A 54,949-nucleotide genomic window follows, 5' to 3' on the forward strand; every position below is an offset into this window, starting at 1 on the left:
TTGAAGCCGCGCTTCGGCAGACGCATGTGGAGCGGCATCTGACCGCCCTCGAAGCCCGCGATGGACACGCCCTCACGGCTCTTCTGGCCCTTGACGCCGCGACCACCGGTCTTGCCCTTGCCCGAACCGATACCGCGACCGACGCGGATCTTGGACTTGCGGGCACCCTGGTTGTCGGAAAGTTGGTTCAGCTTCATGATTTGCACTCGCTTTCGCTTGTTTCGCGCATGGATGGGAAGTGCGGGCGCCTAGCAGCGTTGGGCAGCGGAGTCACGCCCTTTCGTCGCGAACAGCCGCGCCACGAGGATCGACGATTGTCGCAGCCCCCTCTACCTCGGTCAATGACGCAAATCGTCCCGGAACCCTATGCGTAAACGCCTTGCCTCATCTGCCGACGTGCTACACATGATTCCCAGTTTTCAACGACGAATGAGGTCGACCGATGAATTCGACGCCCGCCGCCCGGATTCCTCGATTGATCCACCAGACCTATCGGACGAAGGATCTGTCCGATGACCTGCTGGCCAATGTCGAGCATCTCAAGACGCAGAATCCGAGCTTTTCGCATCATCTTTACGACGATGCCGATATCGCCGACTTCATCCGCGACGAATATGGCGCGAAGGTCCAAGCCAGCTACGACAGGATCAGGCCGGAGTACGGTGCGGCGCGGGCCGATCTGTTCCGCTATCTGCTGATGTATGCGCGCGGCGGGGTCTATCTCGACATCAAGAGCACGACGACGCGTCCGCTCGAAGAGACGTTGCGGCCCGACGATTCGTTCGTGACCTCGCATTGGGCGAACCGTCCGGGCGAACGTTACGAGAATTGGGGGAACGACACCGTCCGCTTCCCCGAAATGCCCGAGGGCGAGCTACAGCAGTGGCATATCATCGCCGAGCCGAAGCATCCCTTCCTCGAAGCGGTCATCAACCGGACGCTCGCCAATATCGATCATTACAGCCCCTGGCGCCTGGGCATCGGCGCGCCCGGCACGCTCCAGACCACGGGCCCGATCTGCTACACCCGCGCGATCCTGCCGCTGTTCGGCCAGCATCCGCACCGGCGCGTGCGCACCAATGACGAGATCGGGCTGCAATATTCGATCTACGAACGGCTCCAGCAGCATCAGGCGCTGAGCAAGAACTATTATCGCTTCCAGACCAAGCCGATCGTCGACGCCACCGATAGCCTGGGCAAGGTGTCGCAGGCGACCTATCAGGCGCAATGGCTGGTCCAGCGCAAATTCCGCCATCTGGGGCGGATACTGGGTCTCCGCAAATAGCGGAGCGCCTTTGATCCGAGGCTCTTGGCCGACGCGGATCGGCGTCGGCGTGGATGCGAGGTGATTGCGGCACGCGAAGATATCGAGCCCCGCCGGCCAACGCCCGAGCGGGCCTAAGGCCGGATCTACATTCAGATATGCCCATCTTTTCCCTCGCCCCTCATAGAGGGGAGAGGGTTGCGCAGACTCGGCCTTTGCAGAAGCAAGGGCTTGGTCGGAGCTGGGTGAGTGGAAAGCGTGAGCGCGCGCGAGCCTATGGCTCGCTCAACCCCTCGCTCGCCTAAGCTGCGTTAGCCAGCAGGCTGGCAAGCTCCGCCAACCCTCTTCCCTGTCCAGGGGAGAGGTAGCATGAATGGCGATTGGCCCTGGGCATCGTACATCCCACGGATCGAAGCGCCGTAGGAGCCCCCCTCGCTCCCGGCAAACCACCCCTGCCCTCGTGCACCACGAACGAGTTATGACGATCGCGGCCCCGCCAGCGCGCTTATGCCCAACGAAAAGAGGCCGTGGTCACCCCAGGATGACCACGGCCCCAATTCGCTTGTTCCGATGGGAAAGGGCTTAACCCTCGACCACCTGAACCATGTGCTGCACCTTGCGGATCATGCCGCGGACTTCAGGGGTATCCTGAAGCTCGGCAACCTTGTGCATCTTGTTCAGGCCCAGGCCGACGAGGGTCGCGCGCTGGTCCTTGGTGCGGCGGATCGGCGAACCGGTCTGCTTGATCTTAATGGTAGCCATGGTCGCTTACTCCACGACGGCCGCGGCTTCCGCCTCGGCAGTCTGCTGGGTGGCACCGTGACCGCGACCCAGCAGGTCGGCGATCTTCTTGCCACGACGCTGCGCCACCGCCTTGGGCGAGGTCTGCTCGCCAAGGGCTTCGAAGGTGGCCCGGATCATGTTGTACGGATTCGACGTACCGACCGACTTCGTCACCACGTCGGCAACGCCGAGCGATTCGAAGATGGCGCGCATCGGACCACCGGCGATGATGCCGGTCCCCTGCGGGGCCGAACGCACCGTCACGCGGCCCGCACCGAAATGGCCATTGCCATCATGATGCAGCGTGCGACCGTCCTTCAGCGGAACGCGGACCATCGCCTTCTTGGCGGCAGCCGTCGCCTTCGAGATGGCTTCCGGCACTTCGCGCGCCTTGCCATGACCGAAGCCCGCACGTCCCTTGCCATCGCCGACCACGACGAGCGCGGCGAAGCCGAAACGCTTACCGCCCTTCACGGTCTTCGAGACGCGGTTGATGTGGACGAGCTTTTCGATCAGCTCTTCGCCCTGGTCTTCGGTGCCACCGCGACGGTCGTCGCGACGACCACGGTTGCCGTCACGGCCGCCACGGCCGCGATCGCCGCCCGGACCACGGCCACGGCCGCCCCGGGGACCACGACCCTGGGTCGCGTCCTGCGCGGCGCCTTCGGCACCGGCAACGGCCACGTTGTTCTCGTCAGCCATATTAGAACTCCAATCCCGCTTCGCGTGCCGCCTCGGCCAGCGCCTTGACGCGACCGTGGAACAGGAAGCCGCCACGGTCGAAAACGACCTGCGTGACGCCGGCGGCCTTGGCCTTCTCGGCCACGCGCTTGCCGACTTCGGTCGCCGCTGCGACGTTCGCGCCCGACTGGCCGCGCACGTCCTTTTCCAGCGTCGAGGCCGAAGCCACGGTACGACCCGCCTCGTCGTCGATCACCTGGGCATAGATGTGCTTGCCCGAGCGATGCACCGACAGGCGCGGACGGGTGCCCGCACGCGCACGCAGCGCGGTACGGTTGCGCCGACGGCGCTTCTCGAAAAGAGAGAGACCCTTGGTCATTACTTCTTCTTCCCTTCCTTGCGGAAGATGAACTCGCCGTCGTACTTGATGCCCTTGCCCTTATACGGCTCGGGCTTGCGCCAGCGGCGGATCTCGGCGGCCAGCTGGCCGACCTTCTGCTTGTCCGCACCGCTGATTTCGACGGTGGTGGCGTCCGGCGTCTTCACCTCGATGCCTTCCGGCACGTCGATGTTGACGTCGTGGCTGTAGCCGAGCTGCAGCTTCAGGTTCTTGCCCTGAGCGGCGGCGCGGTAGCCGACGCCGGTGATGACCAGCTTCTTCGAGAAGCCTGCGGTCACGCCGGTGACGAGGTTCTGCACCATGGTGCGCTGCATGCCCCAGAAGGCGCGGGCGCGCTTCGTGGCATTGGCAGGCTGCACCGAGATGGCGTCCGCCTGGACGTCATAGGTGATCTCGTCGGCGAGCGGCATGGACAGGGTGCCCTTGGGACCCTTCACGCTCAGCACCTTGTCGGCGATGGTCGCGGTGACGCCGGCCGGAACCGGGACCGCCTTCTTACCGATGCGGCTCATCAGAACACCTCCGCCAGGACTTCGCCACCGACATTCTGCTCGCGCGCTTCGGCGTCCGACAGAACGCCACGCGGCGTCGACACGATGGTGATGCCCAGGCCGTTGCGAACGCGCGGAAGCTCCTGCGCGCCCGAATAGACACGGCGGCCGGGCTTCGAGACGCGCGCGACATGCTTGATCGCGGGCTGGCCTTCGAAATACTTCAGCTCGATGCGGATGCCGGCCGCGGGGCCCATCTGCTCTTCGCTGTAACCACGGATATAGCCTTCGCGCTGAAGCACGTCGAGCACGCGGGCGCGCAGCTTCGACGCAGGCGTCAGGACGGAGTCCTTGCGCGCGCGCTGGCCGTTGCGGATGCGGGTGAGCAAGTCACCCAGGGGATCGGTCACTGCCATCTCAAATGGTCCTTACCAGCTCGACTTGGTGACGCCGGGGATCTGGCCCTTGTTGGCCAGTTCACGCAGCATGACGCGAGCGAGACGGAACTTGCGGTAATACGCACGCGGGCGACCGGTGATCTCGCAGCGATTGCGGATACGGGTCGGGTTGCCGTTGCGGGGGATCTCGGCCATCTTCAGGCGCGCGATCAGACGCTCGGTCTCATCGAGGCTCTGGTCGTTCGCGATCGCCTTCAGCTTGGCGTACTTTCCGGCATACTTCTTGACGAGGAGACGACGCTTCTCGTTCTTATTGATTGAACTCAGTTTCGCCATGGACTTAAGCTCTTTCTGTAAGGACCCCCTCTCCGGCGTGGAGAGGGGGCAGTCCGGTTACGCCGCCTTCTTCTCGTCGGCAGCGTCTTCCTTGGGGAACGGGAAGCCGAACAGACGCAGCAGCTCGCGCGCTTCGTCGTCGGTCTTCGCCGAGGTGGTCACGATCACATCCATGCCGCGCACCTTGTCGATGCGGTCATAGTTGATTTCGGGGAAGATGATCTGTTCCTTGATGCCGCAGGCATAGTTGCCGCGACCGTCGAAGGACTTGGGGTTCAGGCCGCGAAAGTCGCGAACGCGCGGCAGCGCGATCGTGATGAAGCGGTCCAGGAACTCGTACATGCGCTCGCGACGCAGCGTGACCTTCACACCGATCGGCATGCCTTCACGCAGCTTGAACTGCGCGATCGACTTCTTCGCCTTGGTGATGACGGGCTTCTGACCCGCGATCAGCTCCATCTCGGACGCGGCCTGGTCGACGCGCTTCTTGTCCTGGGTAGCTTCGCCCACGCCCATGTTGAGTACGATCTTCTCGATCCGGGGGATCTCGTTGACGTTCTTATAACCGAACTTCTCGGTCATCGCCTTGATGATGCTATCGTCATAGATAGCCTTCATGCGGGGCTTGTAATCAGCCATCGATCTTCTCCCCGGTCTTGACGGCCACGCGGACCTTCTTGCCATCCTGCGTCTCGAAACGGACGCGGGTCGGCTTGCCATCGGCGGTCACGTGCGCAACCTTCGAGATATGCAGCGGAGCGGCGGTACGCTCCAGGCCACCCTGCGGGTTCGCCTGGGTCGGCTTGCGGTGACGGGTCGCGATGTTGACGCCGTCCACGACGACCTTGCCATCCTTCGGCATGGCGAGCGACACGGTGCCGGTCTTGCCCTTGTCCTTGCCGGACAGGACGATGACCTTGTCACCCTTCTTGATGCGTGCAGCGGCCATTACAGAACCTCCGGCGCCAGCGAGATGATCTTCATGTGCTTCTTGCCGCGAAGCTCACGCACGACCGGGCCAAAGATACGGGTGCCGATCGGCTCCTCGTTCTTGTTGACCAGCACGGCGGCGTTACCGTCGAAACGGATCACCGAACCGTCGGCGCGACGGATGTCCTTGGCGGTACGCACGATCACCGCGCGGTGAACGTCGCCCTTCTTCACGCGGCCACGCGGCTGCGCTTCCTTGACGCTGACGACGATGATGTCGCCGACCGATGCGGTACGGCGCTTCGAGCCGCCCAGCACCTTGATGCACTGCACCCGCTTCGCGCCGCTGTTGTCAGCGACGTCGAGATTGGACTGCATCTGGATCATGGATCCGCTTCCTTCTCTCTATCTGGGGAGGATACCGACCCTACCCCGCCTTAAAAAACGACCCCCGGCGCGGGCTACCGCGCCAGGGGGAGAGGCCCCTTAGCCACTCCTGGACCGAAAGGCAAGCGAGTCGCCTCGCGCCTTTCGACCAATCCGCTCTGCGCCCCGAAGGGCTCCGTGGTCCCGTCCTTCCCGTGGCCTTCGACTTCGCTCAGGCTGACCGGGGTGGAGAGCCAGGCTCGCCGGACGGGATCGACGGACTCAGCCCTCGGCCGAGGCCCGTTCCGGCGTCATGTGGGTATCGACCCGCTCGACGACCTTCCAGGTCTTCAGCTTCGAGATCGGGGCGGTCTCTTCGATCCGCACCGTCTCACCGGCCTTGTACTCGTTCGCCTCGTCATGGGCGTGGTACTTCTTCGACCGACGGATGATCTTGCCGTAGAGGGGGTGCTTGACCTTCCGCTCTACATTGACGACGACCGTCTTATCGGTCTTGTCCGAGACAATCACCCCGGTCAGCACGCGCTTCGGCATGTGTCTCGGTCCTTACTTGGCAGCCGCAGCGGAGCGCTGCGCCTGGATGGTCTTGATCCGCGCGATGTCGCGACGGACTTCCTTGACCCGGCTGGGCTTTTCGAGCTGGCTCGTGGCCGCCTGGAAGCGCAGGTTGAACTGCTCACGCTTCAGGTTGCCCAGCGCCTCGACGAGCTGGTCGTCGCTCTGGCCGGTATATTCAGTCTTGGCCATTACTCGCCTCCGAGGTGCGAGGTGTCGCCCAGACGGGCAACGACCTTGGTCTTGATGGGCAGCTTCATCGCCGCGCGCTCGAATGCCTCGGCGGCCAGCGGGCCGTCGACACCGTCGAGTTCGAACAGGATGCGACCCGGCTTCACGCGGGCGGCCCAGAATTCCGGCGAACCCTTACCCGAGCCCATGCGGACTTCGGCAGGCTTCGACGAGACGGGGACGTCCGGGAAGATGCGGATCCAGAGACGACCCTGGCGCTTGATGTGACGGGTGATCGCGCGGCGAGCCGCCTCGATCTGGCGAGCCGTGATACGCTCCGGCTCCATGGCCTTCAGGCCATAGGAACCGAAGTTCAGGCTGGTGCCGCCCTTGGCATCGCCGTGGATGCGGCCCTTGAAGGCCTTGCGGAACTTGGTGCGCTTTGGTTGCAGCATGTTCTTTGATCCTTAGCGGCGATGATCGTCGCGCGCCGGGCGCACGCCGGAGGTCTGAGCCTCCATCATCAGCCGGTCCTGCGCCATGGGGTCATGGCCCAGGATCTCGCCCTTGAAGATCCACACCTTCACGCCGCACACGCCATAAGCGGTGTGCGCCTGCGCTTCGGCATAGTCGACGTTCGCACGCAGCGTGTGCAGCGGAACGCGGCCTTCACGATACCATTCGGTACGCGCGATTTCCGCGCCGCCCAGACGGCCGCCGCAGGTGATACGGATGCCTTCGGCGCCCAGACGGAGCGCGGACTGCACCGCGCGCTTCATGGCGCGACGGAACGCGATACGGCGCTCCAGCTGGTCGGCCACGCCCTGGGCGACGAGCTTGGCGTCGATCTCGGGCTTGCGGATCTCGACGATGTTCAGCGACACGTCGGACGAGGTCATCGAACCCAGCTTCTTGCGAAGCTTTTCGATGTCGGCGCCCTTCTTGCCGATGATCACGCCCGGACGCGCCGCGAAGATCGAGATGCGGCACAGCTTGGCCGGACGCTCGATGACGACCTTCGAGATCGCGGCCTGGGGCAGCGTCTTCATGATGAACTGGCGGATCTTCAGATCCTCCAGCAGCAGGCGGCCATAGTCATGGCCTTCGGCGAACCAGCGGCTGTCCCAGGTACGGTTGATCTGGAGACGCAGGCCGATCGGATTGCTCTTCTGACCCATTATGCTTCTTCCTGCTCGCGGACGACGATGCGGAGCCGCGAAAACGGCTTCAGAATGCGGGTGGACTTGCCACGGCCGCGCGTCGCGAAACGCTTCATGGTGATCGACTTGCCGACCGACGCCTCGGCGACGACGAGCGAGTCGACGTCGAGGTTGTGGTTGTTCTCGGCATTGGCGATCGCGGAGGCCAGGATCTTGCGCGCGTCGACGGCCATCGCCTTCGTCGAGAAGGCGAGGATGTTCATCGCGTCGCCGACCTTCTTGCCGCGGATCAGCGCCGCAACCAGGTTCAGCTTCTGCGCCGAACCACGGATCTGCGTGCCGACCGACAGCGCTTCCTTGTCACCGACCTTGCGGGGGGATGCGGGCTTCGACATCAGCGCTTACCCTTCTTGTCGGCAGCGTGGCCGGGGAAGTAGCGCGTAGGCGCGAATTCACCGAGCTTCATGCCGACCATGTCCTCGTTCACCGAGACGGGAACGAACTTGCGACCGTTGTAGACGTTGAAGGTCAGACCGACGAACGACGGCAGGATGGTCGAGCGACGCGACCAGGTCTTGATCGGACCTGCGCGGTTGCCAGCATCCTGAGCCACTTCGGCCTTCTTCAGGAGATGGAGGTCCACGAAAGGACCCTTCCAAACGGAACGAGCCATTACGTGTTAGCCCTTCTTCTTGGCGTGACGGCTACGGATGATCATCTTGTCCGTCGCCTTGTTGTGACGAGTGCGCGCACCCTTCGTCGGCTTGCCCCACGGGGTGACCGGATGACGGCCGCCCGAGGTCCGGCCTTCACCACCGCCGTGGGGGTGGTCGACCGGGTTCTTCGCAACACCGCGGGTCAGCGGGCGATGGCCCTTCCAACGGTTGCGACCAGCCTTCGCCAGGTTGGTGTTGCCGTTGTCGGGGTTCGACACCGCGCCGACGGTCGCCATGCAGTTCGCATGGATGTAGCGCTGCTCGCCCGAGTTCAGACGGACGATGACCATGCCCTTGTCGCGGCCCACGACCTGCACATAGGTGCCGGCCGAACGTGCGATCTGACCGCCCTTGCCGGGCTTCATCTCGACGTTGTGGACGATCGTGCCGACCGGCATCTGGCCCAGTTCCATGGCGTTGCCAGGCTTCACGTCGGTCTTCTTGCCCGCGATCACCTTGTCGCCGACAGCCAGACGCTGCGGTGCGATGATGTAGGACTGGTCGACCTTGCCGGCTTCGTCGGTGCCATAGTTGATGAGCGCGATGAAGGCGGTGCGGTTGGGATCATATTCGATCCGCTCCACGGTGCCCTCGACGTCCCACTGGCGACGCTTGAAGTCGATGAAGCGATAGCGCTGCTTGTGGCCGCCCGCGATGCCGCGGCTGGTCACATGGCCCTTGTTGTTGCGGCCGCCGGTCTTGCGCTTGCCTTCGGTGAGCGCCTTGACGGGCGCGCCCTTCCAGAGCGCCGAGCGGTCGACGAGGATCAGGCCGCGGCGGGCCGGGCTCGTCGGGTTATAATGCTTGAGTGCCATCGGCTCAGATCCCCGTCGTCACGTCAATGGACTGACCGTCCTTGAGGGTGACGATCGCCTTCTTCATGTCCGAGCGCTGGTACGGAGCGCCCTTCCACTTCTTGGTCTTGCCCTTCTGGACGATGGTGTTCACGCCGGTGACGTTGACGTCGAACAGCGCTTCCACCGCCGCCTTGATCTCGGGCTTGGTAGCACCGGGGGCGACCTTGAACACCACGGCGTTGTGCTCGCTCAGGAGCGTCGCCTTCTCGGTGATGTGCGGCGCAACGATCACGTCGTAATGACGCGGATCGACCGCCTTCTGCTGCTTAGCCATGGAAACGGGCCTCCAGCTTTTCGACAGCCGAGCGCGTCAGCACCAGGGTGTCATGCTTCAGAATGTCGTAGACATTGGCGCCGGCGGCCGGAAGGACGTTGATTTCCTTCAGGTTGCCTGCGGCCAGTGCGAACGACGTCTCGACGGCGTCGCCATCGATGACCAGCGCGGTCTTGCCGAAGCCGAGCTTCGCCAGATCGCCCTGCAGCGTCTTCGTCTTGTTACCAGCGACCGCCAGATCGTTCATCACGATCAGCGAACCCGCCCTGGCATGGCTCGACAGCGCCATCTTCAGACCCAGGGCGCGAACCTTCTTGTTCAGACCCGGGTTGAAGTCGCGGACGCGGGCGCCGTGCGCCTTACCACCGCCGATGAAGACGGGGGCCCGACGATCGCCGTGACGAGCGACACCGCCGCCCTTCTGGCGACCGAGCTTCTTGCCCGAACGCGCGACATCGGCGCGCTCACGGGTGCCGCGCGCGGTGGCGCGACGCTTTTCCAGCTGCCAGGTCACAACGCGGTGCAGGATGTCGGCGCGCGGATCGAGGCCGAAAACCTCGTCGTTGAGCTCGATGTCCGCGGCGTCGGTGCCGGCGAAGGATTGAACCTTGACCTTCACGACTTAGCCCTCCTGGCTCTCGGTGGCTTCCGGAGCAGGCTCGGCAGAAGCATTGTTGTTGGCGGCCGCCTTGATGCTGGCGGGGAACGGGGCGTCCGCGTGGCGCGAAACCTTGACCGCGTCCTTGACGATCAGCCAGCCACCCTTCGAGCCGGGCACCGAGCCCTTGACGAAGATCAGGCCGCGCTCGACGTCGGTCGACACGATTTCCAGATTCTGCTGCGTGCGGTTCTTGTCGCCCATGTGGCCGGCCATCTTCTTGTTCTTGAAGACGCGGCCCGGATCCTGACGGTTACCGGTCGAACCATGCGAACGGTGCGAGACCGAGACGCCGTGGGTCGCGCGCAGACCACCGAAGTTCCAGCGCTTCATCGCACCGGCAAAGCCCTTACCCTGGGTACGACCCTGGATATCGACATACTGGCCGGGGACGAAATGGTCGGCGGAGATTTCCGCGCCGACGTCCAGCAGGCCGTCTTCGTTCACGCGGAACTCGACCAGCACCTGCTTGGGCTCGACTTCGGCCTTGCCGAAGTGGCCACGCTGCGGCTTGGCAACATTCTTGGTCTTGGCGACACCTGCACCAAGCTGGACGGCGGTGTAGCCGTCACGATCCATCTCGCGGCGAGCGACGACCTGTACGCCTTCAAGCGCCAGGACGGTGACCGGCACGTGCCGACCATCGTCCTGGAACAGGCGGGTCATCCCCAGCTTCTTCGCGATCACGCCGGTACGCATGATCCTGTTCCTTCCTCGACAGAGGCCCCCAAGAACCATTCAAGGGGGGCATATCCAGCCCGGATAAAGCGAAACGAGCCCCCGTCCCGGGCTGGCGACCGGCGGACCGGTCAGACGGGGGACGCTGCCCCGGCACCATCTCGCTTGCGCGAAACCACCGGGAGGTATCCCTTAAGAGTGCCGGATCACGGGAGCGACCTCGGCGCGCTTCCTGGCTGCTTTAGAACCGGGAAACGCCAAAATCCCGTGGGACGGAATCGTCGACCACGGGAACGCTGGCCCTCTTACGCCAGCTTGATCTCGACATCAACACCTGCGGCGAGGTCGAGCTTCATCAGCGCATCGACGGTCTGCGGGGTCGGCTGCACGATGTCCAGCATCCGCTTGTACGTGCGGACCTCGAACTGCTCGCGCGACTTCTTGTCGATGTGCGGACCACGGTTGACCGTGAACTTCTCGATGCGCGTCGGAAGCGGGATCGGACCGCGGATAAGAGCGCCGGTGCGGCGCGCGGTGTCGGCGATGTCGCCGGTCGCCTGATCGAGCACGCGATGGTCGAACGCCTTCAGACGAATGCGGATATTGCTGTCCATGATCCCTACCGATGCGAAAGAGCGGGCTTTCCGGCCTCCTTCCTGCGGGCGACAAGTGCGATCGGCTTTCCGACCGGGCACTCGACCGTCCGCCGTGAAGGCGACCTTGGGCCGAAACAAACTCTGGGTTACGGCAGCGGCGGCGAACCACCCCTGCCCTCACTAAAAGCAAACGGCCGACCCCGGTGTTTCCGATGCCAGCCGATTCCCTCAAGACGCGTGCCTATACGCATATGCCGGGGGTGCCGCAAGGGGGTGATCGAGGGTTTTTGTTGGAGGGCGTGGAACCATGCGCGGCCCCCGCCCCACTCCCCAACCTCCGTTCAGCCTGAGCGAAGTCGAAGGCCACGTCCTGGTCGGACCGCGGGGCGTGCACTTCGACTTCGCTCAGTGCGAACGGGGTGCGGTCCGTCATCCCGGCGAAGGCTGGGATCTTCCGCAAAAGCTCCGTGCCTGCGGAGGAAGGCCCCAGCCTGCGCTGGGGCGACGTCCAGACAACGAAAAAGGCCGACCCCGTCGCCGGGGCCGACCCTTTCCTAAGCAGTAACAGGCTTTCGCCCGAGACTTACTTGTCGATCGCGCTGACGACGCCGGCGCCGACGGTGCGGCCGCCTTCACGGATCGTGAAGCGCTGACCGATGTCCATGGCGATCGGAGCGATCAGCTTCACGCCCAGAGCGACGTTGTCGCCCGGCATGACCATCTCGGTGCCCTCAGGCAGCTCGACGGTGCCGGTGACGTCGGTCGTGCGGAAGTAGAACTGCGGACGATAGTTCGCGAAGAACGGGGTGTGACGGCCGCCTTCTTCCTTCGACAGGACGTACACTTCCGACTTGAAGTCGGTGTGCGGCTTGATCGAACCCGGCTTGCAGAGAACCTGGCCACGCTCGACCTGGTCGCGCGCAACGCCACGGATCAGCGCACCGATGTTGTCGCCGGCTTCACCCGAATCGAGCAGCTTGCGGAACATTTCGACGCCGGTGACGGTGGTCTTGCGGGTGTCGTTGATGCCGACGATCTCGACTTCCTCGCCAACCTTGACGATGCCGGTCTCGACGCGGCCGGTGACGACCGTACCACGACCCGAGATCGAGAAGACGTCTTCGATCGGCATCATGAACGGCTTGTCGAGCGGACGCTCCGGCTGCGGGATGTACTCGTCGACGGCCTTCATCAGCTCGAGGACGGCTTCCTTGCCGAACTTGTCGTTCGAACCCGACAGGGCGCAGGTCGCCGAACCCTTGATGACGGGGATGTCGTCACCCGGGAATTCGTACGAGCTCAGCAGCTCGCGGATTTCCAGTTCGACCAGCTCGAGGATTTCCTCGTCGTCGACCAGATCGACCTTGTTCATGAACACGACCATCGCGGGCACGCCGACCTGACGGGCGAGCAGGATGTGCTCGCGGGTCTGCGGCATCGGGCCGTCGGTCGACGACACGACCAGGATCGCGCCGTCCATCTGCGCCGCGCCGGTGATCATGTTCTTCACATAGTCGGCGTGGCCAGGGCAGTCGACGTGCGCATAGTGGCGGTTCGTCGTCTCATACTCGACGTGCGCGGTCGAGATGGTGATGCCGCGCTCACGCTCTTCCGGAGCCTTGTCGATGTTCGCGAAGTCGACAGCGGTGCCGCCGGTCGTCTCGGCCAGAACCTTGGTGATCGCGGCGGTCAGCGAGGTCTTGCCATGGTCGACGTGACCGATGGTGCCGATGTTGAGGTGCGGCTTGTTCCGCTCGAATTTTGCCTTTGCCATTTTCCTACCTTCTGATTCGAATTCGGTGCCGCATCCGGGGCCACGCGAACGCGGCCCCATAGCGGGTGTTTCCGGTGATTGCCAGCCCCTAGCGTGTTCGCACCCCCAGTTGCCCCGGGGGCGCGATATACGCCTTTAGGCCAGCTTCGCCTTGACCTCGTCCGCAACATTCTGCGGCACTTCGTCATAGTGCGAGAACTGCATCGAGTATTGCGCACGCCCCTGGGTGAACGAGCGGAGCGCATTCACATAGCCGAACATGTTGGCCAGCGGGACCATCGCCTCGACCGTCTGCGCGTTGCCGCGCGTGTCGGTGCCCTGGATCTGGCCACGACGGCTGTTCATGTCGCCGATGACGTCGCCCAGATAGTCTTCCGGGGTCACGACTTCGACCTTCATGACCGGCTCGAGCAGCGTGATGCCCGACTTCTGGGCCGCTTCGCGCATCGCGCCGCGGGCACAGATTTCGAACGCCAGCGCCGACGAGTCGACGTCGTGATACGCGCCGTCATACAGCAGGACTTCGAAGTCGATGATCGGGAATCCGACCAGCGAGCCGGTTTCCGCGGTCTCACGGAAGCCCTTCTCGATCGCGGGGATATATTCCTTCGGAATGTTACCGCCCTTGATCTCGTCCTTGAAGACGAAGCCCGAACCACGCTCGCCCGGGGTCAGCTTGACCTTGACGCGACCGAACTGGCCGGTGCCGCCCGACTGCTTCTTGTGCGTATAGTCGATGTCGACCGGCTTCTTGAGGTATTCGCGATACGCCACCTGCGGCGCACCGACATTCGCCTCGACCTTGAACTCGCGCTTCATGCGGTCGACCAGGATCTCGAGATGGAGCTCGCCCATGCCCTTGATGATGGTCTGGCCCGACTCGGCGTCCGAGGTCACGCGGAACGAGGGGTCCTCGCGAGCGAGACGATTGAGCGCGACGCCCATCTTCTCCTGGTCGGCCTTGGTCTTCGGCTCCACCGACAACTCGATCACGGGCTCGGGGAATTCCATCCGCTCCAGGATGATCGGGGCGTTCTGCGCGCAGAGCGTGTCACCCGTGGTGGTGTCCTTGAGACCCGCGAGCGCGACGATGTCGCCCGCATAGGCTTCCTGGATGTCCTCACGGCTGTTCGCATGCATGAGCAGCATACGGCCGATCTTTTCCTTCTTGTCCTTCACCGAGTTCAGGACCTGCGACGACGTTTCGAGCTTGCCCGAATAGATGCGCGCGAAGGTGAGCGAACCGACGAACGGATCGTTCATGATCTTGAACGCCAGCGCCGAGAAGGGCTCAGTGTCCGACGAAGGACGCTCGTCCGGCGTCTCACCGTCGAGCTTCACGCCCTTGATGGCCGGAACGTCGAGCGGCGACGGCAGATAGTCGATGACCGCGTCGAGCAGGGGCTGCACGCCCTTGTTCTTGAACGCCGAGCCGCAGACCACGGGGACGAACGCCATTTCCAGCGTGCCCTTGCGGATCAGCTTCTTCAGCTCCTCGACCGAAGGCTCGTTGCCTTCCAGGTACGATTCCATCGCGGCATCGTCCTGCTCGACGGCCATTTCGATCAGGTCGCTGCGATACTTGGCGGCCTTTTCCTTCAGGTCATCGGGGATGTCCTGATATTCGAACTTGGCGCCCAGCGACTCTTCGAGCCAGATGATCGCACGGTTCTCGACCAGGTCGACCAGACCCTTGAAGCCGCCCTCGATGCCGATCGGCAGATACAGGACCGCCGGACGCGCGCCGAGGCGCTCGATGATCGAGTTCACGCAGAAATAGAAGTCGGCGCCAGTGCGATCGAGCTTGTTGACGAAGCACATGCGCGGCACGCCGTACTTGTCGGCCTGACGCCACACGGTTTCCGACTGCGGCTCAACGCCCGCCACGCCGTCGAAACAGGCGACCGCGCCGTCGAGCACGCGGAGCGAACGCTCCACCTCGATGGTGAAGTCGACGTGCCCGGGGGTGTCGATGATGTTGATGCGGTTGTCGTTCCAGAAACAGGTCGTCGCGGCCGACGTGATGGTGATGCCGCGCTCCTGCTCCTGCTCCATCCAGTCCATGGTGGCGGTGCCTTCATGCACTTCGCCGATCTTGTAGGACTTGCCGGTGTAATAAAGAATGCGCTCGGTCGTGGTCGTCTTGCCGGCATCGATGTGCGCCATGATGCCGATGTTGCGATACTTCTCGAGCGGATGGCTGCGGGCCATGATCGATCTTCCTCAAGCGTAGGGGGGAGCCGGTTGGCCCGGCTCCCCCTTATATAGGCTGTTTGCGTGACCAGCGGAAGACCGCCGGCACCGCACCCTGAAAAGGTTGCGGCAGGACGGAAATAATTCCGGTCCCGCCGCAGGCCTTTACCAGCGGTAGTGCGAGAAGGCGCGATTCGCTTCCGCCATGCGGTGCGTGTCTTCGCGCTTCTTGACCGCGTTGCCGCGATTGTTCGCGGCGTCCATCAGCTCGCCCGACAGACGCGCGGCCATGGTGTTCTCCGAACGGGCGCGCGACGCGCCGATCAGCCAACGGATGGCCAGGGCCTGGGCACGCTCCGGACGGACTTCGACCGGGACCTGATAGGTCGCACCGCCGACGCGGCGCGAACGGACTTCGATGCCCGGCTTGATGTTGTTCAGCGCATCGTGGAACACGCCGATCGGATCGCGCTTGGCGCGCGTCTCGACGGTTTCCAGAGCACCATAGACGATGGATTCGGCGACGGACTTCTTACCGTCCAGCATGACCGAATTCATGAACTTCGACAGGACCACATCTCCGAACTTGGGGTCCGGCAGGATTTCCCGCTTTTCGGGACGACGACGACGAGCCATTCTCGTATTTCCTTACAAAACTTCAGCCTTTGATGGTCGAGGAGCCTGAAAACAGGCCCGACCGGCTTACTTCGGACGCTTGGCGCCGTACTTCGAGCGGGACTGCTTGCGATCCTTCACGCCCTGCGTGTCGAGGACGCCGCGCAGCACATGGTAGCGCACGCCGGGAAGGTCGCGCACACGGCCGCCGCGGATGAGCACCACCGAGTGCTCCTGCAGGTTGTGGCCTTCGCCCGGGATGTACGAAATGACTTCGCGGCTGTTGGTCAGACGGACCTTGGCCACCTTGCGAAGCGCCGAGTTCGGCTTCTTCGGGGTCGTCGTGTAGACACGGGTGCAAACGCCGCGCTTCTGCGGGTTCTGCTCCATTGCAGGGACCTTGGACTTGGCCTTCTGCAGTTCGCGGCCCTTGCGGACCAGCTGGTTGATCGTCGGCATTGAAGCCTTCACCTTTCCATGAGGTTACTTTGCTGGAGCCATCACAGCACTTCGGAATACAAAAAGGGGCCATCGCGGCTTTCGCCCGGCCCTATTCGCATCCAGCAATGTTCAAGCTTGCCCGACGGATAAGTCCCGAATCCCGAGAAATCCCCTTCGTGCAGCGGCGGGCTATACGCGGGAAGGCGTGTCGGGTCAACGTGGGCTGGACAGGGCTTCGGATACCCCTCGCAGCCGGGTACGATTTTTTCGCACGGAACGCTTGCCCTGCCCGGCCGCTCGGGCTAATGGCGACCGCCTCGCAGGAGTGTAGCTCAGTTGGTAGAGCATCGGTCTCCAAAACCGAGGGCCCACGGTTCGAGTCCGTGCACTCCTGCCACTTTTCATGACATCGTCGGATAGGTGACACCGCAGTTTGTGGCGGGCGCTGACGCGCGATGGCTTGCCTGAAACCGTCATCCCAGCGCAGGCTGGGATCTCTGACAGTCGTTCCGGCGCGCTCGATAAAGGCCCCAGCCTGTGCTGGGGCGACGGTGAGGTGTTGACGGAATGGACCGTCAATTCACCGGTCGGGGCCCGACGCCCGGCGGAGTCGCTGGGTCGACCTCATCGATTTCGTCGCCCCGGTTGCCGCCACCGGCCCCTGCCCCGCTGCCATGCACTTCGCCCGTCTTCGGATCGACCGAGGCGCGCCGGCCATTGTCCGCAGGCAGACTGGTCTCCGCATGGCCTTCACCGGTCGCGGGCGCGGCGGTGGTGACGCTGCCCGCCGGTTCGGCGCGGCCCATCGCATCCTCGTCATCTCGGGTGTAACCCTGCCCCGAATAGCCGCTGTCGCGGTCGAAGGGCTGGGGTGGGCGCTTGTCGGTGTCGGACATGGACGATCTCCTTGCTGCCCAGGTGAACGGGAGAGGAGAGCCGCCGTTCCCCGAAATGCGAAAGGGGCGCCCGGCCTGTCGGCCGACGCCCCTCTCCCTCAAACCGAAGCCCGATCGAGTCAGCTACGGAACAGCGAATGCGGATCGATGATGTCGTCACCGCGCGTGACCGTATCGGCGTCGCGGCTCTGCTGCTCGCGCTCGGCCCGCAGCGAGGCGAGCAGCGCTTCGCGATCGCCCTCCAGGCGGTTGTCGGTCGGCTGCGCATCGGCATTGCCACCGGTCGACTTGGCCGCCTTGGCCACGGCCGAGTCCAGTTCGCGCTGCGTGGTCAGGCCCAGGGTCACCGGATCCTTCGGCGTGATGTTGGCGATGTTCCAGTGGCTGCGGTCGCGGATCGCCGCGATCGTCGTGCGCGTGGTGCCGATCAGGTTCGAAATCGCGCCGTCCGAGATTTCGGGATGGTTGCGGATGATCCAGGCGATGCCGTCCGGCTTGTCCTGCCGCTTGCTGACCGGCGTGTAGCGCGGGCCCTTGGTCCGGCGGACCTGTTCGGGGCCCTTGATCATCTTCATGCGGTAATCAGGATCGGCCTGCGCCTTCTCGATCTCGGTCTGTGCCAGTTCGTGCGCACGGACGGGATCGCGGCCGGTCAGTTTGGTGGCGGCGGTGTCGTCGGCGATCGCCTGCACCTCGAGGATGTGGAGGCCGCAGAAATCCGCGATCTGCTCGAACGAGAGCGACGTGTTGTCGACCAGCCAGGAAGCGGTCGCATGGGGCATGAGCGGCTGGGCCACGAAGATCACTCCAGTCGGAAAATAAAAGGGCCGCCCCTCATCGGAGCGGCCGTAGCGGCGGTAAATCTAGTGAAAGCCACACCCAAGAGCAAGGTGCACCACCACAAACTGTCCGGATTGGCCCGGCGTGCCTAAGCGGCGACGCCTATCAGACCCGGCGCCGGGGCTCAATCCTCATCGAATCGACCGAAGGGAAGAAGTTGCGAGGCGAGCCTGCGCGCCGCCTGCATATCCCCCGCACGCAGCGGGACCAGCACCTGCGCCGCACCGCGTTGCAGGATGCGGTCGAGCGCCGTGGGCGCCTCGGCGCGGGTCGCCTGCTCGGCGAGCGCCCGGCCACGCGGGTCGCGCGGATCGAGTTCCAGCCGCAACAGCGCGGCGAGCCCTGGAAACAGCGCGCGGTCGCCGCCCAGCGCCACCGCCCGCTCCAGCGCGGACAGCCCCAATGATCGCTGCGCCCCCAATGCGGCGCGCCCGACGATGGTGCCGAGCTTCTTCACCGCGCCGATATGCCAGGCCCCCAGCGCCACCTGCGCCTCCGCATCGCGGGGATTTTGCGCGACCAGCGCCTCGAACTGCCGCCGCGCCGCCACCGCATCGGTGCGGTTCCCGGTCAGCTTCGCGCGATAGCCGAGTGCGGTGGCGCGCATCAGCAAAGCCTCCCGGTCGTCGGGTGCCCGCCGCAACGCATTGCCCGCGGCGGCATAGGCATTGGTCACGCGGTGCAGCGCGCTCGCCTCGTCCGCATCGCCGAACGACGCCTGGGTCAGGATATCGCGCGCGGATTGGGCCAGCGCCGGAAGCGGCAGAGCGGCGCATGTGGCGACGGCCATCATGACGAGCCCCGCTCGCCCCCATCGCTGCGCCATCATCATCATCTCCCCCGACCCTCGCTGAAATCCATGCCGGAAAACGGCCGATCTGGTCTTTTGCCTTCGTCGCAAGCTTTGTCGCCAGGATCAAGCCCGGCCTAGGGGGATCAATGCTCCAGCGTCAGGACGATCTTGCCCAGATGGTCGCCCGCCTCCATCCGGCGATGCGCGTCGGCCACCTCGGCCAGCGGGAAGCTGCGATCGATGGCGGGGCGAAGCCGCCCTTCCTCGACATGCGGCCAGACGATCCGCGCGATCTCGTCGGCGACCATCGCCTTGAACTCGCGGTCGCGCCCGCGCAGCGTCGATCCAGTCAGGATCAGGCGGCGGCGCATCACCTCCCAGATCGGGATTTCGGCCTTGGCCCCGCGCTGCACCGCGATCGAGACGTGCCGCCCCTCCTCGGCCAGGCATTTCAGGTTGCGCGGGACATAGTCGCCGCCGACCATGTCCAGCACGATGTCGACGCCGCGCCCGTCGGTGAAACTCTTCACCGCCTCGACGAAATCAGTGGATTTGTAGTTGATCGCCTTGGCCGCGCCGAGCTTTTCGGCGGCGGCGCATTTCTCGTCCGATCCGGCGGTGACGATGACCGTCAGGCCGAACAGCTTGCCCAGCGCGATCGCCATGGTACCGATGCCGCTCGTCCCGCCATGGACCAGCAGGGAGTCGCCATCGCGGGCATAGGCGCGCTCGAAGACGTTGGTCCACACGGTGAACAGCGTCTCGGGCAACGCCGCCGCCTGCACCATCGACAGGCCGTGCGGCACGGTCAGGCAGTGCTCGGCGACCGCGACCGCATATTCGGCATAACCGCCGCCGCCGATCAGCGCACAGACCGGCTGGCCCAGCATCTCGAACCCGACGCCAACACCGACCGCGACGATCTCGCCCGCAATCTCCAGCCCCGGGATCGACGGCGCGCCGGGTGGCGGCGGATAGAGTCCCTGGCGCTGCATCACGTCGGGCCGGTTGACCCCCGCCGCCGCGACGCGGATCAGCACCTCGCCCTCCCCCGGCATGGGGGTGGGACGCTGTAAGGGCACCAGCACTTCGGGACCGCCCGCCACCTCGGGATCGATGGCGGTCATCATTTCGGGAATGTCCACGATCCCCATCACATCGCTATCCGCGCGCACCGATCCGCCCCTTCGCCCGTCCGTCTTCGCGACCGTTATTGACATCGTCGGCCACCGGGTCAACGCTGCACACCCAGATGGATACGGATGATTCCCCCCTCCGCACGCCGGACAGCCTGACCACGCTGGTCCAGGCTGACCTCGATCCGCTTTCGCTCGCCGAGTTGGAAGCGCGGATCGCCGTGCTGCAAGGCGAGATCGAGCGAACGCGAAGCCATATGGCGCGCGCCTCGCTCCACCGGGCCAGCGCCGACGCGCTGTTCAAGCGGTGACCCGCATCGGATCGGCCGGGCGATCATACGCCTTTTGCCGGTCCGTCGGGTCGCCCTCCGCCGCGCGACACGCTTTGTTCAGCGGTCGTGCGTTACCCCCGCTTGATGCCGGGGCCTGCCATCCCGACATTGGTCGAAACGAAGCGCCCGTCCCCAGCGCCTCGTCAGGAGTATCGTAGATGCCATCTTTCGCCCCCGCGCTCGAGACCACGCTGCACAAGGCGCTGGAAGCCGCGACGTTGCGGCGCCACGAATATGCCACGCTGGAGCACCTCCTCCTCGCGCTGATCGACGACGAACATGCCTCCAAGGTGATGGAGGCGTGCCATGTCGACCTGGGCGAGCTGAAGGCCACGGTCGCCCAGTATCTCGACGCCGAACTCGACGCGCTCAAGGTCGAGGCGGCGACCGACCCCTCCCCCACCAGCGGGTTCCAGCGTGTCGTCCAGCGCGCGATCCTGCACGTCCAGTCGTCGGGCCGCGACGAGGTGACCGGTGCGAACGTACTGGTCGCACTGTTCTCCGAACGCGAATCCTATGCCGTCTATTTCCTGCAACAGCAGGATATGAGCCGCCTGGATGCCGTCAGCTTCATCAGCCACGGCGTCGGCAAGGGCGGCGCGACCAGCGAATCGACTCCCCCCAAGGGCGCCGAGGAGGAAAAGCCCGCCAAGCCGACCGAGAAGGGCAAGGGCGAGAGCGCGCTCAAGCAGTTCACCGTCGACCTCAATGAAAAGGCCAAGGCGGGCAAGGTCGATCCGCTGATCGGGCGCGGCCCCGAAGTGGACCGGACCGTCCAGATCCTGTGCCGCCGCTCGAAGAACAACCCGCTCTATGTCGGCGATCCCGGCGTCGGCAAGACCGCCATCGCCGAAGGTCTGGCGCGCAAGATCATCGAGGGCAACGTTCCCGAGGTGCTGTTGAACGCTGTCATCTACTCGCTCGACATGGGCGCGTTGCTGGCGGGCACCCGCTATCGCGGCGATTTCGAGGAGCGGCTGAAGGCGGTCGTCAACGAACTGGAAAAGCTGCCCCACGCGGTCCTCTTCATCGACGAGATCCACACCGTCATCGGCGCGGGCGCGACCAGCGGCGGGGCGATGGATGCGTCGAACCTGCTCAAGCCCGCTCTGTCGGGCGGCACGATCCGCTGCATCGGCTCGACCACCTATAAGGAGTTCCGCAACCACTTCGAAAAGGACCGCGCGCTGCTGCGCCGGTTCCAGAAGATCGACGTGAACGAGCCGACCATCGAGGATACGATCAAGATCCTCGCCGGACTTCGCACCGCGTTCGAGGAGCACCATCAGGTCAAATACACCCCCGACGCGATCAAGTCGGCGGTGGAACTGTCCGCGCGCTACATCAACGACCGCAAGCTGCCCGACAAGGCGATCGACGTGATCGACGAAGTGGGCGCGATGCAGATGCTGGTGCCGGTCAACAAGCGCAAGAAGACGATCACGCCCAAGGAGATCGAGGCCGTGATCGCCACCATGGCCCGCATCCCGCCGAAAAGCGTGTCGACCGACGACCGCCAGCAACTGGAAACGCTGGAGACCGACCTCAAGCGCGTGGTGTTCGGCCAGAATGCCGCGATCGAGAACCTGTCCTCGGCGATCAAGCTGAGCCGGGCGGGGCTTCGCGATCCCGACAAGCCGATCGGCAACTACCTCTTCACCGGCCCCACCGGTGTCGGCAAGACGGAAGTGGCGCGCCAGTTGGCGACGATCCTGGGCATTCCGCTCCAGCGGTTCGACATGTCCGAATATATGGAGCGTCACTCGGTCAGCCGGTTGATCGGCGCGCCTCCGGGCTATGTCGGCTATGATCAGGGCGGTCTGCTCACGGACGCGGTCGATCAGAATCCGCATTCGGTGCTGCTGCTCGACGAGATCGAGAAGGCGCATCCCGATCTGTTCAACATCCTGTTGCAGGTGATGGACAATGGGAAGCTGACCGATCACCACGGCAAGACGGTCGATTTCCGCAACACGATCATCATCATGACGACCAATGCGGGCGCCGCCGACATGGCGCGCGAAACGGTCGGCTTCGGCAACCTCACCCGCGAGGGCGAGGACGAGCAGGCCGTGCAGAAGATGTTCACGCCGGAATTCCGCAACCGCCTGGATGCGATCGTGCCCTTCGGCTATCTCCCGCCCGAAGTCGTCGCGCGGGTGGTGGACAAGTTCATCCTCCAGCTCGAACTCCAACTGGCGGATCGCAACGTCCATATCAGCCTGGACGAGGCGGCGAAGAGCTGGCTCACCGAAAAGGGCTATGACCGCCTGTACGGCGCGCGTCCGATGGGCCGCCTGATCCAGGAAAAGATCAAGCAGCCGCTGGCCGAGGAACTGCTGTTCGGCAAGCTGGTCCATGGCGGCGAGGTGACGGTGCGGATGAAGGACGGCGCGCTGTCCTTCGCGATCGAACCCGCCGCGCCCAAGAAGCCGCGCAAGAAGGGGGGCAAGCCCGCCTCGGTCGACGCGACCTGATCCCGCTTTCGACAGGATCGTGGATGAAGAGGCCGGGTGGCGACACCCGGCCTTTTTCATGTTCTCCGATCCGCGGGATCATCCGAAACGGATTGACCTTTTACCGGGAGCATTCTCGACTTTAACCACATTTTTGGGCTTTTGCAGACACATGGCGGCCCATGAACGGCGTGGGTCGCATTAAAATCTGGGCATTGGTGCTGGCGATGTGGACCATCGTCTGGCCGTTCGCCTCCGCCCATGCGCAGACGGGAGAGGCCGTCGCCACCTGTATCCGCCCGATCGAACGGGGCCAGACCGCCGCCGCGATGTTCGGCCAACCGCAGGGCTTCGATTGCCGCGATGACCAGTCCTCCTATGGCGCGGGCGACTTCTGGGTCTTGTCCCAACCCCTGACCGCCTTGCCCGGCGATCCGCGCGAGCGGCTGACCATCGCCTTTGCCAGCACCTGGCAGGACGCGACGACGCTCCATATCCTCTATGCCGACGGGCAGGTACGGCGGATCGCCTTCACCAGCGCGACGACATCGCCCTATCTGCTGCTGGGCCCGATGATCGCCGTCCCCCTGCCCCGCATGGCCGCACGACCGGTACGCATCCTGTGGGAAGCGCATGGCGCGGCCAATATGCGTGGCGTGGTCCGGGGGGCGCGGTTGCAACATCATGCCGAGGCGCTGGAGGTCGAGGGGCAACTCGGCCTGCTCTACGGCACGATCATGGGGATGGTCGTCGCGCTGGCGCTCTATAACATCGTCCTGTGGCCCGCGCTGCGCCAGCCCTTGCAGCCGGTCTATTGCCTGCTCCTGTTCTTCATCACCGGCTATGCCCTGTGTTCGTCGGGGCTGATCGGGCAGTGGTTGCCCTGGCTCGACAATAACGAGCGGCACCGGTGGAATGCGATCATGCTGGGCGGCGTGGCACTGACCATCGTGATCTTCGCGCGCTATTTCTTCGAGCGGGAGGTGTTTCGCGGATGGCTGGACCTGATGGCGGTGGTCGTCTTCGCCCTGATCGCCGTTCCCAATCTTGCCTTCGCGCTGCTGGCGCCCTTGTGGATCCGCACGCTGGACGCGCTGGTCGTGGCGGGGTTCGCGATCCTGCTGGCGTTCCTGATCGCCGTGCTGGTGCAGGCATGGCGGCGGCGGAGCAACTTCCTCTGGGCCTTCGCCATCGGATGGGGGACGCCGATCATCCTGGCGATGTTCCGGGTGCTCAATGCCGCGCATCTGATCGCCTGGCGCCCGTGGATCGACCAGTCGACGGTGTTGTCCATGGGAGCCGAAGCCCTCTGCGCCAGCCTGGGGGTCGCCTATCGAATCTATCTGCTCAGCCGCGAGCGCGATCTGGCCCGCGCCGATGAACGCGTCGCCCGGCGGCTGGCCGATACCGACCCGCTGACCGGCCTGTTCAACCGCCGCGCCTTTCTGGACCAGGCGATCGGGCGGAGCGGGCCGCAGACGCTGATCCTGGCCGATATCGACCATTTCAAGCGGATCAACGACGCGCTGGGCCATGATGGCGGCGACGAGGTGCTGCGCATCTTCGCCCGGTCGCTGGCCAATACGCTGGGCCCCGACATGCTGGTCGCGCGAATCGGGGGCGAGGAATTCGCCCTTCTCGCCGATGCCGCCCGTGCGCCCGATGCGGAGCTTCTGCTCGCCCGCCTGCGCGCCGCCAGCTATCCCATGGGCGCCAAGGTGACCGCCAGCCTGGGCCTGTGCACCGGCCCCATGGCCAGCGAGGAGGATTGGCGCCGCGTCTATCGCGAAGCCGATCAGGCGTTGTTCGCCGCCAAGGACGGCGGCCGCGACCGGGCCTGTTGGGGCGTGCCGCTGTCCTGCGACGGCTATCCACCGCCCCCCTTGCCCAACAACCGGCCCCGCCCTAGACAGGAGCGAGGGGAGAAGGGCGTGTGCGCGAACGGCGGATCTTGATGGCCATGACGATACTGGCGCTGATCGCGCTGGCCTATCGCCACCCCACCGCCGATATCCGCCTGATCACCCACGACATCGCCGACCGATCGCCGCGCCGTGTGCAGGCCGCGGTCGATCTGGGCCTGTTCGGCGTCTCGATCCTCTACACCTGGACGGTCGACCGGTTGCGCTGAGGTCCGATCCGGCGGCGCTCGACCGGGCGGCACCGGCCCGGTTTCGCGGGAGTGGATCAAACTACGCGCGAGCATCCTTGCGCGTGCGCCGGGCCTGCCCCATAGCGGCGTCATGGATACGCCCATCGAAGAACTGACGTTCGAGGACGCCCTCAAGGAACTGGAGAGGATCGTCGGCCGACTGGAAAGCGGCGAAGCGACGCTCGACGAATCGATCCGCCTCTATGAGCGCGGCGACCGTCTGCGTCAGCGCTGCGCCGAGCGGCTGGACGCGGCCCAGGCCCGGATCGAGGCGATCCGCCTCGACGCCGAGGGCAAGCCCGCGGGCACCCGCCCGTTCCAGGCGGGTTGAGCGTGACGCTGACCGCCACCACCCTGTCGGGCGCCCTGGCCGAAGTCGCCGAGGACATCGACGCCCGCTTCGCGCAGTTGCTCGCCGATCCGGGCGATCCGCGCGCCTCGCTCTATGCCGCGATGCGCCATGCTGCGATCGGCGGGGGCAAGCGGTTGCGCCCGCTACTCGTCTTCGCGACGTCGCACCTGTTCGCCGTCGACCGCGACACGGCGGGCTGGGTCGCGACCGCGCTGGAGGCGATCCATGTCTATTCGCTGATCCATGACGATCTGCCCGCAATGGACGACGACGATATGCGGCGCGGCAAGCCGACCGTGCACAAGGCGTTCGACGAGGCGACCGCGATCCTGGCGGGCGACTGTCTCCATGCGCTGGCCTTCGAGATTCTGGCCGATCCCTCGACCCATGCCGATCCCTTCGTCCGGTCCGAGCTGATCCTCGACCTCGCCCGCGCCTCCGGCCCCAGCGGCATGGCGGGCGGGCAACAGATGGACCTGGAGGCCGAGCGTCAGGTGTTCGACCTCGCCACCGTCACCCGGCTTCAGCAGATGAAGACCGGCGCGCTGATCTGTGCGGCGGTGGAGGCGGGCGCGATCCTGGGCCGTGTGCCGCCCGAGGGCCGGACGCATCTGCGCGGCTATGCGCATGATCTGGGCCTCGCCTTCCAGATCGCCGACGACCTGCTCGACGCCGAGGGTGACGAGGCCGTGGCGGGCAAGAAGCTGCGCAAGGACGAAGAGGCGGGCAAGGCGACCTTCCTCAGCCTGCTCGGCGTCGCGCGCGCGCGGGAACAATGCCGGATGCTGGTCGCCCAGGCGATCGAGCACTTACGCGATTACGGCCCCGAGGCCGATCTGCTGCGTGCCATCGCGGCTTACGTCGTGGAGCGCGACCGGTGACCCGGATCGGCGTCTATCCCGGCACCTTCGATCCCGTGACGCTGGGTCATATGGACATCATCCGGCGCGGTGCGAAGCTGGTCGACCGGCTGGTGATCGGCGTCACCACCAACCCCTCCAAATCGCCCATGTTCACCCTTCAGGAGCGGATGGAGATGGTCCGGCGCGAGGTGGCGGACGTGGCGGGCGAGATCCATGTCGTCGCCTTCGATTCGCTGCTGATGGATTTCGCCGAACGCGAGGGGGCCAAGGTCATCGTCCGGGGCCTGCGTGCCGTCGCCGATTTCGAATATGAATATCAGATGGCGGGGATGAACCAGCAGATCAATCCGCGGGTCGAAACCGTCTTCCTGATGGCCGATGTCGCGCTGCAACCCATCGCCAGCCGGTTGGTCAAGGAAATCGCGATGTATGGCGGCAATATCGCCAAATTCGTGACGCCCGCCGTCCGAACCCAGGTGATCGAGCGGGTGGAAAAGATCGGCCGCAAGGGATCGTAAGCTCCTCCCCGGCACGGGGAGGTGGCAGGGCGAAGCCCTGACGGAGGGGGGCTTCCTCACAGGACACGCTTTGCCGCACGCCCCCTCCACCAGCTTCGCTGGTCCCCCTCCCCGTGCCGGGGAGGATCATTCACCCCCAAAAGGTTCAGATTGGCGCAAGGGGCGATTTGCTCTACAGCCACCCCATTCCTTTCCTTGTCGTAGAGATGTGATGCGCGTTCTCGCCGCTCTTGCCATGATGATGGCCAGCCTGATCGCCGTTCCGGCCCAGGCGCAATCCCAGTCCCAGACCCCGCCCAAATTCACCACCCCCGCCAAGGCGGCGCAGGTGCTGGAGGCCAATGTCGCGGGTCGCCCCACCCCGCCGCCCGTCACCGACAAGGAGAATCTCTGGCTGCTCGACCTGTCGACCGGCGGGCGGGTGACGATCTGGCTGCGTCCCGATGTCGCGCCCAAGATGGTGGAGCGGATCAAGACGCTGACCCGTCGTCATTTCTATGACGGGCTGCTCTTCCACCGCGTGATCGACGGCTTCATGGCGCAGGGCGGCGATCCCAAGGGCGACGGCACCGGCGGGTCGGACCTGCCCAACATCCCCGCAGAGTTCAACTATCTGCCCCATGTGCGCGGATCGGTGGCGGCGGCGCGAGCCGACGACCCGAACAGCGCCAACAGCCAGTTCTACATCGTCTTCCAGCCGCGCTTCGCGCTCGACAAGAAATACACGGTGTTCGGGCGCGTGATCGACGGCATGCAGTGGGTCGACCGGATCGAACGCGGTGAGCCTCCCGCGAACCCCAGCAAGATCGTCCATGCCTATATCGCGGCGGACAATCCCCCCGCCTATGTGCCCCCCGCCCCCGTCGCGGCCCCCGATCTGGGTGCGCCGGTGACGCTGCCGGGCGCCGCGCCCGCCACCAAGCCGGCGGCGGTGCGCCGTCCCGCGCCCAAGGCGGCTCCGGCCAAGAAGGCGGCAACGGCCACCAAGTGAACGTAGATCTTTTCGACTTCGCGCTGCCGCCCGAGCGGATCGCGCTTTATCCGGCCTCCCCGCGCGATTCGGCGCGGATGCTGGTTCTCGACGGCGACGCCACCCGCGACCAGCGGGTGAGCGACCTGCCGACCTGCCTCCGCCCCGGCGACCTGCTGGTGTTCAACGACACCCGCGTCATCCCCGCGCAGCTTGAGGGCACGCGGGGCGAGGCGAAGATCGGCGCGACGCTGCACAAGCGCGAGGGCACTCGCCGCTGGCGCGCCTTCATCCGCAACGCCAAGCGCCTCCGCGACGGCGATGTGATCGACTTCGGCGCGGGCGTCAGCGCCACCGCGCGCGACCGGGCCGAGGATGGCAGCTTCGCCCTCGACTTCGCCGGCGACGAACCGGTCGAGTTGCTGCTGGAGCGGGCGGGCACCATGCCGCTGCCCCCCTATATCGCCCAGAAGCGCGGCATCACTGAAAAGGACGCCGACGACTATCAGACCATGTTCGCCAACGAGCCCGGCGCGGTTGCGGCCCCCACGGCTGCGCTGCACTTCACGTCGGAGCTGCTCGCCGCGCTCGATGCGGGCGGCATCGAATATGCGACGCTGACGCTGCATGTCGGCGCGGGCACCTTCCTGCCGGTCAAGGCCGAGGACACGGTCGATCACAAGATGCATGCTGAATGGGGCCGCATCGACGCCGCCACCGCCGACCGGCTGAACGCCGTGAAGGCGCGCGGCGGCCGGGTGATCGCGGTCGGCACCACCTCGCTGCGCCTGATCGAGAGCGCGGCAGGCGAGGATGGCGTGATCCGTGCCTTCGAGGGCGATACCGCGATCTTCATCACGCCGGGCTATCGCTTTCGCGGGATCGACGGGCTGATGACCAATTTCCACCTGCCGCGTTCGACCCTTTTCATGCTGGTCTCCGCCCTGATGGGGCTGGAGCGGATGCAGGCGGCCTATGCCCATGCGATCGCGAACGCCTATCGTTTCTATTCCTATGGCGACGCCTCGCTGCTGTTGCCGGAGCGCTCGGCGTGATCCTGCTCGGGCTGCTGCTCCAGGCGGCGACGCCGGGCGCGAACGAGACGGTGACCGTCACCGCCCGTCCCACCCCCTTCGCGCAGACGCCCGCGACCATGGTGGTGGAGCCTGTCGCGATGATGATCGCCGCCTTCGACGCGGACGGCGACGGCAAGACCAGCCGCGAGGAGATGGAAGCGGGCGTGAAGCACTCCTACGACGCCATCGACACCGCGCATCGGGGCTCCATCGGCTATCTCCAGTTCGCCGACTGGGCCGAGCGCTGGCTGGGCGACCGCAATGCGCTGCCCAGCCCGTTCGATGTCGACAAGAACAGCGATGACCGGATCACGCTGGCTGAACTCCAGGCACATTTCTCGCGCCTCTTCTCGCGTTTCGACCGTGACCATGACGGCGCGATCAGCCGGCCTGAGGCGCTGACCATCCGCACCATTCCCGCCGACGCCAATGGCCCCACCGGCCCGCTCGCGCCCCGAGGCAGAAGACCATGACCGCCCGTTTCTCCTTCGCCATCCACGCCACGGATGGCCGCGCCCGCACCGGCACCATCACCATGAAGCGCGGTGAAATCCGCACCCCCGCCTTTATGCCGGTCGGCACCGCCGCCACCGTCAAGGCGATGAAGCCCGGCGATGTGCGCGCGAGCGGCGCGGACATCATCTTAGGGAATACCTATCACCTGATGCTCCGCCCCGGCGCGGAGCGGGTGGACCGGCTGGGCGGGCTTCACGGCTTCATGGGCTGGGATCGGCCGATCCTGACCGACTCGGGCGGCTATCAGGTGATGAGCCTGGCCGATCTGACCAAGCGGTCGGAGGATGGCGTATCCTTCAAAAGCCATCTGGACGGCACCCGCCATCTGCTCAGCCCCGAACGCTCGATCGAAATCCAGCGCCTCCTCGGCTCCAACATCGTCATGGCGTTCGACGAACTGGTCCCCACCACTTCGACCCGCGAGGTGCAGGCTGCCGCGATGGAACGCTCGATGCGCTGGGCGAAGCGCAGCCGCGATGCCTTTGATGCCGGCGGCCAACATGCCGAGGACAATGCGATCTTCGGCATCCAGCAGGGCGCGCTGGACGAAGGGTTCCGCAAAAGCTCCGCCGATGCGCTGATCGATATCGGTTTTGACGGCTATGCGATCGGCGGCCTCGCGGTCGGCGAAGGGCAGGAGGCGATGTTCGGCTGCCTCGACTTCGCGCCAGGGCAATTGCCGGTGGAAAGGCCGCGCTACCTGATGGGCGTCGGCAAACCGACCGATATCGTCGGCGCGGTCGAGCGCGGGGTCGACATGTTCGACTGCGTGCTGCCCACCCGCTCGGGGCGGACCGGACAGGCCTTTACGCGGCAGGGGCCGATCAACATCCGAAACGCCCGCTTTGCCGAGGATCAGGGGCCGCTCGACCCCGCCTGTGGCTGCCCGGTCTGTGCGACGTGGAGCTGCGCCTATCTGCACCATCTGGTCCGCGCCGGGGAAATCCTGGGCGCGATGCTGATGACCGAGCATAATATCTGGTTCTACCAGCAGATGATGGCCGATCTGCGCGCCGCGATCAGCGAAGGACGGCTCACGGCCTTTGCGGACGACTTCCGGGCGCGCTACGCTGGCGGCGGAGTAGGAGAGTAACCATGACCGACCGTACCGAAGACGCCCCCAACGAAATCCTCGCCGCCGCCAAGGAGGCCAAGGACCACGCCGTCGCCGCCGCCGAAGCGACCGCCGAGTCCATCAAGGAACAGACGCGCAACTGGCCACTGGGCAAGATCGGGCTGGGCGTCGGCATCGGTTCGGCGGCGATCGCGGCGGCCGTCCTCTACGGCACGCGCAACAAGTCCAAGTAACACGTCCAACCAAGAGGGTTTTCATGCGCCTTTTCCGTGCCGCGCTTCTGCTCGGCGTCGCCGCCCTTCCCACGCTGGCCGGGGCGCAGACCGCGCAGCCACCCCAAAGTGTGAAAGGGGCGCGCACGGAAAGCGTGAAACCGATCGCCTTCACCACGCGCACCCTGCCCAACGGCCTGCGCGTCTATGCCATTCGCGACACGACGACGCCCAACGTCTCGGTCCAGGTCTGGTATGATGTCGGGTCGAAGGACGATCCGAGGGGCCGCTCGGGCTTCGCCCACATGTTCGAGCATCTGATGTTCAAGGCGACGCGCAACCTTGTTCCCGAACAGATGGATCGCCTGACCGAGGATGTCGGCGGCTATAACAACGCCTCCACCGCCGACGACTATACCAATTATTTCGAGGTGGTACCCGCCAATCACCTGCAACGGCTGCTCTTCGCGGAAGCCGACCGCATGGCCGCGCTGGTCGTCGAGCCCAAGAGCTTCGCCAGCGAGCGCGACGTGGTGAAGGAGGAATTGCGCCAGCGCACCCTCGCCCAGCCCTATGGCAAGCTGTTCTCCATTTACTATCCCAAGCTGGCCTATACGACGCATCCCTATGCGCGCCCCGGCATCGGCAGCCTGGAGGAACTGGAATCGGCGGGCATCGACGATGTGCGCGCTTTCCACGCCACCTATTACCGGCCCGACAATGCGGTGCTGGTCGTCGCGGGCAATTTCGATCCCGCGCAGCTCGACCGCTGGGTCGACCAGTATTTCGCGAACATCAAGCGCCCCGCCAATCCGATCCCGCGCGTCACCGTGCAGGAGCCCAGGCGGACCGAGGCGGTCACCCGCAGCGTCTATGAGGCGAATGTCCCGCTGCCCGCCGTCCTGATCAGCTATCATATCCCGCCGGAGCGTAGCGCGGATACCCCGGCGCTGATGGTGCTGAACGCGATCCTGTCGGCGGGCGAAAGCTCGCGGCTGTACGAGGATCTGGTCTATCGCGACCAACTCGCCCAGTCCGCCGCGACCTTCCTCGACACCAAGCAATCGACCGGCAATTTCGTCGCCTATGCGATGATGGCGGGCGGCAAGCCGGTCGCCGAGGGCGAAGCGGCGCTGAAGAAGGAGATCGCGCGGCTGCGTGACGCGCCCGTCTCCGCCGCCGAACTGGCCGAGGCGAAGAACGAATTGCTGACCGCCGCGCTCAAGCAGCGCGAGACCGCCGAGGGCAAGGCGAACCTGATCGCCAACAGCGTCATCGTCGATGGCGACCCGACCGCCGCCGACCGCCAGATCGCCGCCGTCCAGACGGTCACCGCCGCCGATGTCCAGCGCGTGGCGCGGGCCTATCTGCAGGACAGCCAGAGCGCGACCATCCGCTACCTCCCCGAATCGGACCGGCCCGCGAACGTGCGCCTGATGCCGATCGAGATCGCGCCGACGGTCCAGACGGCGGCGCTCACCCCGCCCGCTGATATCGCGGTCGTCACCCCCGCGCCCGATGGTCAGCGCATCCTGCCCCCCGCCCCCGGCGCACCGATCGCGCCCACCTTGCCGCAACCGGTGGTCGCCACCCTGTCCAACGGCCTGCGCGTCGTGACGGTCGAGCGACATGACCTGCCGCTGGTCACCGCCTCGCTGGTCGCATTGGGCGGCGCGGCGACCGATCCGGCAGGCAAGGCGGGCGCCAGCAGCCTGTCCGCCGAATTGATGACCAAGGGGACGCGGACCCGCTCCGCCACCGAGATCGCCCGCGCGGTCGAAAGCCTGGGCGGATCGATCGCCAGCAGCGCGACCGACGATGGGGCCAGTATCGACCTGACCGTACCGTCGGCCCAGGCGGACACGGCGATGACCATCCTGGCCGATGTCGCCACCCATCCCGCCTTTGCGCAGGAGGAGATCGACCGCGCCCGGACCCAGTCGATCGACAGCCTGAACGTCGCGATGAAGAATCCCGCGCAGCTCTCGGCGATGGTCGCGGACCGCGTGGTCTATGGGGCACGCGCCTATGGCCAGCCGCTGTCGGGCACGCCCCACTCGCTCAAGGCCCTGACCCGTGCGGACCTGACCGCCGCCTATGCCCGAAGCTGGAAGCCCGCACAGGCGACCCTGCTACTGGTCGGCGACGTCACCCCCGCTCAGGCGCGGACGCTGGCCGAGCGTCATCTGGGGACATGGCGTGTGGCAGGTGCCACGGCGGTAGCGGCCAAGCCCGCCGAACCGGCCTTCCCTGCGCCGCGCGTCATCGTCGTCGACATGCCCGATGCCGGGCAGGCGGGCGTGGTCGTTGCGCGCTCCGGCATCCGCCGCGCCGATGACCGCTACTACCCGCTGGCGGTCGCCAATACGGTGCTGGGCGGCGGCTTTTCGTCGCGGCTTAACCAGGAAATCCGTATCAAGCGCGGCCTGGCTTATGGCGCGGGCAGTTCGGTGGCGACCGGTCGCGATATCGGCCTGATCTCCGCCCGGACCCAGACCAAGAACCCGTCCGCCGCCGAGGTGGTCGGCCTGATCGATGCCGAGATGACGAAGCTGGGTACCGCGCCCGTGCAGCAGGACGAACTGGCGACGCGGCAGGCGGTGCTGGTCGGCGGTTTCGGCCGCACGATCGAGACGACGGACGGCATCGCCGACATCCTCGCCAGCTACACGCTCCAAGGCGTGCCGCTGGACGAGCTCAGCCGCTACATCCCGCGCGTGCAGGCGGTCGATTCGGCGGCGGTCCGGTCCGCCTCCGCCGCGCTGCTCGATCCCAAGGCGGCGAGCATCGTCGTGGTCGGCGACGCCAAGCAGTTCCTGCCCGCGCTGAAGTCCGCGCATCCGCAGGTCGAGGTGATCCCGGCGGACGCGATCAACCTCGACACGCCCAAGCTCCACTGAAACCGGGGCCTCCGCGCGGATCGGTACGTGGCCCAAGGCCGTGCACCATCCCGACGGAGGCCGGGGTCCCGTCAGGAAGGGATTTAGAGTCCGATCGACATTCCCGCCGCGCGCCCTTCATTCCTCCCCTGCAAGGGGAGGGGGACCAGCGAAGCTGGTGGAGGGGTGTCACCGCCCGCGAGACGGTCTTCTATCTCCAAGGGCGACACTCCTCCATCAGGCCTTCGACCTGCCACCTCCCCTTCGAGGATTCCTCTGCGAAACGGCTCATTTGTGACAGAGGATCTGGGCGAGGCTGTCGCTTCAGGGATCCGGTACGGGCCTTGGTCAGCTTTGGCTGGCCGGTTTGGAGGGGCAGGATCGCTCCGGCTCAGCCAGCGGCAAGGATGGCGGCGCGTCTGATATTGTAGATGGTGGCAAAGGCGAGGAAGTCTGCGGCGTTCCGCTCGATCGACAGGCATCTGGTGCGCGCCTTGCCGTAGAGGCGCTTCATGGCGCTGAAGACCGCCTCGACAGGGGCGCGCCGTCTGGCGATGAGGTGGTTGCGCCGGGCCTGCCAGCGCGGCAGCTTTGGCATGTAGCGGTGCCGGCGATGCATGATGCGATCCTTGATCCCGGCCGCCTTCAGGGCCTTGCGACGCGCCTGGCCCTCATAGGCCCGGTCGGCATAGACCGCGCCTTCGTCGCCGCAGACCAGCGCGTCGGCCCGTTCGACATCCTGGACCCTGGCCGAGGTGAAGGCCAGCTTGCGGATCAGGCCCGAGCCCTCGTCCATGCCGATATGGAAGCGGTAGCCGAACACCGGCTTGCCGTCCTTGCGCGTCCAGTCGGCTCCCGGCTCCTGGGGGTGCGGATCACCCGGCGCGATCCCGTCCCCGCGCGGGGGCTTGCGGGTCGCCTTGACCACCGAGGCATCAAGGATCGTCCCCCGCCGCAGCACCAGCCCCTGCGCATCCAGCTGCCGGTTGATCTCGGCAAAGCAGCGCTCCAGCACGTCCCCCGCCGCCGCCGCCGCGCGAAACCGTGACGTGACCCCCGTTTCTTCATCCAACTGGAAGTAGAGACCGTCTCCTTAAAGGGACGGACGGAATGAAGCGGAAGCAGTTTTTGGAAGAGCAGATCATCGGCATCCTGAAGGAGGCCGAGGCGGGTGCGGTGGTGACGGAGCTGTGCCGCAAGCACGGGATGTCGAGCGCGACTTACTATGCGTGGAAGGCGAAGTTCGGCGGCCTGGAGGTGTCCGACGCAAAGCGCCTGCGGTCGCTCGAAGAGGAGAACGCCCGGCTCAAACGGCTACTGGCGGACACGATGCTGGACAATGCGGGGTTGAAAGACCTGCTGTCAAAAAAGTGGTGACGCCCGCCGCGAAGCGGCAAGCGGTCGCGCATCTCCAGGCGACGTTGGGGATGAGCGAGCGGCGGGCATGCACGGTCGTTGGGGCAGACCGCACGAGCATGCGGTATCGCTCGTGCCGGGCGGATGATGGCGACCTGCGGTCGCGGCTGCGCGAGCTGGCGCAGCAACGCCGACGGTTCGGCTATCGGCGTCTGCACATCCTGCTGCGCCGGGACGGCATCACGATCAACCGCAAGAAGACCCAGCGGCTCTATCGTGAGGAGGGTTTGACGGTCAGGCGCCGGAAGGGACGAAGGCGCGCCACAGGCAGCCGTGCGCCCGCGTCAGTGCTGGCGCTTCCCAACCAGCGCTGGAGTCTGGACTTCGTCCACGACCAGCTCGTGACCGGCCGTCGGTTCCGCGTGCTCAACATCGTCGATGACGTCACGCGCGAATGCCTTCGGGCGGTGGTGGACACGTCGATCTCGGGCCGGCGGGTCGTGCGCGAGCTGGCCGATCTGATCGCCGAGCGTGGCAGGCCGAAGATGATCGTCAGCGACAACGGGACCGAACTGACGTCGAACGCGGTGCTCGCCTGGTCCGGCGATGCCCGCATCGAGTGGCATTACATCGCGCCGGGCAAGCCCACGCAGAACGGGTTCGTCGAGAGCTTTAACGGTCGCATGCGCGACGAGCTGCTCAACGAGACGCTGTTCTTCACCATCGGTCAGGCCCGCTCGATTCTGGCCCGCTGGGTCGACGACTACAACAACGAGCGTCCGCACTCCTCGCTCGGCTACGCCACTCCGGCAGCCTTCGCTGCCGGGCTCGAACAGCAACGGGCGGGGTTAACCCCGCCCGTTGCTTCACCTGCGCTTATGCGCGAAAACCACGGTCGGTCTCTGGTTGCCGCTGGATGAAAGACCGGGGTCACGTCAATACTGCGGCGTTGATGGTCGCCGGTCCAACGGCGCGCCGATGCTGGTCGAGTTGAAATCGCCGGAGGTCTTCTGCGCTTGCCGTATCAGGAGGGCGGCCCAGAAACGCGGCGAAGGACCGGACGTGGCGAATATAGTCCTGCTGGGTATGCGCCCCAAGCCCTCGAAGCTTCATATCCTGCAGCATCCGCTGGCGCAGCGAACCGATTGGGGCCGCGGTAATCGTAATGGTGTCCATGGTGAGTTCCTTTGCGTTGAAGGAACCTCACAATCTCATGGCAACTACGCCTCGCCCAACGGCACCGCTATTACGGCTCGCGCCTGCCACAAGTACCCATCCCGCGGAGCGGGTTCGTCCAAGTCCCAAAATCGGCCATCTTGGATTCGGGACACAGCAATGTAGCAAGGCGATATTTTCAACGTGTGATCATTAGGTCGCCATCGAACGATATCCGGTAGAAACACCGTTAAGTCGCCTTTGACACCACAATTTCCCAATGATCTGAGTGCCCACCTTCGTTATGTCGGGCGCGCCAATCCCCCATCGGCAACGAAAAGGCGCCCCGGTGTCAGCCGAGGCGCCTTTTCGTATCATCTGCCAGCGGCACCTGACGGCACCGAATGATCCGGCCGCGTTCCTGCTCCGCAGGACCCACGAGTCCGGGATCACTCCCACTCGATCGTACCGGGGGGCTTGCTGGTATAGTCGTAGACGACGCGGTTGATGCCCTTCACCTCGTTGATGATCCGGGTCGTCACGCGCGGCAGGAAGCCGCCGGGGAAGTCGAAGGCCTGCGCCGTCATCCCATCCACCGAAGTCACCGCCCGCAGCGCCAGCACCGAGTCATAGGTCCGGCCATCGCCCATCACGCCGACCGAGCGCACCGGCAGCAACACTGCGAACGCCTGCCAGATGGCATCGTACAACCCGGCCTTGCGGATTTCCTCCAAATAGATGGCGTCCGCCTTGCGCAAAATGTCGCAGCGCTCGCGCGTCACCTCGCCGGGGATGCGGATCGCCAGGCCGGGTCCGGGGAAGGGATGGCGGCCGACGAACACGTCGGGCAGGCCCAGCTCGCGGCCCAGTACGCGGACCTCGTCCTTGAACAATTCGCGAAGCGGCTCGACCAGCTTCATGTTCATGCGTTCGGGCAGGCCGCCGACATTGTGGTGGCTCTTGATCGTCACCGACGGGCCGCCAGTGAAGCTGACGCTCTCGATCACGTCGGGATAGAGCGTGCCCTGGGCCAGGAACTCCGCGCCGCCGATCTTCTTGGCCTCGGCCTCGAACACGTCGATGAAGGTCTTGCCGATGAACTTGCGCTTGGCCTCGGGGTCGGTGACGCCCGCCAAGCCGTCCATGAACAGGTCCTGCGCGTCCACATGGACGAGCGGGATGTTGTAGTGGCCACGGAACAGGCTGACGACCTGCTCGGCCTCGCCCTGGCGCAGGATGCCGCCATCGACGAATACGCAGGTCAGTTGGTCGCCGATCGCCTCATGGATCAGCAGCGCCGCCACCGACGAGTCGACCCCGCCCGACAGGCCGCAGATCACCTTGGCCGAGCCGACCTGTTCGCGGATTTCGGCGATCTTGGCGGCACGGAACTCCGCCATCGTCCAGTCACCCGAAAGTCCCGCGACATGGCGGACGAAATTGGCGATCAGCTTGGCGCCGTCGGGGGTGTGCACCACCTCCGGATGGAACTGCATCGCGTAGATGCGGCGTTCCTCATTGGCGATGATCGCATAGGGCGCACCGGGGCTCGTCGCCACGACCTGGAAGCCCGGTGCCAGTGCAGTCACCTTGTCGCCATGGCTCATCCACACCTGATGCCGCTCGCCTGTCTGCCACAGGCCGTCGAACAGGGTGCAGCCATTCTCGACCGTGATGAACGCCTCGCCGAACTCGCCGCTGTCGCCCTTCTCGACCTTCCCGCCGAGCTGCTGGGTCAGCGCCTGCTGGCCATAGCAGATGCCCAGCATCGGCAGGCCGCTGTCGAGGATCGCCTGCGGGATGCGGGGGCTGGTTTCGTCCACCACCGAGGCGGGGCCGCCCGACAGGATGACGGCGGCGGGATTGATCCGCGCGAAGGCCTCACCAGCCGATTGGAAGGGCACGATCTCGCTATAGACCCCCGCTTCGCGCACACGGCGCGCGATGAGCTGGGTGACCTGGCTGCCGAAATCGACGATGAGGATGCTGTCGGGGTGCTCCATGGCGGTCCGATAGCGATGTCTTTGTCAAAAATCTACCGGGCGGCGATGCTTTCCGCCGGGTCGATCGCAATCGTCCGCACCGCCTGTGAATCGACACGGCAGCGGAACGGGCGGAGGCCTTCGGCGGCGTTCGCTTGTTCGCGCAGACGCAGCGTCCCGCGCACGAGCAACCCGTCGCCGAGCGGATCGACGGACGCCAGTTTGTCGAGCAGCGCATGGGCGTGGCTTCGCTTCCCCTCGTCCTCCGCCGCCAGGATACAGGCGCGGACAGCGGCTTCCTCGTCGATCTCGGCACGGGGGGCGGAGGGGGTTTCCACCGCACGGACGGGTGTGGTTGGATCGGCCCCAGGCGCGCTTCCCGGCCGCGAGGCATTAGGCTGGTCTGGACGAAGGCCTGCCGCCTGCAAACCCATCCCCGCCACCATCAGCGCCGCCGTGCCGATCGGGTCCACCCTGTTCTGGTCGCGCTGATAATAGAGCGAGGTGGCGGTCGGCGTGGAGATGCCGGGGTTCCAGTTCGTTTGGGTAGCGCAGGCGGATAGCGATGCGATCGCCGTCAGGCTCGCGATGGTCGTGATCTTGCGCATGATGTGCCCCCCTTATTTCGCAGGAGAAACGAAGACCCCTTTCAGAATGCTGAACAGAGCGGCTGAGCACGCCCCTCCCGCAGGCGGGAAGGGATGGGGGAGGGAAGGCCACGAGCGATGGTCTCTGCGAGGCTCCCTGCCCTCCCCCCGGCCCCCTCCCGCCTACGGGAGGGGGAGCGCACTGTCGTCCGCGTCCAAAACAACAAAAAGGGGCCGCCCCATCGCTGGGACGGCCCTCTCTCGAAGGTCTTCGAGGCTCGCAAAGATTAGGCGGCTTCGTCGAAATCTTCCTCGTTCATGACCGGACCCGAATCCTGGCCCTTCGCCGAGACGTCGCGGTCGACGAACTCGATGATCGCCATCGGCGAGGCGTCCGACGCGCGGATGCCGGCCTTGATGATGCGGGTATAGCCACCGTTGCGGTCCGCATAGCGCGACGCCAGCGTGTCGAACAGCTTCACCAGCTGCGCGTCGTCGAGCAGGCGGGCATGCGCCAGACGACGGTTGGAAAGACCGCCCTTCTTCGCCAGCGTGACCAGCTTTTCGACATAGGGACGCAGTTCCTTCGCCTTGGCGACGGTGGTGGTGATCTGCTCGTGCTTGATCAGCGCTGCCGCCATGTTGCGGAAGAGTGCGATACGATGAGCCGAGGTACGCTGCAGCTTACGGCCGCCGACGCGATGACGCATAGGTAGTTCCTTCGTTCGTTAAGGGGCCGTCTCACGGTACCCCAGACCTGGTGACCGTCGAGGCCGTCACCTTCACCTATTCAAATCCTCCCCAAGCTTGCTTGGGGAGGGGGACCAGCGAAGCTGGTGGAGGGGCCGGGCCGAAGGACCGGATCACGGCAAAGCCGCAATCCTGACGTCGAACGGGTCGCCCATGGGCGACCCGCCGGCCGGGCTTGCGCCGTCTCGCGGATAGCATCGCTATCCGCGTGCGGCTCAGCCCATGATCTCCTGTTCCAGCTTCTTGGCCATTTCCTCGATATTCTCGGGCGGCCAGCCGGGGATTTCCATGCCCAGGCGCAGACCCATGGACGACAGCACTTCCTTGATTTCGTTCAGCGACTTGCGACCGAAATTCGGGGTGCGCAGCATCTCGGCTTCGGTCTTGCCGACCAGATCGCCGATATAGATGATGTTGTCGTTCTTGAGGCAGTTCGCCGAACGCACCGATAGTTCCAGCTCGTCCACCTTCTTGAGAAGGTAACGGTTGATCTGCTGCGCGTCGCTCTGCGGCTCGCCACCGGCGGCGGGGATCGCCGCCTGGCCCACGGGGGCCGCGCGGGTGAGCGCCGAGTCGTCGAAGTGCACGAACAGCGCCAGCTGGTCCTGGAGGATGCGCGCGGCATAGGCCACGGCGTCTTCCGGGGTGACGGTGCCGTCGGTCTCGACCGAGAGCGTCAGCTTGTCATAGTCCAGGTCCTGACCGACGCGGGTCGGGTCGACCTTGTACGACACCTGGCGAACCGGCGAGTAGAGCGCATCGACCGGGATCAGGCCGATCGGCGCATCGGCCGGACGGTTGGACGCGGCGGGGACATAGCCCTTCCCGATATCGGCGGTCAGCTCCATGTTGAGCGTCGCGCCTTCGTCGAGATGGCAGATCACCAGGTCCTTGTTCATGACCTCGATATCGCCCGACACGGCGATGTCGCCGGCCTTGACGGTGGCGGGGCCGGTCGCCGAAAGCTGGAGCCGCTTGGGGCCTTCGCCCTGCATGCGGATGGCAAGCTGCTTGACGTTCAGGACGATGTCGGTGACGTCTTCACGCACACCGGCCAGCGACGAGAACTCGTGCAGCACGTTCTCGATCTTGATCGAGGTGACCGCCGCGCCCTGGAGCGACGACAGGAGAACGCGGCGCAGCGCGTTGCCCAGCGTCAGGCCGAAGCCACGCTCCAGCGGTTCGGCAACGAACGTCGCCTTCCGCTTGCCATCGCCGCCCTTCTTTTCGAGCGCGTTGGGCTTCTTCAGTTCCTGCCAGTTCTTTGCGTTGACAGACACGTGGTTCCCCTGAGTTATGGGCCGGAACGGGGACGGTTCCAGCCGTGGAGAGAGGCATGGCCGACTCGTCAGCCGGCCATGGGAAGCATCAGACGCGGCGACGCTTGGAAGGCCGCACGCCGTTGTGCGGGATCGAGGTCACGTCACGGATCGAAGTGATCTGGAAACCGACCGCCTGCAACGCGCGCAGCGCCGATTCGCGGCCCGAACCCGGGCCCTTCACTTCGACTTCCAGGGTGCGGACGCCATGCTCGGCGGCCTTCTTGCCCGCGTCTTCGGCGGCGACCTGGGCGGCATACGGGGTCGACTTGCGCGAACCCTTGAAGCCCATCATGCCCGCCGACGACCACGAAATGGCATTGCCCTGCGCGTCGGTGATGGTGATCATGGTGTTGTTGAAGCTGGCGTTCACATGAGCGACGCCGGCGGTGATGTTCTTGCGCTCGCGACGGCGAATGCGCTGCGGTTCACGTGCCATTGAATTCTATCCTGACCTGTATCTCTGATGCGGAGAGCGGGAAGCAGTCTGCCTCGCACCGCCCTCCGGCGGAGAAAAAGTGATTTTCGTCCCCCCGGACGAAAATCTTACTTTTTCTTGCCTGCGATCGGCTTCGCCTTGCCCTTGCGGGTGCGCGCATTGGTGTGCGTGCGCTGGCCGCGGACCGGCAGGCCCTTGCGGTGACGCAGGCCGCGATAGCAGGCCAGGTCCATCAGGCGCTTGATGTTCATCGCGGTTTCGCGACGCAGATCGCCTTCCACCGTGTGATCGGCGTCGATGGTTTCGCGGATCTGGAGGACTTCCTGATCCGAAAGGTCCTGAACGCGACGATCGGCGGCGATGTTCAGCTTGGCAGCGATCTGCTTCGCCTTGGCCGGACCGATGCCGTGGATATAGGTCAGCGCGATCAGAACGCGCTTGTTGGTCGGGAGGTTAACACCCGCGATACGTGCCATGAAACTTGTTCTCCTAGCTCCACGAAGCATGGCATGGCCGCACATGCTCCATCTCAACGCGATGGTTCCGCCACGCGGAAGCGCGACGCCCGCAAATCGCGCGTCGTCAAACCGGGGGTGGTGGAAGGATGGTCAGTTAGGGCCCGCGAAACCCTCTGTCAAGCGATCGGTTCCCGAAACGTCGCCGATTGCACCCGGCGAAGCGTCAGCCAGCGACGGAAGGACACGATCGCCCAGACGATCTCCACCACGCCGAACGGCCAGGCGCCCTGGAGAAAGCCATAAGCCGATCCCGCAACGCACCCCAGGACGAAGCCCAGCGTCCACCAATGCGACCCCGCCTCCATCGCATAGCAGACGAGCGTGAAGGACACGGCAGCGAGGCCGAACAGAGAAAGCGAATCCATCGCGGCGGTTTAGGGGGTTGGGCGTAAGGGGCAAGTCCGATCCTCGCCGGCACGGAGAGGGGGAAGGCGAAACCTGACGGAGGGGGCTTCTACAAAGGCCGTCCCTTGCGGCAATCCCCCTCCACCACCGCTGCGCGGCGGTCCCCCTCCCCGTGCCGGGGAGGATCAGGGAATCACCAACCGCGCGATCAGCCCCGGTCCATTATCCCCCAGTTCGAACCGCCCGCCATGCAGCCGCGCCACCGCCTCGATCAACGCCATGCCCAGCCCCGCGCCCGGTGTCGTCCGTGCGGTGTCGAGGCGGCCGAACCGCTTCAACGCCTGCGCCCGGTCCGCCTCGGCGATGCCGGGGCCGTGATCCTCGACCTGGAAGACGATGCCCTCCACCGTGCGCCGCAGCCGCAGCGTCACCTCCCCGCCCGACGCCCCGTGCTTCAGGGCATTGTCGATGAGGTTGGACAGCGCCTGGCTCATCAGTTCGCGGTGCAGCGGCAGGGGGGCGGGGCGATCCTCGACCGCGATCAGGAACCGAAGCCCCGCATCCTCGACCACCGGGGCGTAGAGTTCCCCGATCTCCTCGATCAGTTCGGCGGGCGAGGCCAGGGTGAAGCGGTCGCGGGTCACCGATTCCGAACGGCTGATCTCGATGACCATGGTCAGCATCCGCATGATCAGGTCGGTTTCGACCAGCAGGCCACCCAGCGCCGCCTCGCGCTGGGCCGGATCGGCGATCAGCACCGCCTGCTCGGTCTTGGTCCGCAATCGGGCGAGCGGCGAGCGCAGGTCGTGCGCCAGGCTGTCGGTGACGACGCGCAACTCGGCCATCAACTGCTCGATCTTGCCCAGCATCGCGTTCAGTCGCACCGCCAGCCGGTCGAAGGCGTCGCCATCGCCGTCGCCGCCCCGCACCAGCGAGACGCGCCGCGACAAATCGCCCTCCCCCGCCGCATCCATGACCGCGACGATGGCGTTGAGCCGCCCCGCGACATAGCGCGCCAGGACGAGCCCGGTCCCGACCCCCAGCATCAACGACAGGAACACCGCCAGCGCCAGCGCGCGCTCGATCGCCACCTGCTGCGCCTCGATCAGGTCGAGCGGCCGCCCGACCAGCAACCAGTCATGGCCGATGGGATGGAGCGTATAGCCCGCCTCGCGGCTGGCCCAGACGCCGTCGCGGCCCAGCACCGCGATCCGAAACGGCGTGTCCGACAGCGGCACCGCCAGATGACGCGGCGCATAGCCCGCGATCCGGTGCCCCTGCGTATCGAATATGGCGAGGACCAGCGACACGTCGCCGGGCTCGCGCGCCTCCTTGATCGCATCGGCCAGCGCGGGCAGCGCGCCCGTTCGCCAGACGGCGCGTAAGGCATCCGCCTGTTCGACGATCTCGCGGTGGAGCGCCGCGACCGCATCGGCGCTGGTCTGTTTCCAGATGAACCCGACCAGCGCCAGATTGGATACCAGCGCCAGGATGATCGACAGCAGCGCGATCCGTGCCGAGATCGTCAGCCGCGGCTTCACCCCTCGACGGCCAGCCTGTAGCCCGCGCCGCGCACCGTATGAAGGATCGGGGTGCCGAAGCCTTCCTCCAGCTTGCGCCGCAGCCGCCCGATATGGACGTCGACCACGTTGGAGCCGGGGTCGAAATGATAGTTCCAGATCTTCTCCAGCATCATCGTGCGGGTGACGACCTGTCCGGCATGGCGCGCCAGGAATTCCAGCAGGTTGAACTCGCGCGCGCCGACCGGGATGATCTTGCCCGCGCGGGTGACGGTGCGGGCGAGCAGGTCGATCTCCAGATCGCCGACCGACAGCTTGGTGCGGGTCGGTTCGGACGCGGCGCGGTCGGACCGACGGACCAGCGCCTCGATCCGCGCCGACAGCTCGGCGAAGGAGAAGGGCTTGCACAGATAATCGTCCGCGCCCGCCTTCAGCCCGTCGACCCGGTCGTCGACCGTGGCCAGCGCCGACAGGATCAGCACCGGGGTGGAGATGCCCGCCGCGCGGATCGCGCTGACCATCGCCAGCCCGTCCAGGCGCGGCAGCATCCGGTCGGCGATGATCAGGTCGAATATCCCCTCGCTCGCCAGGAACAGCCCGTCCCGGCCGTCCCCGCATTGCTCGACGGCATAACCCGCCTCGGCCAGCCCCTTGGCGACATAGGCGGAGGTGGAAGCATCGTCTTCGACGATCAGGATCTTGCGGCTCATCGGTTCGTCTGCTCCGGCATAGGGCGATCTTCGCTCCAACGGCGTCGTTCGGCATGTTCGAGCCCTTGGACCCCGTCCGCCCCAAGTCACCCCGTCCTTGGGGGGCGACTAGGCCGGAAAATGGCCCAGGGAAAGGCCGGCGGAAAGCACGCTCTCCGCCGGCCCCGACGGCACCCCCGGGAGTGTCGGGCGCCGAGCTCGTTGAACTGCGTGACGTGGGGCTACAGGGTGGCGGGATACCCCGGAGTGACCATAATGTGACAAATGCGTCATTCGCCACGGGATCGCGAGCAACGGTCGACCCTCAATGATCCGGATTCGGACCGGATTGGCGACCGAGATTCCAAGCCATGTTTAAACTTTTGATAATTCTTTCATTTATGGTCCCTCTATCATGCTGATCTCTGCCCTCCCCCGCGATGCGTCGTCCGCCGAGGAGCGACGCCTCGCCACGCTTCAGGCGCATGCCCTGCTCGACAGCGAACCGGAGGCGGAGTTCGATGCGCTGGTCTCGCTGGCCGCCGAGATGCTGGATTGTCCGGTCGCGGCGCTGACGCTGGCGGACCGCGACCGTTTCTGGGTGAAATCGGCGATCGGTCCCCTGCCCAGCCAGATGCCGCGTAACGTCGCCTTTTGCGACCAGACGATCCGGTCGCCCGACCTGATGATCGTCCCCGACCTGACCAGCGATCCGCGCTTCGCGGTCAATCCCTTCGTCACGGGCGAGGCGGGGACGCGCTTCTATGCGGGCATGCCGATCCGCGTGCCCGACCTGGACGGATCGCCCCAGGCCATCGGATCGCTGTGCGTGATGGATGCCACCCCACGCTCGCTGAGCCCGGCGGGGGAGCGGGCGCTTCGCCATCTCGCCAGGCTGGCCGAGGCTTTGATCGCCGCGCGCGCGGTCGCCAGGCGGGCGACGGCAATGGCCGAGTTGAGCGAGCGCCAGGCCGAGGATCTGCGCGCCAAGGACCGGACGGTCCGGCAGGTCGAGCGGCTGGCGTTGATCGGGTCATGGCGGATACGCCTGGGCGATCAAAAGGCGTTCTGGTCGGAAGGCGTCTATCGCATTCACGAACTGTCGGCCGGCAAGCCGGTCACGATCGATCAGGGCCTGTCCTATTACCCCCCGGATTCGCGCGCCATCCTGCGCTCGACGATCGAGGCGACCGCGCGCACCGGCGATCCGTTCGACATCGAGCTGGATTTCGTGACGGCACTTGGCCGCCATCGTCGGGTCCGCGTGATGGGCGAGCGGGAAATGGCGAACGGCCACCCCGAAAGCCTGGTCGGCATGTTCCAGGACGTGACCGAGCGCCACGCGCTGGAGGTCCAGTTGCGCCGCAATGCCGACACCGATGCGCTGACCCTGTTGTCCAACCGCGCCGCGTTCGACCGCACGCTGGAAACCGCCATAGGCGAGGCGGGCACGAACGACCGGCCGCTTGGGCTCGTGCTGATCGATCTGGACGGGTTCAAGCTGATCAACGACACGCTGGGCCACCCCGCCGGGGACGAAGTGCTGCGCATCGTCGGCACCCGGTTGCGGACCGACTGGCTGAAGAATTGTTTCGTCGCGCGGCTGGGCGGGGACGAGTTCGGGGTGATCGTTCAGGATCCCGCCCTGCTCGCCCAGCCCGAGTCGCTCCGCGCCCGGATCGAGACGCTGCTGACCATCTCGATCACGGTGGACGATTTGACCATGAGCTGCGCGGGCACGGTGTGCGTCACGCTGCGGCCCGAGAATTGTCGGACGATCCGCGATTTCATGCACCATGCCGATAGCCGCCTCTATGCCGCCAAGCGCGACCGGGTGGGTGAGCGGCGCAAGGGGGATCGACGGAAGGCCACCCGCTAAGCCCCTTCCCTCTCCGACCCAGGGCCCCATATAGCGGGGGCATGTCCTCGCGCGCCCGCGTCCTCGTCCTGAACTCCGCGCTCGGCCCTCTCGATTATCGTGTGCCGCACGGCATGACGGTCGAGCCCGGATCGATCGTCGTCGCCCCCCTGGGACCCCGCCAGTTGCTGGGCGTGGTGTGGGAGCCCGAGCGCATGCCCTCCGATGCCGAGGTCGGCGATAACCGGTTGCGCCCGCTGCTCGGCGTGGCGGACGCCCCGCCCCTCCCCGATGCGCTGCGGCGGCTGATCGAGTGGACGGCGGACTATTATCTCGCCCCGCCCGCCGCGGTGGTACGGATGGCGCTGTCCTCGACCTCCGCGCTGGAGGGGGCACGGACCGTCACAGAATACCGCGTCACCGGCCATGTCCCCGACCGCCTGACCCCGCAGCGCGCCCAGGCGCTGGAGCGGATCGGCGACCGGCAGGGACTGATCCGCGAACTGGCGACGATGGCCGATGTCTCCGACGCGGTGATCCGGGGGCTGGTCAAGAACGGCGCCATCGAGGGGGTGGAGGTCGATATCGACAGCCCCTTTCCCCTGCCCGATCCCGACCATCACCGCCCCGCATTGTCGGAGGATCAGCGCGCGGCGGCGGACACGCTGGTCGCGGGCGTTGCGGCGCATGCGTTCCAGCCGGTGCTGCTCGACGGCGTGACCGGATCGGGCAAGACCGAAGTCTATTTCGAGGCGGTGGCGGAGGCGATCGCCGAGGGGCGGCAGGTGCTGGTCCTGCTCCCCGAGATCGCGCTGACCGAGCCGTTCCTCAAGCGATTCCACGACCGCTTCGGCTGCGAGCCGGTGGCGTGGCATTCGGGCCTGCGCTCGTCGCAGCGGCGGCGGGCGTGGCGGGCGATCGCCAGCGGCCAGGGGCTGGTGACGGTCGGCGCGCGCTCGGCCTTGTTCCTGCCCTATCGCAATCTTGGCCTGATCGTCGTCGACGAGGCGCATGAAACCAGCTTCAAGCAGGAAGACGGCGTCCATTACCACGCGCGCGACGTGGCCGTGATGCGGGGCAAGTTCGAGTCCTGCCCGGTCATCCTCGCCTCCGCCACCCCCGCCATCGAGACGCGCCAGCAGGTCGCGCTCGGCCGCTATACCGAGGTCAAGCTACCCGGCCGCTTCGGCCCGGCGCAGATGCCGACCATCGAGGCGATCGACCTGATCCAGAACCCGCCCGAGCGCGGCCGCTGGATCGCGCCCAAGCTGGTCGCGGCGATGAAGGAGGTGCTGGAGAAACGCGAACAGTCGCTGCTCTATCTCAACCGGCGCGGCTATGCGCCGCTGACCCTGTGCCGGACCTGCGGGCATCGCTTCCAATGCCCCAATTGCACTGCGTGGATGGTCGAGCATCGGCTGGTCCGGCGGCTGGCCTGCCACCATTGCGGCCATGTCATGCCCACGCCACGCGCCTGCCCCGAATGCGGGGGCGAGGATTCGCTGGTCGCCTGCGGCCCCGGCGTCGAGCGGATCGCGGACGAGGCGACGGCCTTGTTCCCGGACGCCAAGATCGCGGTCGTCACCTCCGACACCATCTGGTCCCCCGCCAAGGCCGCCGAGTTCGTCGGGCGGATGGAGGCGGGCGATATCGACATCGTGGTCGGCACGCAGTTGATCACCAAAGGCTATCATTTCCCCAACCTGACCCTGGTCGGGGTGATCGACGCGGACTTAGGCCTCGACGGCGGCGACCTGCGCGCGGCGGAGCGGACCTTTCAGCAGATTCGGCAAGTATCTGGGCGAGCGGGACGCGGCTCCAAGCCGGGCCATGTCTTCATCCAGACCCACAGCCCCAAGGCACAGGTCATGCAGGCGCTGGTCACGGGCGATGCCGAGGCCTTCTATACCGCCGAGACCGAGGCCCGGCGCGATGCCGATGCGCCGCCCTTCGGGCGCTATGCCGCGATCATCGTGTCGTCCGAGGATCAGGGCGCGGCCCAGTCCACCGCCAACACCATCGCCCGCGCCGCGCCAAAGGTCGACGGGATGCACGTCTTCGGTCCCGCGCCCGCGCCGCTGGCGATGCTGCGCGGGCGGCACCGGTTCCGGTTGCTGGTCCATGCCCGGCGCGCGCTGGCGGTACAGGATGTGATCCGGGAGTGGCTGGGCGGGTTGGAATGGTCCGCGAAAGTGCGGGTCGCGGTGGATGTGGACCCGTATAGTTTCCTGTGATCGGCGTTCGATAGAGGAAGGAGGAATGTTCGCGCGGAGGCGCAGAGAGCGCGGAGGTGTCTCGCTCGGTGCCCCTTCATCCCCTTATCTTACGGGTCGGCGATGGCACGGCGGCGTTACCGCAAATAGGACATCTCTGCGTCCTCTGCGCCTCCGCGCGAACCAAAATCTTCTTCGCGGCCTCGCGGCTTCGCGTGAACAATCTGGCCTGAAGCGGCGGCGTTTTCCCTTGGCCTCCCCTCATACCCACAAACGAAAACGGCCGCGACTTCCGCCGCGACCGCTTCAAAACCCGAGCAATCCGAAGACCCGGATTACCCCGCATGCTCCGCCAGCACGGTCAGGCCCTTCGGCCCCACCTCGGCGAAACCGCCGCGGATCAGGATCGATTCCGGCTCGCCCTTGTCGGTGCGGAACACCTGGATCGCGCCGTCGCGGATGGTCGACATGAAGGGCGCATGGCCCTCCAGCACGCCGAAATCGCCCTCGGTGCCGGGGACGACCACCATATGCACCTCCTCCGAGCGGAGGAGCTTTTCGGGCGTGACGAGTTCGAAGTGCAGCATGGATTGTATATCTCGCATCGCTCTCCCCATCAGGGAGAGGAAAGAGGGGACGGCGCGAACCGTCCCCCCATATCATCAGGCGTCCTGCGCCATCTTCTCGGCCTTGGCGACGGCTTCGTCGATGCCGCCGACCATGTAGAAGGCCGCTTCCGGCAGATGGTCGTATTCGCCGTCGACCACCGCCTTGAACGAGCGGATCGTGTCTTCGATCTGGACGAACTTGCCCGAGATGCCGGTGAAGACTTCCGCGACGTGGAAGGGCTGCGACAGGAAGCGCTGGATCTTGCGGGCGCGCTGGACGGTCAGCTTGTCCTCTTCGGACAGCTCGTCCATACCCAGGATCGCGATGATGTCCTGCAACGCCTTGTAGCGCTGGAGCAGCGACTGGACCGCACGGGCCGTCTCATAATGCTCCTGACCGACGATGCGCGGCTCCAGCACGCGGCTGGTCGAGTCGAGCGGGTCGACCGCCGGGTAGATGCCCAGCTCCGAAATGGCGCGATTGAGCACCGTCGTCGCGTCCAAGTGGGCGAACGAGGTCGCCGGTGCCGGATCGGTCAAGTCGTCGGCGGGCACGTACACGGCCTGGACCGAGGTGATCGAGCCCTTGTTCGTCGAGGTGATGCGCTCCTGTAGCGCGCCCATGTCGGTCGACAGGGTCGGCTGATAGCCCACGGCCGACGGAATGCGGCCCAGCAGCGCCGACACTTCCGCACCCGCCTGGGTGAAGCGGAAGATGTTGTCGACGAAGAACAGCACGTCCTGGCCTTCCTGGTCGCGGAAATATTCCGCGATCGCCAGACCCGACAGCGCGACGCGGGCACGCGCGCCCGGCGGCTCGTTCATCTGGCCATAGACCAGCGCGACCTTCGAGCCCTCGCTGATCGCGTTGCCCTCGGCGTCCTTGGCGATCACGCCCGCGTCGAGGAACTCGTGATACAGGTCGTTGCCCTCGCGGGTCCGCTCACCGACGCCCGCGAACACCGAGGTGCCGCCATGGCCCTTGGCGATGTTGTTGATCAGTTCCTGGATCAGGACCGTCTTGCCGACGCCCGCACCGCCGAACAGGCCGATCTTGCCGCCCTTCGCGTAAGGCGCGAGCAGGTCGATGACCTTGATGCCGGTGACGAGAATCGCGCTCTCGGTCGACTGTTCGACGAACTCGGGCGCCTTGGCGTGGATCGGCGCGCGCAGGTCGGTCGCAACCGGGCCGCGCTCGTCGATCGGCTCGCCGACGACGTTCAGGATGCGGCCCAGCGTCGCGGGGCCGACCGGCACCTGGATCTGGTTGCCGGTGTCGGTCACGGTCTGGCCGCGCGTCAGGCCCTCGGTCGTGTCCATCGCGATCGTACGGACGGTGTTCTCGCCCAGATGCTGCGCGACTTCGAGCACCAGGCGGTTGCCGTTATTGTCCGTCTCCAGCGCCGACAGAATCGCGGGCAGGTTTTCGGGGAAGTGAACGTCGACGACCGCGCCGATGACCTGGGCGATCGTGCCGACATTGTTGGTGGCCGTGGTCGGCCGGATGTCCTCAGCGGCGGTTGCCATCATTGCTTCCTTGGTTCGGTAGAGCCCGACATAGCTTCGGGGCGGGTAAAGGTCACGACCAGACGGCGGCCACCGTCGATCTTGTCACGGGTAACATGGTAATCGGCGCCGGTCAGGTGGCCGGTGGAGGCGCTTTCGGTCTGGATCGCGGCCGCAACCGCATCCTTGCCGTCCAGACCGAGCTGATCCATCGGCTTGGTGACCCAGCGGATGAACTGGGTCTTGGCGAACGGGCTGGTGTCGAGATTGACGAGATCGAGCGAGAAACGGACTTCGTTCAACCGCTTCGCATCGCCCTCGACGATCAGATTGGCCATGTTGATCGGCGTCACCGACGGATCGGCCATCGGCGTGGCTTGCGCGATCGCACGGTACGTGCCCTGAACGGGGGCGTAACCGCTCATGCGAAAGCCCATCCGGTCGAGCAGGCTGACCGTCTCGGGCGCATCGCCCAGCACGGTCGCCCAGCCGCCCTTCACGAACGGCGTCGGCGTCGCGCGGGCTGCGTCCTTCGGCTGATCGGACGCCTGGCCGCATCCGGCCAGCGCGACCGTCAGGCCCAGAAGGAGCGCAAGACGCATCAGAGCGCCTCGGCGCCCGAGATGATCTCGACCAGTTCAGTGGTGATCGCCGCCTGGCGGGTGCGGTTATACTGGATCGACAGGCGACGGATCATGTCGCCCGCATTGCGCGTGGCATTGTCCATCGCATTCATCTGCGAACCGTAGAAACCGGCCTGGTTCTCCAGCAGCGCGCGGAAAATCTGCACCGCGACGTTGCGCGGCAACAGCGCGTCGAGAATGTCCTCTTCGCTCGGCTCGAACTCGGCGACTGCCTCGACCGACGCCCCCGCCTTGGTCGGCGCGGGCATCGGCACCGGGATCAACTGTTGCGAAACCGGATCCTGCACCAGCGCCGAGACGAACTTGGAGTAGAACAGGTGCGCCACATCGAACTCGCCCCGCTCGAACCGGGCGATCAGGTCGTCGGCGATGACCCGCGCGTCGTCGAACTTGGCCGCCTTGATCGCGCTCATGTCATGATCGGCGAGGATCGCGTTGGGGAAGAAGCGCTTCAGCACGCGCCCCTTCTTGCCCGCAATGTAGAACTTCACCGTCTTGCCCTGCGCGGTCAGTTCTTCGGCCTTGCGGCGCGCGGCGCGGACGATGTTCGTGTTGAACGCACCCGCCAGGCCACGCTCCGAGGTGGCGACGACCAGCAACTGGACGTCGTCCTTGCCGGTGCCCGCCAGCAGCGGCGACGCGCCGACGCCGCCGACGCGGGTGGCCAGGCCGGCCATCACCGCTTCCAGCCGCTCGGCATAGGGACGGCCGTTCTGCGCCGACTCCTGCGCACGGCGCAGCTTGGCGGCGGCGACCATCTTCATCGCCTTGGTGATCTTCTGGGTCGACTTGACCGAGTTGATCCGGATCTTGAGGGCCTTGAGGCTCGCCATCTAGTTTCCCACTTCGTCATCCCAGCGCAGGCTGGGATCTCTCACCTCGAGCGCGCGCTTGCGGCACGAGACCCCGGCTTTCGCCGGGGCGACGGACAATTATGCGAAAATCTTCGCGAACTGGTCGAGCGCGGCCTTGAGCTTGCCCTTGGCCTCGTCGCCCAGATCCTTGGTGTCGCGGATCATCGCCAGCACATCGGCATGATCGTTGCGCAGATACGCCAGCATCGCCGCTTCGTAGCGCACGACCTGCGCGACCGGCACGTTATCGATGTAACCGTTCGTCCCTGCGAAGATCGACGCCGTCTGCTCCTCGAAGGGCAGCGGGTTGAACTGCGGTTGCTTGAGCAACTCGGTCAGGCGCGCACCGCGGTTGAGCAGCTTCTGCGTCGAGGCGTCGAGGTCCGAGCCGAACTGCGCAAAGGCGGCCATCTCGCGATACTGGGCCAGTTCCAGCTTGATCGAGCCGGACACCTTCTTCATCGCCTTGGTCTGCGCGGCCGAGCCGACGCGGCTGACCGACAGGCCGACGTTGATCGCCGGGCGGATGCCCGCGAAGAACAGGTCGGTTTCGAGGAAGATCTGGCCGTCGGTGATCGAGATCACGTTGGTCGGGATATAGGCCGACACGTCGCCCGCCTGCGTCTCGATGATCGGCAACGCGGTCAGCGAACCGGCGCCGTTGGCGTCGTTCATCTTGGCGGCGCGTTCCAGCAGGCGGCTGTGCAGATAGAACACGTCGCCCGGATAGGCTTCACGGCCCGGCGGACGGCGCAGCAGCAGCGACATCTGGCGGTACGCGACGGCCTGCTTCGACAGATCGTCGAACACGATCAGCGCGTGCATCGCATTGTCGCGGAAATATTCGCCCATCGCGGTGCCGGTATAGGGCGCGAGGAACTGAAGCGGCGCGGGCTCGGACGCGGTCGCGGCGACGACGATGGAATATTCCATCGCGCCATTCTCTTCAAGCGTCTTGACCAGCTGCGCCACGGTCGAGCGTTTCTGACCCACGGCGACGTAGATGCAGTAGAGCTTCTTCGACTCGTCGGTGCCCGCGTTGACCGTCTTCTGATTGATGAAGGCGTCGATCGCGACGGCCGACTTGCCGGTCTGGCGGTCGCCGATGATGAGTTCGCGCTGACCACGGCCGACGGGAACGAGCGCGTCGATCGCCTTCAGGCCGGTCTGCACCGGCTCATGCACGCCCTTGCGCGGGATGATGCCCGGCGCCTTCACCTCGACGCGGCGGCGCTCGGTCGCCTCGATCGGGCCCTTGCCGTCGATCGGGTTGCCCAGGCCGTCCACGACGCGGCCCAGCAGGCCACGGCCGACCGGCACATCGACGATGGTGCCGGTGCGCTTGACGGTGTCGCCTTCCTTGATCTCGGCGTCCGAGCCGAAGATCACGACGCCGACATTGTCGGCTTCGAGGTTCAGGGCCATGCCCTGCACGCCATTGGCGAACTCGACCATCTCGCCCGCCTGGACATTGTCGAGGCCGTAGATGCGCGCGATGCCGTCACCGACGCTCAGCACCTGCCCGGTCTCGCTGACCTGGGCCTCGGTGCCGAAATTGGCGATCTGGTCCTTGATGACCTTGGAGATTTCTGCGGCGCGGATATCCATGGGAACGTCAGCCTTTCATCGCGCTGGCGAGCGCATTCAAACGGGTGCGGATCGAGCTATCGATCATCTGGGAACCGATGCGGACGACAAGCCCGCCGAGCAGGTCGGGATCGACCGACAGGTCGACCGACACGTCGCGACCGACACGGGTGCGAAGCTGCTGCTTCAACTCGGCGACCTGATCCTCGGTCAGCGGGTGGGCGCTCGTCACTTCGGCCGCGACCTCGCCGCGATGGCGGCTGGCCAACTGGCGGAACGCGCGGATGATCTGCGGCAGCGCCGACAGGCGCCGATTCTCGGCGAGCACGCCGAGGAAATTCTTGGTCACGCCGTCAAGGCCCAGCGTATCGGCGACCGCCAGGATCGCCTTGACCGCGGCGCCCCGCGCCACGACCGGGCTCTTGGTCAGCGCGGCCAGATCCTTGTCGGCTGCCAGCGCATCGCGAAGGGTCACGAGGCTCGCCTCGATCGTGTCGATCGAACGGCTCTCGGCGGCCGTTTCGAACAGCGCGAGCGCATAACGTCCACCCAGGCTCGCCTGGATGCCGCCTGTGCCGCTTATAGTACCGCCGGACATCTCCACGGATGCGAATTCCTCGAACAACGAACGGGTTGGCCCCATGGGGAACGGGGCGCGAAAAACGCGCCTCCGATGGGTTGGCGGGCGGTTAGCATCGGGAACCAATCGATGCAAGCTGCGTGGCGCATCTTGTGACAGGATGGTGACGCGAAGTTAACCGCTTTGGCCGCAAGCCGTGGGATGAATGCCACAGCGGCTTTGCTAGGATGGTCGCGCCCCGGCGGTTCGGGGCGATGGATTGTGCCTTTCATGCCCCACCCCGTTCGTCATGATATCGTGTCCGCCCTGGATGAGAATGCCGCCTGGGACGCCTTCTCCCGCCGCGACCGGGCGGCGGACGGGCGGTTCGTGGTCGCGGTGACCTCGACCGGCATCTATTGCCGCCCGAGTTGTGCCGCACGCCGTCCCCGGCGCGAGCATGTCTGCTTTCATCCGACGCCGGAAGCCGCACGAGCCGCCGGCTTTCGCGCCTGTCTCCGTTGCCTGCCCGATCAGGTCACCCGCGATCGACAGGCGGTGGCGCGTGCCGTGGCGCTGCTGGAGGAAGGCGACGCCGCCCCCTCGCTGACCGAATTGGCCGAGGTGGTCGGCTATGCCCCGCACCATTTCCACCGGCTGTTCAAGCGAGCGACCGGCGTGACGCCCGCCGCCTATGCCCGCAGCCTGCGCAACCGGCGTGCCGATGACGCGCTCCGGCAAGAGGGGAGGGTGACGGCGGCGGTCTATGAGGCGGGCTATGCCGCCCCCAGCCGCTTCTATGCCGATAGCGAGGCGCGGCGCGGCATGGCGCCCGGCCAGTGGCGGCGCGGCGGGGACGGGGTGGCGATCGGCTGGACGATGGTGGCGACGCCGCTTGGGGCCATGCTGATCGCCCTGACGGCAAGTGGTCAGGCGCGGCTGGCCTTCGACGAGGATGACCAGGCGCTGGCAGGGCATTTCTCCACCGCCCGGATCACGCCTCTGGCAGAAGGAGAAGCCGCCGCGATCGCGCGCA

64 protein-coding genes and 1 tRNA gene (2 of these 65 running past the window's edge) are annotated in these 54,949 nt (G+C 65.9%); 19 read left to right on the plus strand and 46 right to left on the minus strand.

What is annotated here, in order from left to right; translation table 11 throughout:
- A protein-coding gene (gene rplO / locus QE379_RS16610) for a 50S ribosomal protein L15 (RefSeq protein WP_307002205.1) crosses the window boundary here: on the minus strand, positions 1-197 show its 5' portion. The gene continues 334 nt to the left of window position 1, outside the view; the window shows 197 of its 531 coding nt (coding positions 1-197); the start codon lies at positions 195-197; its stop codon lies beyond the left edge, outside the window.
- 245 nt (positions 198-442) lie between these two features.
- Between rplO and QE379_RS16615 the strand changes: the two genes are divergently transcribed.
- The gene (locus QE379_RS16615; protein WP_307002207.1) at positions 443-1,285 is read left to right on the plus strand and encodes a glycosyltransferase family 32 protein; all 843 of its coding nucleotides are present in this window, start codon (positions 443-445) and stop codon (positions 1,283-1,285) included.
- 561 nt (positions 1,286-1,846) lie between these two features.
- Here QE379_RS16615 and rpmD read toward each other — a convergent pair.
- From rpmD to rpsL, 24 genes are all read right to left on the minus strand, one after another.
- Positions 1,847-2,026, minus strand: a complete 180-nt coding sequence (rpmD, locus tag QE379_RS16620) for a 50S ribosomal protein L30 (RefSeq protein WP_307002209.1) — start codon at positions 2,024-2,026, stop codon at positions 1,847-1,849.
- A 6-nt stretch (positions 2,027-2,032) separates the two neighbouring features.
- Positions 2,033-2,749, minus strand: a complete 717-nt coding sequence (gene rpsE / locus QE379_RS16625) for a 30S ribosomal protein S5 (RefSeq protein ID WP_307002211.1) — start codon at positions 2,747-2,749, stop codon at positions 2,033-2,035.
- A gap of 1 nt (position 2,750) precedes the next feature.
- Positions 2,751-3,107 (minus strand): 50S ribosomal protein L18, encoded by a 357-nt coding sequence (gene rplR, locus QE379_RS16630; RefSeq protein ID WP_267435506.1) that lies wholly within the window; start codon positions 3,105-3,107, stop codon positions 2,751-2,753.
- Positions 3,107-3,640, minus strand: coding sequence for a 50S ribosomal protein L6 (rplF, locus tag QE379_RS16635; RefSeq protein ID WP_307002213.1), 534 nt, complete (start codon positions 3,638-3,640; stop codon positions 3,107-3,109). Before rplF ends, rplR begins: the two co-directional genes overlap by 1 nt.
- A complete protein-coding gene (gene rpsH, locus QE379_RS16640) occupies positions 3,640-4,035 on the minus strand; it encodes a 30S ribosomal protein S8 (RefSeq protein ID WP_267435508.1) in 396 nt (131 codons plus the stop codon). The genes rplF and rpsH overlap by 1 nt, the downstream gene beginning before the upstream one ends.
- A 12-nt stretch (positions 4,036-4,047) precedes the next feature.
- A complete protein-coding gene (gene rpsN, locus QE379_RS16645; protein ID WP_058716514.1) occupies positions 4,048-4,353 on the minus strand; it encodes a 30S ribosomal protein S14 in 306 nt (101 codons plus the stop codon).
- A 57-nt stretch (positions 4,354-4,410) separates the two neighbouring features.
- Entirely contained in the window at positions 4,411-4,992 is a 582-nt protein-coding gene (gene rplE, locus QE379_RS16650) for a 50S ribosomal protein L5 (RefSeq protein ID WP_307002215.1), read from the minus strand.
- A complete protein-coding gene (gene rplX, locus QE379_RS16655; RefSeq protein ID WP_007406132.1) occupies positions 4,985-5,302 on the minus strand; it encodes a 50S ribosomal protein L24 in 318 nt (105 codons plus the stop codon). Before rplX ends, rplE begins: the two co-directional genes overlap by 8 nt.
- Positions 5,302-5,670: a 50S ribosomal protein L14 gene (rplN, locus tag QE379_RS16660; RefSeq protein WP_007406105.1), complete on the minus strand. Its 369-nt coding sequence runs from the start codon at positions 5,668-5,670 to the stop codon at positions 5,302-5,304. Before rplN ends, rplX begins: the two co-directional genes overlap by 1 nt.
- 261 nt (positions 5,671-5,931) lie before the next feature.
- Positions 5,932-6,204, minus strand: coding sequence for a 30S ribosomal protein S17 (gene rpsQ / locus QE379_RS16665; RefSeq protein WP_056430742.1), 273 nt, complete (start codon positions 6,202-6,204; stop codon positions 5,932-5,934).
- A gap of 12 nt (positions 6,205-6,216) precedes the next feature.
- A complete protein-coding gene (gene rpmC, locus QE379_RS16670; RefSeq protein ID WP_267435509.1) occupies positions 6,217-6,417 on the minus strand; it encodes a 50S ribosomal protein L29 in 201 nt (66 codons plus the stop codon).
- Positions 6,417-6,851, minus strand: coding sequence for a 50S ribosomal protein L16 (gene rplP / locus QE379_RS16675; RefSeq protein ID WP_007406071.1), 435 nt, complete (start codon positions 6,849-6,851; stop codon positions 6,417-6,419). The genes rpmC and rplP overlap by 1 nt, the downstream gene beginning before the upstream one ends.
- A 12-nt stretch (positions 6,852-6,863) precedes the next feature.
- On the minus strand, positions 6,864-7,574 hold the full coding sequence (gene rpsC / locus QE379_RS16680) for a 30S ribosomal protein S3 (RefSeq protein ID WP_056430744.1): 711 nt from the start codon (positions 7,572-7,574) through the stop codon (positions 6,864-6,866).
- Positions 7,574-7,951 carry a 50S ribosomal protein L22 gene (rplV, locus tag QE379_RS16685; RefSeq protein WP_042491177.1) on the minus strand — a complete coding sequence of 126 codons (378 nt, stop codon included), beginning with the start codon at positions 7,949-7,951 and terminating at the stop codon, positions 7,574-7,576. Before rplV ends, rpsC begins: the two co-directional genes overlap by 1 nt.
- Positions 7,951-8,229 carry a 30S ribosomal protein S19 gene (gene rpsS, locus QE379_RS16690; RefSeq protein WP_037569384.1) on the minus strand — a complete coding sequence of 93 codons (279 nt, stop codon included), beginning with the start codon at positions 8,227-8,229 and terminating at the stop codon, positions 7,951-7,953. Before rpsS ends, rplV begins: the two co-directional genes overlap by 1 nt.
- 6 nt (positions 8,230-8,235) lie before the next feature.
- On the minus strand, positions 8,236-9,087 hold the full coding sequence (gene rplB, locus QE379_RS16695) for a 50S ribosomal protein L2 (RefSeq protein WP_042491179.1): 852 nt from the start codon (positions 9,085-9,087) through the stop codon (positions 8,236-8,238).
- 4 nt (positions 9,088-9,091) lie between these two features.
- Complete coding sequence (locus QE379_RS16700) at positions 9,092-9,403, minus strand: 50S ribosomal protein L23 (protein ID WP_042491181.1); 312 nt, start codon at positions 9,401-9,403, stop codon at positions 9,092-9,094.
- Positions 9,396-10,022 (minus strand): 50S ribosomal protein L4, encoded by a 627-nt coding sequence (gene rplD, locus QE379_RS16705; RefSeq protein ID WP_307002219.1) that lies wholly within the window; start codon positions 10,020-10,022, stop codon positions 9,396-9,398. Before rplD ends, QE379_RS16700 begins: the two co-directional genes overlap by 8 nt.
- A gap of 3 nt (positions 10,023-10,025) precedes the next feature.
- The gene (rplC, locus tag QE379_RS16710; RefSeq protein WP_056430750.1) at positions 10,026-10,760 is read right to left on the minus strand and encodes a 50S ribosomal protein L3; all 735 of its coding nucleotides are present in this window, start codon (positions 10,758-10,760) and stop codon (positions 10,026-10,028) included.
- 284 nt (positions 10,761-11,044) lie between these two features.
- Positions 11,045-11,353 carry a 30S ribosomal protein S10 gene (gene rpsJ, locus QE379_RS16715; RefSeq protein ID WP_007406109.1) on the minus strand — a complete coding sequence of 103 codons (309 nt, stop codon included), beginning with the start codon at positions 11,351-11,353 and terminating at the stop codon, positions 11,045-11,047.
- 565 nt (positions 11,354-11,918) lie between these two features.
- Positions 11,919-13,109: an elongation factor Tu gene (tuf, locus tag QE379_RS16720; protein WP_267435524.1), complete on the minus strand. Its 1,191-nt coding sequence runs from the start codon at positions 13,107-13,109 to the stop codon at positions 11,919-11,921.
- 135 nt (positions 13,110-13,244) lie between these two features.
- Positions 13,245-15,320, minus strand: a complete 2,076-nt coding sequence (fusA, locus tag QE379_RS16725; RefSeq protein ID WP_267435512.1) for an elongation factor G — start codon at positions 15,318-15,320, stop codon at positions 13,245-13,247.
- 147 nt (positions 15,321-15,467) lie between these two features.
- Entirely contained in the window at positions 15,468-15,938 is a 471-nt protein-coding gene (rpsG, locus tag QE379_RS16730) for a 30S ribosomal protein S7 (RefSeq protein WP_230481229.1), read from the minus strand.
- 66 nt (positions 15,939-16,004) lie between these two features.
- Entirely contained in the window at positions 16,005-16,376 is a 372-nt protein-coding gene (gene rpsL / locus QE379_RS16735; protein WP_007406072.1) for a 30S ribosomal protein S12, read from the minus strand.
- 303 nt (positions 16,377-16,679) lie between these two features.
- Here rpsL and QE379_RS16740 point away from each other — a divergent pair.
- Positions 16,680-16,755 (plus strand) — tRNA-Trp (locus QE379_RS16740).
- A 178-nt stretch (positions 16,756-16,933) separates the two neighbouring features.
- Here QE379_RS16740 and QE379_RS16745 read toward each other — a convergent pair.
- The 4 genes from QE379_RS16745 to QE379_RS16760 form a co-directional block, all read right to left on the minus strand.
- The gene (locus tag QE379_RS16745) at positions 16,934-17,254 is read right to left on the minus strand and encodes a hypothetical protein (protein ID WP_307002222.1); all 321 of its coding nucleotides are present in this window, start codon (positions 17,252-17,254) and stop codon (positions 16,934-16,936) included.
- Between the two features lie 119 nt (positions 17,255-17,373).
- Positions 17,374-18,051, minus strand: a complete 678-nt coding sequence (locus tag QE379_RS16750; protein ID WP_307002224.1) for a DUF1013 domain-containing protein — start codon at positions 18,049-18,051, stop codon at positions 17,374-17,376.
- Positions 18,052-18,218: 167 nt separating this feature from the next.
- Entirely contained in the window at positions 18,219-18,887 is a 669-nt protein-coding gene (locus QE379_RS16755) for a hypothetical protein (protein WP_307002226.1), read from the minus strand.
- 143 nt (positions 18,888-19,030) lie between these two features.
- Positions 19,031-20,014: an NAD(P)H-quinone oxidoreductase gene (locus QE379_RS16760; protein WP_307003273.1), complete on the minus strand. Its 984-nt coding sequence runs from the start codon at positions 20,012-20,014 to the stop codon at positions 19,031-19,033.
- 125 nt (positions 20,015-20,139) lie between these two features.
- On the opposite strand from QE379_RS16760, the gene QE379_RS16765 reads away from it, so the two are divergent.
- The 13 genes from QE379_RS16765 (at position 20,140) to QE379_RS16825 (ending at position 33,445) form a co-directional block, all read left to right on the plus strand.
- Positions 20,140-20,334 carry a DUF1192 domain-containing protein gene (locus QE379_RS16765; RefSeq protein WP_307002228.1) on the plus strand — a complete coding sequence of 65 codons (195 nt, stop codon included), beginning with the start codon at positions 20,140-20,142 and terminating at the stop codon, positions 20,332-20,334.
- Between the two features lie 179 nt (positions 20,335-20,513).
- The gene (gene clpA / locus QE379_RS16770; RefSeq protein ID WP_307002229.1) at positions 20,514-22,832 is read left to right on the plus strand and encodes an ATP-dependent Clp protease ATP-binding subunit ClpA; all 2,319 of its coding nucleotides are present in this window, start codon (positions 20,514-20,516) and stop codon (positions 22,830-22,832) included.
- Positions 22,833-22,993: 161 nt separating this feature from the next.
- Positions 22,994-24,766: a diguanylate cyclase gene (locus tag QE379_RS16775; protein WP_307002231.1), complete on the plus strand. Its 1,773-nt coding sequence runs from the start codon at positions 22,994-22,996 to the stop codon at positions 24,764-24,766.
- A 5-nt stretch (positions 24,767-24,771) separates the two neighbouring features.
- The gene (locus QE379_RS16780) at positions 24,772-24,942 is read left to right on the plus strand and encodes a hypothetical protein (RefSeq protein ID WP_307002233.1); all 171 of its coding nucleotides are present in this window, start codon (positions 24,772-24,774) and stop codon (positions 24,940-24,942) included.
- Between the two features lie 112 nt (positions 24,943-25,054).
- Positions 25,055-25,294, plus strand: a complete 240-nt coding sequence (locus QE379_RS16785) for an exodeoxyribonuclease VII small subunit (protein ID WP_307002235.1) — start codon at positions 25,055-25,057, stop codon at positions 25,292-25,294.
- A gap of 2 nt (positions 25,295-25,296) precedes the next feature.
- Positions 25,297-26,196, plus strand: a complete 900-nt coding sequence (locus QE379_RS16790; protein ID WP_307002236.1) for a polyprenyl synthetase family protein — start codon at positions 25,297-25,299, stop codon at positions 26,194-26,196.
- Positions 26,193-26,696, plus strand: coding sequence for a pantetheine-phosphate adenylyltransferase (gene coaD / locus QE379_RS16795; RefSeq protein ID WP_307002238.1), 504 nt, complete (start codon positions 26,193-26,195; stop codon positions 26,694-26,696). Before QE379_RS16790 ends, coaD begins: the two co-directional genes overlap by 4 nt.
- Positions 26,697-26,934: 238 nt before the next feature.
- Positions 26,935-27,687 (plus strand): peptidylprolyl isomerase, encoded by a 753-nt coding sequence (locus tag QE379_RS16800; RefSeq protein WP_307003274.1) that lies wholly within the window; start codon positions 26,935-26,937, stop codon positions 27,685-27,687.
- A complete protein-coding gene (queA, locus tag QE379_RS16805) occupies positions 27,684-28,721 on the plus strand; it encodes a tRNA preQ1(34) S-adenosylmethionine ribosyltransferase-isomerase QueA (RefSeq protein ID WP_307002240.1) in 1,038 nt (345 codons plus the stop codon). Before QE379_RS16800 ends, queA begins: the two co-directional genes overlap by 4 nt.
- Positions 28,718-29,215 carry an EF-hand domain-containing protein gene (locus QE379_RS16810; protein WP_307002241.1) on the plus strand — a complete coding sequence of 166 codons (498 nt, stop codon included), beginning with the start codon at positions 28,718-28,720 and terminating at the stop codon, positions 29,213-29,215. Before queA ends, QE379_RS16810 begins: the two co-directional genes overlap by 4 nt.
- Positions 29,212-30,351, plus strand: a complete 1,140-nt coding sequence (gene tgt / locus QE379_RS16815; protein WP_307002242.1) for a tRNA guanosine(34) transglycosylase Tgt — start codon at positions 29,212-29,214, stop codon at positions 30,349-30,351. Before QE379_RS16810 ends, tgt begins: the two co-directional genes overlap by 4 nt.
- A gap of 2 nt (positions 30,352-30,353) precedes the next feature.
- On the plus strand, positions 30,354-30,566 hold the full coding sequence (locus QE379_RS16820) for a hypothetical protein (protein ID WP_307002244.1): 213 nt from the start codon (positions 30,354-30,356) through the stop codon (positions 30,564-30,566).
- 23 nt (positions 30,567-30,589) lie between these two features.
- Entirely contained in the window at positions 30,590-33,445 is a 2,856-nt protein-coding gene (locus QE379_RS16825) for a pitrilysin family protein (RefSeq protein WP_307002245.1), read from the plus strand.
- A 370-nt stretch (positions 33,446-33,815) separates the two neighbouring features.
- On the opposite strand, the gene QE379_RS16830 is transcribed toward QE379_RS16825, so the two are convergent.
- On the minus strand, positions 33,816-34,496 hold the full coding sequence (locus tag QE379_RS16830; RefSeq protein WP_307002247.1) for an IS5 family transposase: 681 nt from the start codon (positions 34,494-34,496) through the stop codon (positions 33,816-33,818).
- Between the two features lie 38 nt (positions 34,497-34,534).
- Here QE379_RS16830 and QE379_RS16835 point away from each other — a divergent pair.
- Positions 34,535-35,700, plus strand: a protein-coding gene (locus QE379_RS16835; protein ID WP_373461816.1) for an IS3 family transposase whose coding sequence is annotated in 2 segments (ribosomal slippage) — positions 34,535-34,796 and positions 34,796-35,700 — 1,167 coding nt in all. Because the reading frame shifts where the segments join, the coding sequence is not laid out codon by codon here.
- A 10-nt stretch (positions 35,701-35,710) separates the two neighbouring features.
- On the opposite strand, the gene QE379_RS16840 is transcribed toward QE379_RS16835, so the two are convergent.
- The 10 genes from QE379_RS16840 to QE379_RS16885 all read right to left on the minus strand — a co-directional run bounded on the left by QE379_RS16840 (position 35,711) and on the right by QE379_RS16885 (position 44,105).
- Positions 35,711-35,956 (minus strand): phage integrase N-terminal SAM-like domain-containing protein, encoded by a 246-nt coding sequence (locus QE379_RS16840; protein WP_307002251.1) that lies wholly within the window; start codon positions 35,954-35,956, stop codon positions 35,711-35,713.
- A gap of 428 nt (positions 35,957-36,384) precedes the next feature.
- Positions 36,385-37,938, minus strand: coding sequence for a glutamine-hydrolyzing GMP synthase (gene guaA / locus QE379_RS16845; RefSeq protein WP_307002253.1), 1,554 nt, complete (start codon positions 37,936-37,938; stop codon positions 36,385-36,387).
- Positions 37,939-37,970: 32 nt separating this feature from the next.
- The gene (locus tag QE379_RS16850; RefSeq protein ID WP_307002255.1) at positions 37,971-38,525 is read right to left on the minus strand and encodes a hypothetical protein; all 555 of its coding nucleotides are present in this window, start codon (positions 38,523-38,525) and stop codon (positions 37,971-37,973) included.
- Positions 38,526-38,791: 266 nt separating this feature from the next.
- Positions 38,792-39,214, minus strand: a complete 423-nt coding sequence (rplQ, locus tag QE379_RS16855) for a 50S ribosomal protein L17 (protein ID WP_267434548.1) — start codon at positions 39,212-39,214, stop codon at positions 38,792-38,794.
- 255 nt (positions 39,215-39,469) lie between these two features.
- Positions 39,470-40,534 carry a DNA-directed RNA polymerase subunit alpha gene (locus tag QE379_RS16860; protein WP_267434549.1) on the minus strand — a complete coding sequence of 355 codons (1,065 nt, stop codon included), beginning with the start codon at positions 40,532-40,534 and terminating at the stop codon, positions 39,470-39,472.
- Between the two features lie 88 nt (positions 40,535-40,622).
- A complete protein-coding gene (gene rpsK / locus QE379_RS16865; RefSeq protein ID WP_007405180.1) occupies positions 40,623-41,012 on the minus strand; it encodes a 30S ribosomal protein S11 in 390 nt (129 codons plus the stop codon).
- Between the two features lie 107 nt (positions 41,013-41,119).
- The gene (gene rpsM, locus QE379_RS16870) at positions 41,120-41,488 is read right to left on the minus strand and encodes a 30S ribosomal protein S13 (protein ID WP_058718060.1); all 369 of its coding nucleotides are present in this window, start codon (positions 41,486-41,488) and stop codon (positions 41,120-41,122) included.
- Between the two features lie 158 nt (positions 41,489-41,646).
- Positions 41,647-41,895 (minus strand): hypothetical protein, encoded by a 249-nt coding sequence (locus tag QE379_RS16875; protein WP_307002259.1) that lies wholly within the window; start codon positions 41,893-41,895, stop codon positions 41,647-41,649.
- A 165-nt stretch (positions 41,896-42,060) separates the two neighbouring features.
- The gene (locus QE379_RS16880; protein WP_307002260.1) at positions 42,061-43,416 is read right to left on the minus strand and encodes a HAMP domain-containing sensor histidine kinase; all 1,356 of its coding nucleotides are present in this window, start codon (positions 43,414-43,416) and stop codon (positions 42,061-42,063) included.
- Positions 43,413-44,105: a response regulator transcription factor gene (locus QE379_RS16885; RefSeq protein WP_307002262.1), complete on the minus strand. Its 693-nt coding sequence runs from the start codon at positions 44,103-44,105 to the stop codon at positions 43,413-43,415. Before QE379_RS16885 ends, QE379_RS16880 begins: the two co-directional genes overlap by 4 nt.
- Before the next feature lie 394 nt (positions 44,106-44,499).
- On the opposite strand from QE379_RS16885, the gene QE379_RS16890 reads away from it, so the two are divergent.
- Both QE379_RS16890 and QE379_RS16895 read left to right on the plus strand, forming a co-directional pair.
- The gene (locus QE379_RS16890) at positions 44,500-45,963 is read left to right on the plus strand and encodes a diguanylate cyclase domain-containing protein (protein ID WP_307002263.1); all 1,464 of its coding nucleotides are present in this window, start codon (positions 44,500-44,502) and stop codon (positions 45,961-45,963) included.
- Between the two features lie 41 nt (positions 45,964-46,004).
- Positions 46,005-48,176, plus strand: a complete 2,172-nt coding sequence (locus QE379_RS16895; RefSeq protein ID WP_307002264.1) for a primosomal protein N' — start codon at positions 46,005-46,007, stop codon at positions 48,174-48,176.
- A 314-nt stretch (positions 48,177-48,490) separates the two neighbouring features.
- On the opposite strand, the gene QE379_RS16900 is transcribed toward QE379_RS16895, so the two are convergent.
- The 6 genes from QE379_RS16900 to QE379_RS16925 form a co-directional block, all read right to left on the minus strand.
- Positions 48,491-48,742 carry an ATP synthase F1 subunit epsilon gene (locus QE379_RS16900; RefSeq protein ID WP_307002266.1) on the minus strand — a complete coding sequence of 84 codons (252 nt, stop codon included), beginning with the start codon at positions 48,740-48,742 and terminating at the stop codon, positions 48,491-48,493.
- A 75-nt stretch (positions 48,743-48,817) separates the two neighbouring features.
- Positions 48,818-50,290 (minus strand): F0F1 ATP synthase subunit beta, encoded by a 1,473-nt coding sequence (gene atpD, locus QE379_RS16905; RefSeq protein ID WP_307002268.1) that lies wholly within the window; start codon positions 50,288-50,290, stop codon positions 48,818-48,820.
- On the minus strand, positions 50,290-50,871 hold the full coding sequence (locus QE379_RS16910; RefSeq protein ID WP_307002270.1) for a hypothetical protein: 582 nt from the start codon (positions 50,869-50,871) through the stop codon (positions 50,290-50,292). Before QE379_RS16910 ends, atpD begins: the two co-directional genes overlap by 1 nt.
- Entirely contained in the window at positions 50,871-51,746 is an 876-nt protein-coding gene (locus QE379_RS16915; RefSeq protein WP_307002271.1) for a F0F1 ATP synthase subunit gamma, read from the minus strand. Before QE379_RS16915 ends, QE379_RS16910 begins: the two co-directional genes overlap by 1 nt.
- A 99-nt stretch (positions 51,747-51,845) precedes the next feature.
- On the minus strand, positions 51,846-53,375 hold the full coding sequence (gene atpA / locus QE379_RS16920) for a F0F1 ATP synthase subunit alpha (protein ID WP_007406897.1): 1,530 nt from the start codon (positions 53,373-53,375) through the stop codon (positions 51,846-51,848).
- Positions 53,376-53,382: 7 nt separating this feature from the next.
- Positions 53,383-53,952, minus strand: a complete 570-nt coding sequence (locus QE379_RS16925) for a F0F1 ATP synthase subunit delta (RefSeq protein WP_307003276.1) — start codon at positions 53,950-53,952, stop codon at positions 53,383-53,385.
- 279 nt (positions 53,953-54,231) lie between these two features.
- Between QE379_RS16925 and QE379_RS16930 the strand changes: the two genes are divergently transcribed.
- Positions 54,232-54,949: the 5' portion of a bifunctional transcriptional activator/DNA repair enzyme AdaA gene (locus tag QE379_RS16930; protein WP_307002272.1), read on the plus strand. Its footprint extends 116 nt past the window's final position; the window shows 718 of its 834 coding nt (coding positions 1-718); it begins with the start codon at positions 54,232-54,234; its stop codon lies off the right edge, out of view.

The organism is Sphingomonas sp. SORGH_AS_0879, assembly GCF_030819175.1.
In the GTDB taxonomy this organism is placed as follows: Bacteria; Pseudomonadota; Alphaproteobacteria; order Sphingomonadales; family Sphingomonadaceae; genus Sphingomonas.

Coding starts and splice junctions, on each gene's coding strand:
- rpsL (WP_007406072.1), bottom strand. CDS start 16,376: ATGCCGACGATCAACCAGCTGGTCCGCAAGGGCCGCGAACTGCAGAAG.
- rpmD (WP_307002209.1), bottom strand. CDS start 2,026: ATGGCTACCATTAAGATCAAGCAGACCGGTTCGCCGATCCGCCGCACC.
- QE379_RS16615 (WP_307002207.1), top strand. CDS start 443: ATGAATTCGACGCCCGCCGCCCGGATTCCTCGATTGATCCACCAGACC.
- QE379_RS16925 (WP_307003276.1), bottom strand. CDS start 53,952: ATGTCCGGCGGTACTATAAGCGGCACAGGCGGCATCCAGGCGAGCCTG.
- QE379_RS16850 (WP_307002255.1), bottom strand. CDS start 38,525: ATGCGCAAGATCACGACCATCGCGAGCCTGACGGCGATCGCATCGCTA.
- QE379_RS16875 (WP_307002259.1), bottom strand. CDS start 41,895: ATGGATTCGCTTTCTCTGTTCGGCCTCGCTGCCGTGTCCTTCACGCTC.
- rplE (WP_307002215.1), bottom strand. CDS start 4,992: ATGGCTGATTACAAGCCCCGCATGAAGGCTATCTATGACGATAGCATC.
- tuf (WP_267435524.1), bottom strand. CDS start 13,109: ATGGCAAAGGCAAAATTCGAGCGGAACAAGCCGCACCTCAACATCGGC.
- rplC (WP_056430750.1), bottom strand. CDS start 10,760: ATGCGTACCGGCGTGATCGCGAAGAAGCTGGGGATGACCCGCCTGTTC.
- rpmC (WP_267435509.1), bottom strand. CDS start 6,417: ATGGCCAAGACTGAATATACCGGCCAGAGCGACGACCAGCTCGTCGAG.
- rpsH (WP_267435508.1), bottom strand. CDS start 4,035: ATGGCAGTGACCGATCCCCTGGGTGACTTGCTCACCCGCATCCGCAAC.
- fusA (WP_267435512.1), bottom strand. CDS start 15,320: ATGGCCCGCAGCCATCCGCTCGAGAAGTATCGCAACATCGGCATCATG.
- rplB (WP_042491179.1), bottom strand. CDS start 9,087: ATGGCACTCAAGCATTATAACCCGACGAGCCCGGCCCGCCGCGGCCTG.
- QE379_RS16780 (WP_307002233.1), top strand. CDS start 24,772: ATGACGATACTGGCGCTGATCGCGCTGGCCTATCGCCACCCCACCGCC.
- guaA (WP_307002253.1), bottom strand. CDS start 37,938: ATGGAGCACCCCGACAGCATCCTCATCGTCGATTTCGGCAGCCAGGTC.
- QE379_RS16785 (WP_307002235.1), top strand. CDS start 25,055: ATGGATACGCCCATCGAAGAACTGACGTTCGAGGACGCCCTCAAGGAA.
- rpsG (WP_230481229.1), bottom strand. CDS start 15,938: ATGGCTCGTCGTCGTCGTCCCGAAAAGCGGGAAATCCTGCCGGACCCC.
- rpsN (WP_058716514.1), bottom strand. CDS start 4,353: ATGGCGAAACTGAGTTCAATCAATAAGAACGAGAAGCGTCGTCTCCTC.
- rplX (WP_007406132.1), bottom strand. CDS start 5,302: ATGGCCGCTGCACGCATCAAGAAGGGTGACAAGGTCATCGTCCTGTCC.
- QE379_RS16765 (WP_307002228.1), top strand. CDS start 20,140: ATGGATACGGATGATTCCCCCCTCCGCACGCCGGACAGCCTGACCACG.
- QE379_RS16820 (WP_307002244.1), top strand. CDS start 30,354: ATGACCGACCGTACCGAAGACGCCCCCAACGAAATCCTCGCCGCCGCC.
- rplF (WP_307002213.1), bottom strand. CDS start 3,640: ATGAGCCGCATCGGTAAGAAGGCGGTCCCGGTTCCGGCCGGCGTCACC.
- QE379_RS16825 (WP_307002245.1), top strand. CDS start 30,590: ATGCGCCTTTTCCGTGCCGCGCTTCTGCTCGGCGTCGCCGCCCTTCCC.
- rpsJ (WP_007406109.1), bottom strand. CDS start 11,353: ATGGACAGCAATATCCGCATTCGTCTGAAGGCGTTCGACCATCGCGTG.
- rpsQ (WP_056430742.1), bottom strand. CDS start 6,204: ATGCCGAAGCGCGTGCTGACCGGGGTGATTGTCTCGGACAAGACCGAT.
- rpsS (WP_037569384.1), bottom strand. CDS start 8,229: ATGGCTCGTTCCGTTTGGAAGGGTCCTTTCGTGGACCTCCATCTCCTG.
- QE379_RS16700 (WP_042491181.1), bottom strand. CDS start 9,403: ATGGCTAAGCAGCAGAAGGCGGTCGATCCGCGTCATTACGACGTGATC.
- rplN (WP_007406105.1), bottom strand. CDS start 5,670: ATGATCCAGATGCAGTCCAATCTCGACGTCGCTGACAACAGCGGCGCG.
- clpA (WP_307002229.1), top strand. CDS start 20,514: ATGCCATCTTTCGCCCCCGCGCTCGAGACCACGCTGCACAAGGCGCTG.
- QE379_RS16885 (WP_307002262.1), bottom strand. CDS start 44,105: ATGAGCCGCAAGATCCTGATCGTCGAAGACGATGCTTCCACCTCCGCC.
- QE379_RS16910 (WP_307002270.1), bottom strand. CDS start 50,871: ATGCGTCTTGCGCTCCTTCTGGGCCTGACGGTCGCGCTGGCCGGATGC.
- rplR (WP_267435506.1), bottom strand. CDS start 3,107: ATGACCAAGGGTCTCTCTCTTTTCGAGAAGCGCCGTCGGCGCAACCGT.
- rpsC (WP_056430744.1), bottom strand. CDS start 7,574: ATGGGTCAGAAGAGCAATCCGATCGGCCTGCGTCTCCAGATCAACCGT.
- rpsE (WP_307002211.1), bottom strand. CDS start 2,749: ATGGCTGACGAGAACAACGTGGCCGTTGCCGGTGCCGAAGGCGCCGCG.
- QE379_RS16800 (WP_307003274.1), top strand. CDS start 26,935: ATGATGGCCAGCCTGATCGCCGTTCCGGCCCAGGCGCAATCCCAGTCC.
- atpA (WP_007406897.1), bottom strand. CDS start 53,375: ATGGATATCCGCGCCGCAGAAATCTCCAAGGTCATCAAGGACCAGATC.
- QE379_RS16745 (WP_307002222.1), bottom strand. CDS start 17,254: ATGTCCGACACCGACAAGCGCCCACCCCAGCCCTTCGACCGCGACAGC.
- QE379_RS16760 (WP_307003273.1), bottom strand. CDS start 20,014: ATGACCGCCATCGATCCCGAGGTGGCGGGCGGTCCCGAAGTGCTGGTG.
- QE379_RS16900 (WP_307002266.1), bottom strand. CDS start 48,742: ATGCTGCACTTCGAACTCGTCACGCCCGAAAAGCTCCTCCGCTCGGAG.
- rpsM (WP_058718060.1), bottom strand. CDS start 41,488: ATGGCACGTATCGCGGGTGTTAACCTCCCGACCAACAAGCGCGTTCTG.
- QE379_RS16915 (WP_307002271.1), bottom strand. CDS start 51,746: ATGGCGAGCCTCAAGGCCCTCAAGATCCGGATCAACTCGGTCAAGTCG.
- tgt (WP_307002242.1), top strand. CDS start 29,212: ATGACCGCCCGTTTCTCCTTCGCCATCCACGCCACGGATGGCCGCGCC.
- rplV (WP_042491177.1), bottom strand. CDS start 7,951: ATGTCGAAGCCCGCATCCCCCCGCAAGGTCGGTGACAAGGAAGCGCTG.
- rplQ (WP_267434548.1), bottom strand. CDS start 39,214: ATGCGTCATCGCGTCGGCGGCCGTAAGCTGCAGCGTACCTCGGCTCAT.
- QE379_RS16840 (WP_307002251.1), bottom strand. CDS start 35,956: ATGGACACCATTACGATTACCGCGGCCCCAATCGGTTCGCTGCGCCAG.
- QE379_RS16775 (WP_307002231.1), top strand. CDS start 22,994: ATGAACGGCGTGGGTCGCATTAAAATCTGGGCATTGGTGCTGGCGATG.
- QE379_RS16890 (WP_307002263.1), top strand. CDS start 44,500: ATGCTGATCTCTGCCCTCCCCCGCGATGCGTCGTCCGCCGAGGAGCGA.
- QE379_RS16895 (WP_307002264.1), top strand. CDS start 46,005: ATGTCCTCGCGCGCCCGCGTCCTCGTCCTGAACTCCGCGCTCGGCCCT.
- rplP (WP_007406071.1), bottom strand. CDS start 6,851: ATGCTGCAACCAAAGCGCACCAAGTTCCGCAAGGCCTTCAAGGGCCGC.
- rpsK (WP_007405180.1), bottom strand. CDS start 41,012: ATGGCACGTGAACCGCAGCGCATTCGCCGTCGCGAGCGCAAGAACATC.
- atpD (WP_307002268.1), bottom strand. CDS start 50,290: ATGGCAACCGCCGCTGAGGACATCCGGCCGACCACGGCCACCAACAAT.
- QE379_RS16755 (WP_307002226.1), bottom strand. CDS start 18,887: ATGATGGCCGTCGCCACATGCGCCGCTCTGCCGCTTCCGGCGCTGGCC.